Origin of the sequence: Pseudomonas sp. NPDC088429 (assembly GCF_044753305.1) — a bacterium.
GTDB lineage: Bacteria > Pseudomonadota > Gammaproteobacteria > Pseudomonadales > Pseudomonadaceae > Aquipseudomonas > Aquipseudomonas rustica.
On sequence record NZ_JBIVMX010000033.1, the window covers coordinates 1 to 55,558 of the forward strand.

The window sequence follows — 55,558 nt, forward strand, 5'->3', positions numbered from 1 at the left end:
GGTCAGGCGATCTTCCTCTCGCCGCGCGACACCCAACTGGGCCGTGGCGAGCCGATCGGTGACTGCGCCATCGTCATGTCGAGCATGCTCGATGCGGTGATGATCCGTACCTTTGCCCACAGCACCCTGACCGAATTCGCCGCCAACTCGCGCGTGCCGGTGATCAACGGCCTGTCCGATGACCTGCACCCGTGCCAGTTGCTGGCCGACATGCAGACGTTCCTCGAACATCGCGGTTCGATCCAGGGCAAAACCGTGGCCTGGATCGGCGACGGCAACAACATGTGCAACAGCTATATAGAAGCGGCGATTCAGTTCGACTTCCAGTTGCGGGTCGCGTGCCCGGAAGGTTACGAGCCGAACCCGGAATTCGTCGCCAAGGCTGGCGATCGCGTGACCATCGTCCGTGATCCACAAGACGCCGTGCGCGGCGCGCATCTGGTGAGCACCGACGTCTGGACTTCGATGGGTCAGGAAGAGGAAACTGCCAAGCGCCTCAAGCTGTTCGCGCCGTTTCAGGTCAACCGTGCGCTGCTCGACCTCGCTGCCGAGGACGTGTTGTTCATGCATTGCCTGCCGGCGCACCGTGGCGAAGAAATCAGTCTCGACCTGCTTGATGACCCGCGCTCCGTCGCCTGGGATCAGGCAGAAAACCGTCTCCACGCACAGAAGGCCCTGCTCGAGTTCCTCGTTGAACCGGCATATCACCACGCATGAGCCATGAATTACTGCTGAACCTGCGCAACCTCGCTTGCGGCTATCAAGATCAACGTGTGGTGCAGAACCTCAATCTGCACCTCAACGCCGGTGACATCGGCTGCCTGCTCGGCTCGTCCGGCTGCGGCAAGACCACCACCCTGCGCGCCATCGCCGGTTTTGAACCGGTGCACGAGGGCGAAATCACCCTTGGCGGCGAGACCATTTCCAGCGCCGGTTTCACCTTGGCGCCGGAGAAACGCCGGATCGGCATGGTGTTCCAGGACTACGCGCTGTTTCCACACCTGAGCGTCGCCGACAACATCGCCTTTGGTATCCGCAAGCATCCGAACAAGGAGCGCGTCACCGAAGAGCTGCTGGAACTGGTCAACCTGAAAAATCTCGGCAAGCGTTTCCCGCACGAGCTATCCGGTGGTCAGCAACAACGTGTCGCCCTCGCCCGTGCGTTGGCGCCGGAGCCGCAATTGCTGCTGCTCGACGAGCCGTTCTCCAACCTCGATGGCGAGCTGCGCCGCAAGCTCAGCCATGAGGTGCGCGACATTCTCAAGGCCCGTGGCACCAGCGCGATTCTGGTCACCCACGATCAGGAAGAAGCCTTTGCCGTCAGCGATCACGTTGGCGTGTTCAAGGAAGGTCGGCTGGAACAGTGGGACACGCCGTACAACCTGTATCACGAACCGGCGACGCCATTTGTGGCGAGTTTTATCGGTCAGGGTTACTTCATTCGCGGTCAGCTTGGTAGCCCGGAATCGGTGCAGACTGAGTTGGGCGAACTGCGCGGCAATCGGGCTTATACCTGGCCGATTGGCGGGGCGGTGGATGTGTTGCTGCGTCCGGATGACATTGTTTATGCACCGGACAGTTCGTTGAAAGCGCGGATTGTCGGCAAGACGTTCCTCGGGGCCTCGACCTTGTATCGCCTGCAACTGCCGACGGGTGCGCAGCTGGAATCGATTTTCCCGAGCCATGCTGATCATCAGGTCGGTGCGGAAGTAGGGATTCGGGTTGCGGCTGAACACTTGGTGCTGTTCCAGGCCTCCGGCAGCACTGCTGCGCAGATCCCGGCAGTTGAGAACGGCGTCCGCCGCTACAACACCGCCCTTTAAAGATCAAAAGATCGCAGCCTTCGGCAGCTCCTACAGGGATCAATGTAGGAGCTGCCGAAGGCTGCGATCTTTTAGCTTTTAACCCAGGATCAGGGTGCCGCTCGCGACGAGCGTTGCATGCCCGCCAATCTTCACCCGCTCACCTTCCAGCCGACAAAACAACTCCCCGCCCCGCGCCGAGCGCTGGCACGCGGTCAGGCTCGATTTGCCCAGACGTTTTGACCAATACGGAATCAAGCTGCAGTGCGTCGACCCGGTCACCGGATCTTCATTGATGCCAATCGCCGGGGCGAAATAGCGCGAGACAAAATCATGCTGATTACCGCGCGCGGTGACGATTGCACCGAGCCACGGCAGTTTGGCCAGCGCGACCATGTCCGGCTTGCAATCGAGTACGGCCTGCTCCGACTCCAGCACCACAAACAGTTCGTTCGAGCCGAGCACATCAACCGCTTCAACGCCCAGCGCCCGCTCGACATCCAGGGTCACGCCAATCTCTGACGGCACGATCGAGGGGAAATCCAGCCACAAACGCCCGTCTGCCCGCGTCACGCTCAACGGCCCGGACTTGCAAGTGAAGTCGATACGCTCGGCCGTTTCCTTATAGATCTCGAACAACACATAAGCGCTGGCCAGCGTCGCATGCCCGCACAACGGCACTTCAGTGGTAGGAGTAAACCAGCGGATATGCCAGGCCGAACCTTCACGCACCAGAAACGCGGTTTCCGCCAGGTTGTGTTCACCCGCGATCTTTTGCATCAAATCATCGGCGAGCCACGCATCCAGCCGATAAATCATAGCCGGGTTGCCACTGAACAGCCGCTCACTGAATGCGTCAACCTGATGAAACTCGAGCTGCATAACCTTCTCCTTAAGTCAGTCGGCAGAGCATGCAATGCGGGCCGGATCAGCGCCAGCGACAGAACCGGCCAATTTTCTTCATACAGAATCAGCCAACATTACGCACGACCGATGTCGGCGAATTTGGCCTGGGTGTGTTCTGCGAGCACGGCGGGTGCCAATTCGACTTCCAGCCCACGCCGGCCGGCGCTGACATAAATAGTCGCAAAAGCCTGAGCCGAACTATCGATGAAGGTGCGCAGACGCTTTTTCTGCCCCAATGGACTGATACCGCCCAGCAGATAACCGGTGGATCGCTGCGCCGCTGCCGGGTCAGCCATCTCGACTTTTTTCACCCCCGCCGCCTGCGCCAGACCTTTGAGGTCGAGGCTTCCGACGACCGGCACTATGGCCACCAGCAGCTCACCTTTTTCACTCGCCGCCAGCAAGGTTTTAAACACCTGCGCTGGCTCTAGCGCCAGTTTTTCCGCAGCCTCCAGCCCGTAGGACGCGGCCTTCGGGTCATGTTCGTAACTGTGCACGCGATGTTCGGCACGAACTTTTTTCAACAAGTCCAACGCAGGGGTCATGGCAGCTCCAGGCTCGGCAATGGCAGAAAATCCTGCGCCGGATTTTAGGACATCGAGCCGTAAAAGGCTCTATCCCGGCCCCGAATTACGCGGCTTTGCAGGTAATTCACAACGCTAAGAAAGCGGTCACCCGGTGAGTCATTCATGCGACTGATAGTTCTATTGTGACTGACTGTTCACTTTCGACCTTTGACAGGTTTGTTTCTTGTCTATATTTTTTCGAATCTGAATAATGTAAGAATTATCATCATTGCAGCACTCAGCAGTAAACCGGGAAACGAATGGGGATTCCGACCCGGTGAAAATCGCGCCTTGCCCTGTCGGCAATCGCGCCAGACAACAACAAAAATTGAGGTTTTCAATGACAACTGCTTTACAGCAACCATCGCTTTCGAGCCAATGCATGGCCGAGTTTCTGGGTACTGCACTTCTGATCTTTTTTGGCACTGGCTGTGTCGCCGCGCTCAAAGTCGCGGGCGCCAGCTTCGGCCTGTGGGAAATCAGCATCATCTGGGGTGTCGGCGTGAGCATGGCGATCTACCTCACGGCCGGGGTTTCCGGCGCGCACCTGAACCCGGCCGTCAGCATCGCCCTGGCAATCTTCGCCGACTTCGAAAAGCGCAAACTTCCCTTCTATATTCTCTCGCAGATCGCCGGCGCCTTCTGCGGCGCGCTGTTGGTTTACACGCTGTACAGCAATCTTTTCTTCGATTACGAACAAACTCACCAAATGGTTCGCGGCTCGGCCGCCAGCCTTGAGCTGGCCTCGGTGTTCTCAACGTTCCCGAATCCAGTGCTGTCCACCGCCCAGGCATTCCTGGTCGAGATGATCATCACTGCGATCCTGATGGGCGTGATCATGGCCCTGACCGACGACAACAATGGTCTGCCAAGAGGCCCGATGGCGCCGCTGCTGATCGGCTTGCTGATCGCGGTGATCGGCAGCTCGATGGGCCCGCTGACCGGTTTTGCGATGAACCCGGCGCGTGACTTCGGTCCGAAACTGATGACTTTCTTCGCTGGCTGGGGTGAAATTTCCTTCACTGGCGGCCGCGATATTCCGTACTTCCTGATTCCGATTTTTGCACCGATTGTCGGTGCCTGCCTCGGCGCTGCCGGGTATCGCGGGTTCATCGCCCGTCACCTGACCGGCGCCACACCTGCTACAAAGGATGCAGAACCGGCCATTGACGGCAAACCAAGAACTTCTTGAAACAGTCGGCGCAGACTCCTGCCCATCCGAGCCTGCGCCACGGCCCAATCACCCTTATTTCGTCCAAGGCAATCGACATGACCGACATTCAGAATAAGAACTACATCATTGCCCTCGATCAGGGTACGACCAGCTCTCGCGCGATTATTTTTGACCGCGACGCGAACGTGGTCTGCACCGCGCAGCGCGAATTCGCTCAGCATTACCCGCAAGCCGGTTGGGTCGAACACGATCCGATGGAAATCTTCGCCACCCAAAGTGCGGTGATGGTTGAAGCGCTGGCACAGGCCGGTCTGCACCACGACCAGGTCGCGGCCATCGGCATCACCAACCAGCGTGAAACCACCGTGGTCTGGGACAAGACCACCGGTCGCCCGGTCTACAACGCCATCGTCTGGCAATGCCGCCGCAGCACCGAAATCTGCCAGCAGCTCAAGCGCGATGGCCACGAGCAATACATCAGCGACACCACCGGTCTGGTCACCGACCCGTACTTCTCCGGCACCAAACTGAAGTGGATCCTCGACAACGTCGAAGGCAGCCGCGAGCGTGCGCGCAACGGCGAGCTGCTGTTCGGCACCGTCGATAGCTGGCTAATCTGGAAATTCACTGGCGGCAAGGTGCACGTCACCGACTACACCAACGCCTCGCGCACCATGCTCTTCAACATTCACTCGCTGGAGTGGGACGCGAAGATGCTGGAGATCCTCGACATCCCGCGCGAGATGCTTCCGGAAGTCAAAGCGTCATCGGAAATCTACGGCCACACCAAGAGCGGCATCGCCATCGGCGGTATCGCCGGCGACCAGCAAGCGGCGCTGTTCGGTCAAATGTGCGTAGAACCAGGTCAGGCGAAAAACACCTACGGCACCGGCTGCTTCCTGCTGATGAACACCGGCGACAAAGCGGTGAAATCGCAGCACGGCATGCTCACCACCATCGCTTGCGGCCCGCGCGGCGAAGTCGCTTACGCCCTGGAAGGCGCGGTATTCAACGGCGGTTCGACCGTGCAATGGCTGCGTGATGAACTGAAAATCATCAACGACGCCCACGACACCGAATACTTCGCCAATAAAGTGAAGGACAGCAACGGCGTGTACCTGGTGCCAGCCTTCACCGGTCTGGGCGCTCCGTACTGGGATCCGTACGCCCGTGGCGCACTGTTCGGCCTGACGCGCGGCGTTCGCGTGGATCACATCATCCGCGCCGCGCTGGAATCGATCGCCTACCAGACCCGCGACGTGCTCGACGCCATGCAACAGGATTCCGGCGAACGCCTCAAAGCCCTGCGCGTGGACGGCGGTGCGGTGGCGAACAACTTCCTCATGCAATTCCAGGCCGACATCCTCGGTACTCAGGTCGAGCGCCCGCAAATGCGCGAAACCACGGCACTCGGTGCGGCGTATCTGGCCGGTCTGGCGTGCGGTTTCTGGGGCAGCCTGGAAGAGCTGCGCGGCAAAGCGGTGATCGAGCGCGAGTTCGAGCCGAGCCTGGACGAAGTAGAAAAAGAGAAGCTGTATAAAGGCTGGAAGAAAGCCGTCAGCCGCACCCGTGACTGGGCGCGTGAAGATGCTGAATAAGCCAACCTGAGTACTTGTAAAGGCTTGTAACTGGTAGGGAGGAGATTCCTGCGGCATCATGGGCAAATTTTGCACGGCAGCCCAAAGGAAGCCCCATGAATCTGCCTCCCCGTCAGCAGCAAATCCTCGAGCTGGTTCGCGAACGCGGCTATGTGAGCATCGAGGAAATGGCCACGCTGTTCGTTGTTACCCCGCAAACCATCCGCCGCGACATCAATCAGCTCGCGGAAGCCAATTTGCTCCGTCGCTACCATGGCGGCGCGGCCTACGATTCCAGTGTTGAAAACACGGCCTATGCGATGCGCGCCGATCAAATGCGCGATGAAAAACAACGCATCGGTGAAGCCATCGCCGCACAAATCCCCGATCACGCCTCGCTGTTCATCAATATCGGTACCACCACCGAATCGATTGCCCGCGCCCTGCTCAATCACAACCATCTGAAGATCATCACCAATAACTTGCATGTGGCGTCGATGCTCAGTGCCAAGGATGATTTCGATGTGCTGCTGACTGGCGGCAATGTTCGTCGTGATGGCGGAGTTGTTGGTCAGGCGAGTGTGGATTTCATCAATCAGTTCAAGGTTGATTTCGCGCTGGTCGGGATCAGCGGGATTGATGAAGACGGCAGCTTGCTGGATTTTGATTATCAGGAAGTGCGGGTTTCGCAGGCGATCATTGCCAATGCGCGGCAGGTGATTCTGGCGGCGGACTCGAGCAAGTTCGGGCGTAATGCGATGATTCGGTTGGGGCCGATCAGCTTGATTGATTGTTTGGTGACGGATCAGCAGCCGGTGCCGGCTCTGGCGCAGTTGTTGAGTCAGCACAAAATTCGGCTGGAAGTCGTTTAACCCCCAAGATCAAAAGATCGCAGCCTTCGGCAGCTCCTACATGGGTTCACTTGACCTGTAGGAGCTGCCGAAGGCTGCGATCTTTTGCTTTTAATGTTCGAAAATTTTCCTTTCTCTGCCCTTCGATGAGTTTTTTCAATCGAAGTCGACTGGCTGTGCGCGTCTTTATCGGCTACCATTTTCGCAAATGAACATTAATGTTCGATTTCCAATATAGAAAATCAAAAGAGCCTGAGGCCAGCCGATGTCCACATCTACCTTGCGTACGCCCCCTATCTCCGAGATCTACGACCTCGCCGTTATCGGCGGCGGGATCAATGGGGTGGGGATCGCAGCGGATGCCGCCGGTCGCGGTCTCTCGGTGTTCCTTTGCGAAAAGGACGACCTCGCCAGCCACACCTCGTCGGCCAGCAGCAAGCTGATCCACGGTGGCCTGCGCTACCTCGAACATTACGAATTCCGTCTGGTGCGCGAAGCACTGGCCGAGCGCGAAGTGCTGCTGGCCAAAGCCCCGCACATCGTCAAGCCAATGCGCTTCGTGCTGCCGCACCGTCCGCACCTGCGTCCCGCGTGGATGATTCGTGCCGGCCTGTTCCTGTATGACAACCTCGGCAAGCGCGAAAAACTGCCAGGTTCGAAAAGCCTCAAGTTCGGCGCCGACAGCGCACTGAAAAGCGAAATCAAGAAAGGTTTCGAATACTCCGATTGCTGGGTCGACGACGCTCGCCTCGTGGTACTCAACGCCATGGCCGCCCGCGAAAAAGGCGCCCACGTACACACCCAGACCCGTTGCGTCAGCGCCCGTCGCGCCAAAGGTTTGTGGCACCTGAACCTGGAACGCGCCGACGGCAGCCTGTTTTCGATCACCGCCAAAGCGCTGGTGAACGCCGCCGGCCCGTGGGTTGCCAAGTTCATTCGTGACGATCTGAAGATGGAATCGCCGTACGGCATCCGTCTGATTCAAGGCAGCCACATCATCGTGCCGAAACTGTACGAAGGCGATCACGCGCACATCCTGCAAAACGAAGATCAGCGCATCGTCTTCACCATTCCATACTTGAACAACCACTTCACCCTGATCGGCACCACCGACCGTGAATACACCGGCGACCCGGCGAAAGTGGCGATTACCGACGGCGAAACCGATTACCTGCTGAAAGTGGTCAACGCACACTTCAAGAAACAAGTCAGCCGCGAAGACATTCAGCACAGCTACTCGGGCGTGCGTCCACTGTGCAACGACGAATCCGACAACCCGTCGGCCGTCACTCGCGATTACACCTTGGCGCTGTCCGGCAGCACTGAAGAAGCGCCGCTGCTGTCGGTGTTCGGCGGCAAGTTGACCACCTACCGCAAACTCGCCGAATCGGCGATGGCGCAACTGATGCCGTTCTTCACCCAGATGCGCCCGAGCTGGACGGCCACCGCCACCCTGCCCGGCGGCGAAGACATGACCACGCCGCAAGCCTTGAGCGCGATGATTCGCGACAAGTACGACTTTGTGCCGAGCGAGATCGCGCGTCGCTGGTCGACCACGTACGGCAGCCGCACCTGGCGCATGCTCGAGGGCGTTGAAACCCTCGCCGACATGGGCGAACACATTGGCGGCGGGCTCTACACCCGTGAAGTCGATTACCTGTGCAGCGAAGAGTGGGCGACCTCGGCGCATGACATTCTGTGGCGTCGTAGCAAGCTGGGGTTGTTTACCACTCCGGCGGAGCAGGAGAAGCTTGCGGCGTATCTGGGTAAGGTTGAGCAGAACCGTAGCAAAATTGAAGCGGCGTGATTTGAACATTGGTTAAACAAAAAGCCCCTGAATCGTAAGGTTCAGGGGCTTTTTTTGTTTGCCTGACACACCGCCACCCCTGTAGGAGTGAGCCTGCTCGCGATGGCGGTGTGTCAATCAACATACCTGGCGCCTGACACACCGCCATCGCGAGCAGGCTCACTCCTACAAAAACTCGTTCGGTTTTCCGAACGAGACTCCCCGATCAATTCGGTAAACCGGATCACTCCTCACAAAAAAATCCGCCATAAAACTTTAATCTCCTTATAAATCATAACCTTAACCAATTCAGACTGGTCTGGCACGAGTCATGCTCTACACTCTCTCGACGAATGCCTGTTGTGCCAACACTTCAGGAGCCGTCAGGCATTCGAAGCACAAAAGGGCCGACGAACTGGCTCCATAAAAAAAACAATGTCGAGGAAAATTTGATGCGCATCGTTCCCCATATCCTGGGCGCAGCCATTGCTGCCGCTCTGATCAGCACGCCAGTTTTCGCCGCCGAACTCACCGGCACCCTGAAGAAAATCAACGATTCGGGCACCATCACGCTCGCTCACCGCGACAGCTCCATTCCGTTTTCCTACATTGCAGATGCTTCCGGCAAACCAGTGGGCTACTCCCACGACATTCAGGTGGCCATCGTTGAAGCCCTGAAAAAAGACCTGAACAAGCCCGATCTGCAGGTCAAATACAACCTGGTGACCTCGCAAACCCGTATCCCGCTGATCCAGAACGGCACCGCGGATATCGAGTGCGGCTCGACCACCAACAACGCCGAACGCGCTCAGCAAGTCGACTTCACCGTCAACATCTTCGAAATCGGCACCCGTCTGCTGGTCAAGAAAGACAAGGATGGCAGGCCGTCCTACGCTGACTTCGCCGACCTCAAAGGCAAAAACGTCGTGACCACTGCTGGCACCACGTCCGAGCGCATCATCAAAGCGATGAACGCCGACAAGCAGATGGGCATGAACATCATCTCCGCCAAAGACCACGGCGAATCCTTCAACATGCTGGAAAGCGGCCGCGCCGTTGCCTTCATGATGGACGACGCTTTGCTGGCCGGCGAAGAAGCCAAGGCCAAGAAGCCGAACGACTGGATCATCACCGGTACTCCACAGTCGTTCGAAGCCTACGCGTGCATGGTTCGTAAAGACGACCCGGCCTTCAAGAAAGCCGTCGATGACGCCATCGTGGGTCTGTACAAGTCTGGCGAGATCAACAAGATCTACAGCAAATGGTTCGAGAGCCCGATCCCACCGAAAGGCCTGAACCTGAACTTCCCGATGAGCGACAAGGTAAAAGATCTGATCGCCACCCCGAGCGACAAGCCGGCGCCTGACGTAAAAATCTGATTCCTGACTAACCTTATCTCCTGAGGGAGTCACCCTCCCTCAGGCGTCTGTTACTACCTGCTGGCTGTACTGTGGAACACTCGACCTGGCGGTTTTCGAGCCGATCGCGTGTGCCCGGCGTTCAACGTCGGACGGGAAAGGATTTTCCCCGAGCGGGTGCTTGTACATCGATCGATCTCGAGGGGAGACCCTAATGAATTACAACTGGGACTGGGGCGTGTTCTTCAAGTCCACCGGCGTCGGCAGCGAGACTTATCTCGACTGGTACGTCACCGGTTTGGGCTGGACCATTGCCATTGCCATCGTGGCATGGATCATCGCCTTGCTGCTGGGCTCCATTCTGGGGGTCATGCGCACTGTGCCAAACCGCATCGTATCGGGCATCGCGACCTGCTACGTGGAACTGTTTCGTAATGTGCCGCTGCTGGTTCAGCTGTTCATCTGGTACTTCCTGGTACCCGACCTGCTGCCGCAAAACCTGCAGGACTGGTACAAACAAGACCTCAACCCGACCACCTCGGCTTACCTGAGCGTTGTCGTGTGCCTGGGCTTGTTCACCGCTGCGCGTGTTTGCGAGCAAGTGCGTACCGGTATTCAGGCGCTGCCACGCGGCCAGGAATCCGCCGCGCGTGCCATGGGTTTCAAGCTGCCGCAGATCTACTGGAACGTGCTGCTGCCCCAGGCCTACCGCATCATCATTCCGCCGCTTACCTCGGAATTCCTCAACGTCTTCAAGAACTCCTCCGTGGCGTCCTTGATCGGTTTGATGGAATTGCTGGCACAAACCAAACAGACCGCCGAATTTTCGGCCAACCTGTTTGAAGCCTTCACCCTGGCCACGCTGATTTACTTCACCCTGAACATGAGCCTGATGCTGCTGATGCGCGTGGTCGAGAAGAAAGTCGCGGTGCCTGGCCTGATCTCCGTGGGGGGCAAATAATGGACTTCGATTTCAGCGGCATCATCCCCGCTATCCCGGGCCTGTGGAACGGCATGGTGATGACCTTGCAGTTGATGGTCATGGGCGTCGTCGGCGGCATCGTGCTCGGCACGATCCTGGCGCTGATGCGCCTGTCGTCGAGCAAACTGCTGTCACGCGTGGCCGGCGCTTATGTGAACTACTTCCGTTCGATCCCGCTGCTGCTGGTGATCACCTGGTTCTACCTGGCGGTGCCGTTCGTGCTGCGCTGGATTACCGGTGAAGACACGCCGATCGGCGCGTTCACCTCCTGCGTCGTGGCCTTCATGATGTTCGAAGCCGCGTACTTCTGCGAAATCGTCCGCGCCGGTGTGCAGTCGATCCCTAAAGGTCAGATGGCCGCTGCACAGGCGATGGGCATGACCTATGGCCAGACCATGCGTCTGATCATCCTGCCTCAGGCGTTCCGCAAGATGACGCCGTTGCTGCTGCAACAGTCGATCATCCTGTTCCAGGACACCTCGCTGGTTTACACCGTGGGTCTGGTGGACTTCCTCAACTCCGCCCGCTCCAGCGGCGACATCATTGGCCGTTCCAACGAGTTCCTGATCTTCGCCGGTGTCGTCTACTTCATCATCAGCTTTTCCGCCTCGCTGCTGGTCAAGCGTCTGCAAAAAAGGTTCGCCGTATGATCTCTATCAAGAACATCAACAAGTGGTATGGGGACTTCCAGGTACTGACGGATTGCAGCACCGAGGTCAAAAAAGGCGAAGTGATCGTGGTCTGCGGCCCGTCCGGTTCGGGTAAATCGACCCTGATCAAATGCGTCAACGCGCTGGAGCCGTTCCAGAAAGGCGACGTCGTGGTTGACGGTACGTCGATTGCCGATCCGAAGACCAACCTGCCGAAACTGCGTTCGCGCGTCGGCATGGTGTTCCAGCATTTCGAACTGTTTCCGCACCTGACCATCACCGAAAACCTGACCATCGCGCAGATCAAGGTGTTGGGCCGCAGCAAGGAAGAGGCGACCAAAAAAGGTCTGCAACTGCTCGAGCGCGTTGGCCTCTCGGCGCACGCGCACAAGCATCCGGGGCAACTGTCCGGTGGTCAGCAACAGCGTGTGGCAATTGCCCGTGCGCTGGCGATGGATCCGATCGTCATGCTGTTCGACGAACCGACCTCGGCGCTCGACCCGGAGATGGTTAACGAAGTGCTCGACGTGATGGTGCAACTGGCTCACGAAGGCATGACCATGATGTGCGTCACCCACGAAATGGGTTTTGCGCGCAAAGTGGCCGATCGCGTGATCTTCATGGACGCCGGCAAGATCATCGAAGACTGCCCGAAAGAGGAATTCTTCGGCGACATCAAGGCCCGCTCCGAACGCGCGCAGCACTTCCTCGAGAAAATCCTGCAGCACTAAAAGCAACACACCCGCACCCTGTCTGTGGGGTGCGGGCTGCCTGACAATGAGATCCCCTGTGGCGAGGGGATTTATCCCCGTCCGGCTGCGCAGCAGTCGTAAAACCTGTGCATGCGGTCTTTCAGTTAAACCGCAGTGATGGTTTTGGGGCTGCTTCGCAACCCAACGGGGATAAATCCCCTCGCCACAGAGTCCACCTCCAAACCAGCGGTGATTCACAAACAAGTGTTGTGGTTGACCCAAGGCATCTGTGATGAAATGCGACCCCAATCTCTATCGCGCCGCGCCGCCATCACTTGCCGTGAAGCCCCGTCTGATTCGTCATTTGTTCCTGCCGCCGCTGATCATCATTTTGATGGTCGGGTTGGGTTACGCCGGGTTCTGGGTCAGTGAGCATTTTGGCATTCGCAACCTCAGCGAAAACGGCCAGCGCCAGCTCGAACTGAACGCCCGCGCGGTCGAAAGCGAGATCAGCAAATACACCTACCTGCCCAGCCTGCTGGAACTCGAAACCAGTGTGTCGCGGCTGTTGGCCGACCCGACCCCGGAACACCGGCAAACGGTCAACGCTTACCTTGAAGGCCTGAACCGACGCAGTCGCAGTCGGGCCATCTACGTCATGGACACCACCGGCCGCGTCATGGCCACCAGCAACTGGCGCGATGTCGACAGTTACCTCGGTGAAGACCTGTCCTTCCGTGCCTATTTCCAGAAAGCCGTGCGCGGTGAACCCGGGCGTTTCTACGGCATTGGCAGTACCAACGGCGAACCCGGTTACTACCTCGCCCACGGCCTCGAAGAGCACGGCAAGATCATCGGCGTCGCCGTGGTCAAAGTTCGTCTGGAAGCCATGGAAGAACGCTGGCAGCGCGCGCGTCTGGAAGCGTTTGTCAGCGATGAAAACGGCATCATCATTCTTTCCAGCGATCCGGCACGCCGGCTCAAATCAGTGATTCCGCTGAGCGAGGAAACCAAAGAAAAACTCGCCCGCAGCCTGCAGTACTACTGGTTCCCGCTAATCGAACTGCAACCGCTGGCCCGCGAAACATTGGCCGAAGGTGTGGAGAAACTCACCTTCCCGGCCAACAGCGAAGTGCAGTCAGGCGAGGACGACATCAGCTACCTGGCGCAGACCCGGCCGCTAAGCGACACGCCGTGGAATTTCACCCTGCTCACGCCGTTGCAGGACTTGCGTCGCGAGGCGATCAACCAAGGCATTCTCGTCGCCGTGGCGTTCGCACTGGTCGCCTTCCTGTTGATCGCCTGGAACGAGCGACGCAAGGTTATCGCCACCCGCCTCGCCGCCCGCGAAGCCTTGCAGGAAGCCAACAATCAACTGGAGCGTCGGATTACCGAACGCACCACCGACCTGCGCGCCAGCAACGAGCGCTTGAAGAGTCAGATCCGCGAACGCCGTCAGGCCGAAGAGACCTTGCGCCGCGCGCAGGATGAATTGGTGCAGGCCGGCAAACTCGCGGCCATCGGCCAGATGTCGACCAGTATCGCCCACGAATTGAATCAGCCACTGGCCGCGATGCGCACGCTCTCGGGCAACACCGTACGTTTTCTGGAACGTGGCCAGCTCGACGTCGCCAGCACCAACCTCAAGACCATCAATGACCTGATCGACCGCATGGGCCGGATCACCGCGAGCCTGCGTTCGTTCGCCCGCCGGGGTGACAATCAGGGTCAGGCCAGTCTCGGCAAAGCCGTGGACGCCGCGCTGCAATTGCTCGGTGCGCGCGTTGAGCATGCGACGCTGCAAATCCATCGGCAGTTCATCGACGTGCAAGTGCAGATCGACCAGACTCGCCTCGAACAGATCCTGGTCAATCTGGTCGGCAACGCCCTCGATGCGATGCAGGCGCAACCGCAGCCCGAACTGTGGCTGGAAGGCGAAGAATTCAACGGCAAATATCGCCTGCGCGTGCGCGACAACGGTCACGGCATCGACGCCGAGGCGCGCAAGCATCTGTTCGAACCGTTCTTCACCACCAAACCCGGCGAACAAGGCCTGGGTCTGGGCCTGACGCTTTCCGCCAGCCTCGCCGCTGCCACCGGCGGTCATCTGGGTGTCGAACACCCGGGCGGCGGCGGAACCACTTTCGTCCTCAGTTTACCGTTGGTAAGCCCTACTCCCGCCGAGCCAATATGAACCAAGAACTCAGTGTGCTGATCGTCGAAGACGACCCCCATGTGCTGCTCGGCTGCCAACAAGCGCTGACGCTGGAAGACATTCCCTGCGTCGGCGTCGGCAGTGCCGAAGAAGCGCTGGAGCGGGTCGGCGACAATTTTGCCGGCATCGTCATCAGCGATATTCGCCTGCCGGGCATCGATGGCCTCGAACTGCTCACGCGCCTCAAGGCCCGCGACCGCAGCCTGCCAGTGGTGTTGATCACCGGGCATGGCGACATCTCCATGGCCGTCGGCGCGATGCAGAAAGGCGCCTACGATTTCATGGAAAAACCGTTCTCGCCGGAACGTCTGGTCGATGTTGCACGACGTGCGCTGGAGCAACGCAGCCTCGCTCGTGAAGTGTCGTCGCTGCGTCGGCAACTGGCCGAACGTGATTCCCTCGAAGGACGCATCATCGGTCGCTCGCCGGCCATGCAGAACCTGCGCGAACTGATCGCCAACGTCGCCGACACCTCGGCCAACGTGTTGATCGAAGGCGAAACCGGTACCGGTAAAGAACTGGTCGCCCGTTGCCTGCACGATTTCAGTCGGCGCCACAGCAAACAGTTCGTCGCGCTGAACTGCGGTGGTCTGCCGGAAAACCTCTTCGAAAGCGAAATCTTTGGTCACGAAGCCAACGCCTTCACCGGTGCCGGCAAACGGCGCATCGGCAAAATCGAACACGCCGACGGCGGCACGCTGTTCCTCGATGAAGTGGAAAGCATGCCGCTGCCGTTACAGATCAAACTGCTGCGCGTGTTGCAGGAACGCACCCTCGAACGCCTCGGCTCGAACCAGAGCGTGGCGGTGGATTGCCGGGTGATCGCGGCGACCAAATCCGACCTCGACGAGTCGAGCAAGGCTGGCGAATTCCGCAGCGATTTGTACTACCGCCTCAACGTGGTGACGCTGGAATTGCCGCCCCTGCGCGAGCGCCGCGAAGACATTCTGCAACTTTTCGAACACTTCACTCAGCAATCGGCCCTGCGCTTCGACCGCGCGTTGCCGGAGCTGGACAACCAGACCTTGTCGAACCTGATGAGCCACGACTGGCCGGGCAACGTGCGTGAATTGCGTAACGTTGCTGAGCGCTTTGCTCTCGGCCTGCCGGCGTTCAAAAAGTCCGGTGCCAACAGCGGCGGACAAGGCCTCGGCTTTGCCGAAGCGGTGGAAGCCTTCGAACGCAACCTGCTCAGCGATGCATTGCAGCGCAGCGGCGGCAACCTGACTCAGGCCAGTCTTGAGTTGGGCATGGCCAAGACCACGCTGTTCGACAAAGTGAAAAAATACGGCCTGAGCCATTAAGCGAGAACGACGTGGATCTGTTTTTCAAAGCGCTGTTGGGCGCAGCGGTGGTGCTGATCATCGCGGCGCTGTCGAAGACCAAAAACTATTACATCGCAGGATTGGTGCCGCTGTTTCCGACGTTTGCGCTGATTGCGCATTACATCGTTGGCAAGGGGCGCTCGATTGAAGATTTGAAGACCACCATCGTGTTCGGGATGTGGTCGATCATTCCGTACTTCGTCTATCTGGCGACGTTGTATGTGATGGTAGACCGGATGCGGCTGGAGGCGTCGTTGGCGGTGGCGGCGGTGGCTTGGTTGATGGCGGCTACGGTGTTGGTGACGGTTTGGGTGCGCCTGCACAGCTGACGAACACCGATGCACTGTAGGAGCTGCCGAAGGTTGCGATCTTTTGATCTTGCTGTTTAAAAGATCAAAAGATCGCAGGCTTCGGCAGCTCCTACAGGGGTAGGTGTTTAGCCGTTGACGGTGCCGCCTTTTGACTCGGCCATGATCTGCCGAATGGCCCCGACAAATGTTTCTACCGGTTGTCCGCCCGTCACCGCGTACTGGCCGTTAAACACCACCGTCGGCACCGAACTCACCCCGCGCTGCAACCATACCTGCTCTTCTTCGCGCACTTCGTCGGCAAACTCGTCCGACGCCAGAATCGCCTCGGCCCGCTGGCGATCCAGCCCGACACTCTCAGCAATCTGCACCAGTTGGCCGTGATCGGAAGGATTGCCGCCATCGCTGAAATACGCTTTGAACAACGCCTCCTTCAACGGCAACTGCAAACCCTCAAGCTCCGCCCAATGCAGCAAACGGTGCGCATCGAAGGTGTTGTAAATGCGGCTGTTGGAATCGGTGCGAAAAGCAAACCCCAGTTCTGCACCACGAGCGCGGATCGCGTCGCGATTCTTCTGCGATTGCTCCGGCGTCGAGCCGTACTTTTCTTGAATGTGCTCGGCGATGTTCTGCCCGTCGGCGCCCATTTTCGGGTTCAGCTCGAACGGCTGGAAGCGGATCTCGGCCTGCACTTCGTTGCGCAGGATTTCCAGCGCTTCCAGCAAGCCATACAAACCAACGACGCACCACGGGCAGGACACGTCGCTGACAAAATCGATTTTCAGAGCGGAATTCATCAAACACCTCGCAGGGGAAATCGTGCGGGAAAGTTTGCACGATACACCCTGATCACCTTGCACCTGTAGGAGCTGCCGAAGGCTGCGATCTTTTGACGTTGTCCTTAAGATCAAAAGATCGCAGCCTTCGGCAGCTCCTACAGGGGAACGCATTCCAAATGTGTGTGCGGGCTTGCTCGCGAAGAGGCCCTGGCCAACCACGAATCTGATGGTTACAGCAGATTCCCCCCCACCACCGGCTCAATCTGCGCCCAATGCGAAGTATCTTCACGATGCGCCTGCAAATACGGCAACACCGCCGCCAACAACGGTTCCTTGAACGCCTCCTGGAACCGATGCGCCAACCCCGGAATCAGCTTCAACTGACTGCCACGAATATGCGCCGCCAGGTGCACGCCATGCATCACCGGCAACAACGGATCGGCCGTGCCATGCACCACCAGCGTCGGTACGCGCAGCTGGTTGAGCAACGCGACACGGCTAGGCTCGGCGAGGATCGCCATGATCTGCCGCTTCACACCCTCGGGATTAAACGCGCGGTCATAGGAAGCCGCTGCCTGTTGCAGCAAAACCTGCCGATCATCGGTCACCGCCGGGCTACCCAGCGCCGCCAGCAAATCCGCCTGCTGCTCCAGCGCCACCTGACGATTCGGTGCGCCACGTCGCGACAACAACTGCACCAGCGCTGCACTCGGCGCCGGCAAGCCTTCCGCGCCAGAAGTGGTCATGATCAACGTCAGGCTCTCGACCCGCTGCGGCGCCATCGCCGCCATGTGCTGAGCGATCATGCCGCCCATGCTCGCGCCCAAGACGTGGAATTGCTCAACATGCAGGGCGTCCATCAGGCCTAACGCGTCGTCAGCCATATCGGTCAGGCTGTACGGCGCCGACACCGGCAGACCGAGTTTGTAGCGCAGCACTTCGAAGGTCAGGTTGGCCTCTTCCGGCGCCTGTCGCCAGGTCGACAATCCGACGTCGCGGTTGTCGTAGCGGATCACCCGAAAACCCTGCTGACACAGCGCCACCACCACCTCATCCGGCCAGTGGATCAACTGCCCGCCGAGGCCCATCACCAGCAACAACGCCGGATCCGACGCGCGACCAATGCTCTGATAAGCAATGCTGACTTGTTGCAAATCGACGTGCTCGGTCGGCACGTTGACATCGCAACGCGCGGCCGCCATCGACGGCGCACCGAACAAAAGCGCGGCCAAGATGGCCGCGACTGATAAAAACAACTTGTGCATGAAAAACACCGAAACGCAGAACCCCAGTAGAGCGCGAGTCTGATGAAGTTTGTTCAAGCGCGCTGCCACAGTTGCGTGACAGTTTGATGAAGAGTGCCGAGCGGTCATTGCGCCTCTCGATCAGACGCGGTCGACAGCCCCGCCAACATGAGACAAACTCACCACCATCGCTGAATCAGCAAATTTTGTTCATGGAGCCATCGGTGCTTGAGATCCGCCACTTGAAAACCCTGCATGCCCTGCGCGAGGCCGATAGCCTCGTTGACGCGGCGGATCGTCTGCATCTGACGCAGTCGGCGCTGTCCCACCAGTTCAAGGAACTGGAAGAGCGTATGGGCATGCAATTGTTTGTGCGCAAGACCAAACCAGTGCGTTTCACCAGCGCCGGTTTGCGCCTGCTGCAACTGGCCGATGCGACCCTGCCGCTGCTGCGTGCCGCCGAGCGTGACATCAGCCGCTTGGCCGGTGGCACCGCCGGGCGTTTGCACATGGCGATCGAATGCCACAGCTGCTTTCAGTGGCTGATGCCGACCATCGACCAGTTCCGCGATGCCTGGCCGGAAGTCGAGCTCGATCTGGCCTCGGGTTTTTCCTTTGCACCGCTGCCGGCATTGGCGCGGGGCGATCTGGATCTGGTGGTGACGTCCGATCCGCTGGAAATCGCTGGTATCACTTATGTGCCGCTGTTCACTTATGAAGCGATGCTGGCGGTGGCCAATCAGCATGCGCTGGCGAGCAAACCGTACATCGTGCCTGAGGATTTGCTCACGGAAACATTGATCACTTATCCGGTGGAGCGTGATCGGCTGGACATCTTCACGCGCTTCCTAGAACCGGCGGATATTGAGCCGGCGCAGGTACGGACTTCAGAGCTTACGGTGATGATGATGCAACTGGTCGCCAGTGGTCGTGGCGTGTGCGGCATGCCGCATTGGGCGCTGCACGAATACAGCTCGCGCGGTTACGTGAAGGCCAAGCGGCTGGGCGAGAAAGGCCTGTTCGCCACGCTGTACGCGGCGATCCGTGCGGACATGCTGGATGCGCCGTACATGCGCGATTTCTTGCTGACGGCGAAGGACACTTCATTCTCGACACTGGATGGGGTTAGCGCAGTTCGCTAAAACCCAAATCAAAAGATCGCAGCCTTCGGCAGCTCCTACACAAAACCCTGTAGGAGCTGCCGGAGGCTGCGATCTTTTGATCTTTATGCCTGAGGCAGTTCACGCCACATATGGATCTTGTCGAAGTAGTCTTCGCCAACCCGCACCGCCAATGGCTCCAGACCAAACTGGATAAAGCCGCAACGCTCATAGAGTTTGAACGCCGCGTCATTCCCGGCAGTGACGGTCAATTGAACGACCTTCAACGCCGGATGATTCTGCGCCTCGGCAATCGCCGCTTGCACTAGTTCAACCCCCAAACCGTGCTGTCGAAAACCCGCCGACACATACATCCCGAACAACGTGGCTTTATGCCGAGCCTTCTCCCGAGGTTCAAACGCCAGCCCGACAATTCCGGCCAGCGTGCCACCCTCGAATGCCCCCAGCACCACATCGAGCTTGCTGGTCAGCCGCCCTTCCCACCAGCTCAACGGCATCACCGCGCGCTCACGCACGCTGGAGGTAAACGCCTGCGGATGGCGATCGTAAGCCTCCAGCATCAACTCCCGATAAGCCAGGGCATGACTGGCATCCAGCCGTTCTATCCACATGCTCAAGCCGCCCTTCGTTGCTCAAGCATCAATCGCACGGCCAACCCGGCCAACACAAAACCCATGAAATAACGCTGCATCGCCAGCCACGTCGGATTGCGCACGAACCACGACGCAATTCCTGCCGCGAACAATGCGATCAGCAGATTGACGGTGAAACTCACGCTGATCTGCGTCAGCCCGAGGATGAGGCTTTGGGTGAACACCGAGCCGTGCTCAGGCGTGATGAACTGCGGAAACACCGAGAGATAAAAAACCGCAATTTTCGGGTTCAATGCACTGGTGAGAAAACCCATGGTGATCAGTTTGCGCGACGAGTCTGGCGGCAGTTGCTGCGCCTCGAACGGCGAACGCGCACCGGGCTTCACCGCTTGCCACGCCAGCCACAGCAGGTACAACGCACCCGCCCACTTCAACACTTCATAGGCCATCGGCACCGCGAGGAACACCGCCGTCAAACCCGCTGCTGCGGCAAACATATGCACAAAGAACCCCGCGACCACGCCCAGCAACGAGGTGACCCCGGCCCTGCGCCCCTGGCAGATCGAACGCGAGATCAGGTAGATCATGTTCGGCCCCGGCGTCAGTACCATCAGTAACGCGGCGGCGGCGAATATCAGCAGGTCTTGAAGCGGGATCATGGCAAAGTCCTTTGCGTGGATGATCAGGCGATGGCGGTCAGCGAGGCTCGATAAAACGGCAGGATCACATCGCGTGTCAATGGCGCCAAAACGACATCGCCGTCAGTGGCCGGGTCGATCCAGATCACTTCTTCGATTTCCGCTGCCGGGGAAACGTCGGCGTTGATTGTCAGCTGAAAGATATCGGCCTGTACGACACATCCCGGTTCGTTGGCAGCAGGTGCAGAAAACTGACCCAGGAAGATCGCCTGCGCCGGATCGATTTGCAGATCCAGTTCTTCTTCCAGCTCACGGGCCAGGGCATGCACCGGCAATTCATGCGCTTCGATCTTGCCGCCCGGTTGCATGAACGCCGTAGTGCCGCGTTTGCGTACCAGCAGAGTGCGACCGTCCGGGCCGATCAACAGAGCGGCGGCGATGCGGATGATGGAAGTGGCAGCACCGGAAAGCGTCGACATATAAACAAACCCCAAACTCAAAAAACGCCAAGGATCCCACGCAAACCTGCCATACGCCATAGAACCCCCGTAGGAGCTGCCGAAGGCTGCGATCTTTTGATCTTGTTTTTTTCAGGATCAAGATCAAAAGATCGCAGCCTTCGGCAGCTCCTACAGGGGGGGTGAATCGCCGGCCAATTCCACGATTGCCCCGTGCGTAGGTCTGGGCCAGTATGCGCAGCAGCATCCGGCCGGGCATTCAAGGTAAACCGATGACACTTTCCTTCGACGACATCACCTGGCACCGCGCCGTCGGGCAATTGATCGAGGCGCTGGACAAGCCGAATTTCTGGGCGCAACTGGTGCGTTTGCTTGATCAGTACATGCCGTTCGATAGCTGGGTGGCGCTGCTGTTCAGTTCAGACCAACACCCGCAAGTCTTCGCCGCCAGCCCCGGCGTGGAAGGTATCCCGGACGCCCTGTTCGAAGATTACCTGCGCGGCGTGTACCTGCTCGACCCGTTCTATATCGCCAGTCGCGAACAATCGCGCTCGGGGTTGTATCGTCTGTGGGAGGTCGCGCCCGAGCATTTTGAGCAGACCGAGTATTACCAGCGATACTTTCGTCTGAATGTGGTCGCCGACGAAATCCAGTTCAATTGTCAGCTCGAAGGTGATCGCACGTTGTGTCTGTCGCTGGGCAGCAAACAGCGTTTCAGCAGCGAGCAGATTGCCTTGTTGTCACTGATCCAGCCGTGGGTGCTCGCGCTGTTGCGCCAGCGTCTACCCTATGAAACCAACGAAACTACCGCGCCCGCCTCCGCCGATTGGCGGGTGCAACTGGAAACTTCGGTGCAACAACTCAAGGGCGCGCAACTGACCGCCCGCGAACTGGATGTCGGGCGTTTGATGCTCAGCGGTTGCTCCAGTAAAGAAATCGCCCGTAAGCTGGAAATCTCCGTAGAAACCGTGAAAGTCCATAAGAAACACATGTACAGCAAGCTGGGGATCAAATCCCAGTCCGAGCTGTTTTCGATTTTTCTTCAGGCACAAAACGCCTGAAAAGATCGCAGCCTGCGGCAGCTCCTACAGTGGGCAAGCCATGCACTGACTTGTAGGAGCTGCCGCAGGCTGCGATCTTTTGAACCTGAGTCCGAACCAAGGAAACCGTATGAGCCTGTCACTCCTGAGCCGCTACGCCTTCTTTGCCGTCTGCGTGATTTTCACCCTCGCCAGCCTGCCTTTTCTCGACCACGACTGGCTGTGGCCGATCACCGCCGTCACCGGTGTCCTCAGCCTGATCGGTGTGTTCGACCTGCTGCAGACCCCGCACGCGGTGCGCCGCAACTACCCGATCCTCGGCAACATCCGCTACCTGGTTGAAGGCATCCGCCCGGAAATCCGCCAATACCTGCTGGAATCCGACAGCGACGCCCTGCCCTTCTCCCGCGCCCAGCGCTCGCTGGTTTACTCGCGAGCGAAAAACGAAACCGCCGACAAACCGTTCGGCACGCTGATCGACGTTTACCAGTCCGGCTTCGAATTCATCGGCCACTCGATGCGTCCGGCGCCGTTGAGCGATCCGAACAGTTTCCGCGTTACCGTCGGCGGCCCGCAGTGCTCGCAGCCGTATTCGGCGTCGGTGTTCAACATCTCGGCGATGAGCTTCGGCTCGCTCAGCGCCAACGCCATTCGTGCGTTGAACCAAGGCGCAAAACTCGGCAACTTCGCCCACGACACCGGCGAAGGTAGCATCAGCCCGTATCACCGGGAAAACGGCGGCGACCTGACGTGGGAACTGGGCAGCGGCTACTTCGGCTGCCGCACCAGCGACGGCCGGTTCGACCCGGAGCGCTTCGCCACCCAAGCGCAAAACCCGCAAGTAAGGATGATCGAAATCAAGATGAGCCAAGGCGCCAAACCCGGCCACGGCGGCATCCTGCCGAAACACAAAGTCACCAAAGAAATCGCTGAAACCCGTGGGATCATGATGGGCGAAGACTGCGTATCGCCATCGCGTCACAGCGCGTTTTCCACGCCGATCGAAATGATGCATTTCATCCAGCAACTGCGCGAACTGTCGGGCGGCAAACCGGTGGGCTTCAAATTCTGCCTCGGCCATCCTTGGGAGTTCATGGGCATCGCCAAAGCCATGCTGGAAACCGGCATCCTCCCCGACTTCATCGTCGTTGACGGTAAAGAAGGCGGCACCGGCGCGGCGCCCGTGGAATTCACCGACCACATCGGCGTGCCGATGCGCGAAGGTCTGCTGTTTGTGCACAACACCCTGGTTGGCCTTAATCTGCGCGACAAGATCAAACTCGGCGCCAGCGGCAAGATCGTCAGCGCCTTCGACATCGCCAGCGTGCTGGCCATCGGCGCCGACTGGGCCAACTCGGCGCGCGGCTTCATGTTCGCCATCGGCTGCATTCAGTCGCAAAGTTGCCACACCAATAAATGCCCGACCGGCGTCGCCACACAGGACGCTTTGCGCCAACGTGCGCTGGTGGTTCCGGACAAAGCGCAGCGGGTGTTCAACTTCCATCGCAGCACGCTGAAAGCGCTGGCGGAAATGCTCGCGGCGGCGGGGCTTGAGCATCCGTCGCAACTGTCGGCCAAGCATCTGGTGCGACGCATGTCGGCAACCGAGATCAAGCTGTTTTCCGAGCTGCACGTGTTCTTGAAACCCGGTGAATTGCTCACGGGCGAAGTGAGCGGCGCATTCTATTCGCGGATGTGGCAGATGGCGCGGGCGGACAGTTTTGAGCCGAATGAAATCGCAGCGGCATAAGGTTGAATGCGCCAGTCTTAACCACAGGCTGGCGCCTCAAATTTCATACTCGCGAAACAATACAAAGCGGAAAAAACAGTACCCGAGCAATAGATTCAGCACGGTAAAGGACGCCACTGTGATCAGCCCGTGCAGCGCGTGAGCATCGCCAATCAAGCCGATGCCCACACTCACGCCAGCCATCACACAGATGAACAGCAGATAGCTGAGCAGTGACGTTCCAGTCTCGAAGGTGTAAAGCATGTTCACGTACAGCGTGAACGCCGCCGCCACGCAAAACGCAGCGAAGTTACTGGCCGCCTGGGACAAGCCACCGGCACTGCACATGACGAAAAATACCTGCCAGTGGATCAACGCATCGGCCAGGCCGATGACCATCAATGCAGAGAGTCCTTTCATAACCGCTCCTCGCCACCCGGGATTGGACAGAGGCATACGCTAAGCCCGCTCCCCCCTTTGGTCTACTGTCAGAAATTACAGTTAGAGGATCCCTTCCGACGAGCGGTGCGGCGGCTTGTTTATAGAAAGCAAAAGATCGCAGCCTCCGGCAGCTCCTACAGGAAACACGTTCCAAGGCAGGCGCTGCCGAAGGCTGCGATCTTTTGTTTCAGAGGCTATGAATCAAGAAGCCGAACGCGCCGCACCTTGTGTGACTTGCGTCGGCTGCAGCTTGAACACGTAGAACAACACGGTCAGCAGCACCAGGAACGCAGGCCCCACATAGAGCGCCACGCGGGTGTCCGGGAAGTACGCCATCAGGCCGACCACCAGCACCAGAAACGCCAGGGCAAAATACGAGCTGACCGGGTACAGCCACATCTTGTACTTGAGGCCGGCACGCTCGCTGGCGCTCAGGCCTTTGCGGAATTTCAGCTGGGCCAGCAGGATCATCACCCAGGTCCAGATCGCGCCGAAGGTTGCAATCGAAGTCACCCAGACGAAGACTTTTTCCGGCACCAGATAGTTGAGCATTACGCCCAGGAGCAACACCGCAATCGACAGCAGCAATGCACGACGCGGCACACCGTTGTTCGACGTCTTGGCGAAACCGGCCGGGGCCTGACCGTTCTGCGCCAGGCTGTAGAGCATGCGCCCGGTGCTGAAGATGCCGCCGTTGCACGACGACAGCGCCGCGGTGATCACCACGAAGTTAATGATGCCGGCAGCGGTTTTGATGCCCAGACGTTCAAACGTCATCACAAACGGGCTGCCCTGGGTGCCGATTTCATTCCACGGGTAGATCGACAGAATCACGAACAACGCGCCCACATAGAACAACAGAATCCGCCAGAACACCGAGCCGATCGCGTCGGGAATGGTCTTCTGCGGGTTCTTCGCTTCACCGGCGGTCAGGCCGATCATCTCGACGCCCAGATAAGCGAACATGACCATTTGCAGGGACATCAATACGCCGGTCACGCCGTTAGGCATGAAGCCGCCGTGGGCCCACAGATTGGAAATGCCCAGCGCCACGCCGTCATTGCCGAAACCGAAAGCGATGATGCCGACGCCGCCGATGACCATGGCAATGATGGTGACGATCTTGATCAGCGCGAACCAGAATTCGAATTCACCGAAGGCTTTTACCGCGATCAGGTTGATCGAGCCCATGCTGATCAGCGCCGCGAGGGCCCAGATCCAGCGCGGTACGTCGGGGAACCAGATGCCCATGTACACGGCCACTGCAGTGATTTCGGCGACGCAGGTCACCAACCACAGGAACCAGTAATTCCAGCCAGTAAGGAAGCCCGCCAATGGGCCGAGGTAGTCTTGCGCATAGCGGCTGAACGAGCCGGCGACCGGGTTGTGCACGGCCATTTCGCCGAGGGCGCGCATGATCACCAGGATCGCCAGGCCGCCAAGAATGTAGGAAATCATGATCGCCGGGCCGGCCATTTCGATGGCCTTGGCCGAACCTAGAAACAGACCGACGCCGATACAGGCACCGAGCGCCATCAGGCGAATGTGCCGTTCGCCGAGTTCGCGTTTGAGCGGACCGCCCTGAGCGGTTTCGCCGTGAGGCAGGTGATTGCCGACTGGCATGGGGTACAACCTCGTCTTGTTATTGGATATGACCACCGAGTGTCGCAACGTTGGCGGGTAAGCCTTGGCTGCCGTGAAACCGCGTCGGCCTCGTGGGCAAACGCGTCTTGTAGGACAAAACCTGCAAGATCAGCGGGGCGTGCAGTATAAAAAGCCTTGGGCAGGGCTTTTCACTCTATAAACCACAACATTCAGCGACAACTCTCGGCAAAAGCCCGGTTTGCGGAGAGGCATTCCCTGCTTCACGTAGGAATATTCGCCGCCGAAAAAGGCGCCGAGTATTGCACAGCATTGGTGCATCGTCATGCCCCTGCCTAGGTGCAATTGCTCTTGCGAAGGCTCTAGCGCAGAACTGCTGGAGGGCTCCGCTCTACTTGTGGCGAGGGAGCTTGCTCCCGCTCGGCTGCGCAGCAGTCGTAAAATTTGCCACCCCGATCATTCAGGCAATCCGGGATTACTGCGTTTGGGCCTGCTGCGCAGTCCAGCGGGAGCAAGCTCCGTCGCCACAGGGGGGCGGCGTGTTTGGGTAGTCCTGCTTGAATCGAGGAAACGACCGACGTCATGCCCCTGCCTAAGTCCAGTTGATTTTGCGAATGCTCTAACTCAGAACTCCTGGAGGTCTCCGCTCTACTTGTGGCGAGGGAGCTTGCTCCCGCTCGGCTGCGCAGCAGTCGTAAAACCTGCCACCCCGATCATTCAGGCAATCCGGGATTACTGCGTTTGGGCCTGCTGCGCAGTCGAGCGGGAGCAAGCTCCCTCGCCACAGGGTTTGCTGTGTTCAGGTGTTTCTGCGTGAAATGGGGAAACGTCCGACAGCCTTCTCAGCTTCATGTAGGAAGGTGAGCAACTAGCTTGAAAGGAGATCAATCAAACAGGACGCAATGGAATGCGCAAACAGTTGAACTCGCATCGACTCCGCCACGGGCGTTGCTCTGAATCGGGGCGTGCTTACCTGATTACCGCAGTGGTACATGGACGGGCAAAGATCTTCAGTGATTGGCAGATCGGACGCCTATTGGTAAGGGAGCTTCAGCAAACTCATGAGAAAGGCTGGGTCAACTCGATCGCCTGGGTAGTGATGCCGGATCATATTCATTGGCTGGTTCAACTCGAAGGCTGCGGTATGGAACAGCTGATGCAGGTCATCAAATCCCGCAGCACGCTCACCATAAATCGCAAATTGAACCGGCAAGGCGCATTCTGGCAAACCGGCTATCACGACCGCGCTATCCGCGATGGTGAGGATCTGCGTCCCTTCGCCCGCTACATTGTCGCCAATCCTTTGCGGGCCGGTTTGGTAAAGAAAATCGGTGACTACCCTCTCTGGGATGCCTGCTGGCTATGACTTGCGCTACACCACAGATAATTTGTCAGACCATTGAACAGGCTCTAGCGACAAGATCCGCAATGCTTCCAGATTTGTTCAGCACTTTCCCCCACCCCAACCCGTCACAATTTTTTCACCACTGCCAACCACCGTCTAAGCTTCAAACAAGTCCGATCAATCTGCGTGAATGGATCAATCGACTATGGGCGCTTTGTGGCAAACCGATTCGAGTAAATCTGTGGTTCCGACTGAGAGTGTGGATCAAGCGCCTGTCCCCGAAAAACCACGCCGTCCCCGGCATGGCTGGAAGGCTTTTTGGTTATTGCTGCTGATTATTGCAATCGTGGTGGGAATGGCTGCGGCCAAGGAAATGCGCACCTCGCGTTTCCAGTCGAGTGAGCTGAGCAAATTCGCCGCCTCGCTGACCTACAAACTGGAACCGGGCCCCAGTGAAGCGATTCACTACCCCGGCAACGGCCCTTTCGATTTGCGCCTGGGTTACAGCGCCCTCGATGAATTCCTGCCGCGTCTGCTCAAGCGCAATTACGTGATCACCGAGCAGACCCGCTTCTCCCCCGCCCTGCTCAGCTACACCGGCAAGGGCCTGTTCGTGCCCTATTCGGAAAAGATTCAGGCCGGCCTGACCATCACCGATTGCCGCGCCGCGCCGCTGTACAAATACAACTATCCGCAACAGCTCTACTCGAACTTCGCGGCGATCCCGCCGGTGGTGGTCAGCAGCCTGTTGTTTATTGAAAACCGCTTTCTGCTCGACCCTAAACAACCCCGTGCCAACCCGGCGGTGGACTGGCCGCGCTTCGGCATGGCGGCGTGGTCGCAAGTGGCGAAGTTGCTGCACCTGCCCGGCCAGTCAGCCGGCGGCAGCACCCTGGCCACGCAACTGGAAAAATATCGGCACTCGCCGGATGGGCTGACCGTGTCGGGCGCCGAGAAGATCCGCCAGATGATTTCCGCCAGCGTGCGCGCCTATCAGGACGGCCCGGACACCTTGGGCTCGCGGCAGAACATCGTCCGCGATTACCTCAACAGTGTGCCGCTGTCGGCAGTCCCGGGGCACGGTGAAGTGCACGGCATGGCCGAAGGTTTGCGCGTCTGGTACGGCAGCGATTTCAACAAGGCCAACGAACAACTCAACAGCCCGGCCACCGACCCGAAAACCATGGCCGACAAAGGTCTGGCCCTGCGTGAAATGCTCTCGCTGATGATCGCCCAGCGCCGTCCTTCGCACTACTTGACCAAGGGCCGCGAAGAACTCGCCGACCTCACCGACAGCCACCTGCGTCTGCTTAAACAGAACGGCGTGATCGACAGCGCATTGGCCGATGCCGCACTCGCCAGCAAGGTCACCTATCGCGACTGGCAAACTCAGCCGACCATCCAGCCAATCGAAACCAATAAAGGCATCAGTGTCGCCCGCAGCCGCTTGGCGAGCATGCTCAACCGTCCGCTGTACGACCTCGATCGCCTTGACCTCTCGGCCACCAGCACCCTGCAAGGCGACCTGCAAATGCAGGCCACCGAGTACCTGAAAAAACTCGCCGACCCGGCCTTCGCCGCCGAAATCGGCCTGATGGGTGAACGCCTGCTGACGCCCACCAGCACCACCCAGGTTCGCTACAGCTTCACCCTGTTCGAGCTGACCCCGGACGGCTCGCGCGTGCGCATCCAGACCGACAGCACCGATCAGCCGTTCGACATTAATGAAGGCAGCAAACTCGAACTCGGCTCCACGGCGAAAATGCGCGTGCTGACCACTTACCTGCAAATCATCTCCGAGCTGCACGACAAATACGCCGGCATGTCGGTACCGGAACTGAAGAAAGTCGACGTGCCGGATCAGGATCGACTGAGTCGCTGGGTCATCGATTATCTGGTGCAGAACAAGGATCGCGACCTGTCGAAAATGCTCGGCGCCGCGCTCGATCGCAAATACTCGGCGAGCCCCGGCGAAGCGTTTTTCACCGGCGGCGGGCTGCACTTTTTCCACAACTTTCGCAAGGAAGACAACGGCCGCCTGCCGACCCTGCGCGATGCCCTGCGGGAGTCGATCAACCTGCCGTTCATTCGCCTGATGCGCGATGTGGTGCGCTACGTCACCTACTCCGGCCCGAACAGCAGCGCCGAATTGCTCAAGGACGACCGCGACCCTCGGCGTCAGGAATACCTGGCCAATTTCGCCGACCGCGAAGGCACCGCGTTCCAGCTCAAGTTCTGGAAAAAGTACAAAAACAAGGACACCCAAGCGCGCCTCGAAACCTTCCTCGACAGCATGCGCCCGACCCCGATCCGCATGGCCGCCGTGCACCGTTATCTATTGCCGGATGCCAGTCAGGAAGACTTCAACACCTTCGTCCGCGCTCACCTCAAAGGCGCCAAGCTCAACGAAAAACTCACCGATGATCGCTTGATCCGCCTCTACGATTCCTACGGCCCGGGCAGCTATGATTTGCCCGATCAGGGCTTCATCGCCAAGGTGCACCCGCTGGATCTGTGGATGATGGGTTACCTGCTGCACAACCCGGACGCGACTTTCAGCCAGATCGTCAAAGCCAGCCAGTTCGAGCGTCAGGAAGTCTACAGCTGGCTGTTCAAGAGCAAACACAAAGGCGCGCGCGACAGCCGCATTCGCACCATGCTCGAAATCGAAGCGTTCCTTGAAATTCACCAGCGCTGGCAGAAAGTCGGCTACCCGTTCGACCACTTGGTGCCGTCGCTGGCGACCGCGATCGGCAGTTCCGGCGACCGTCCTGCGGCGCTGGCCGAGTTGATCGGCACCATCCTCAACGACGGCGTGCGCATGCCGACTTTGCGCATCGACAGCCTGCATTTCGCCGCCGGCACGCCGTACGAAACCCTCGTGACCAACGACCCTCACGTCGGTAAACGAGTGATGCCATCCGAAGTCGCCACGGCCATGCGCGAGGCGCTCTCGCAAGTGGTCGACTCCGGCACCGCCAAACGGGTTTCCGGCAGTTTCAAAACCGCCGACGGTACGCCGTTGGTCATGGGCGGCAAGACCGGCACCGGTGATAACCGCATCGAAGCGATTGGCTCGGGTGGGCGGATTCTCAGCTCGAAATCGATCAACCGCACCGCGACCTTCGTGTTCTACATCGGCGACCATCATTTCGGCACGCTGACGGCGTTTGTGCCGGGCCGTTCGGCGGAGAACTTCAAGTTCACCTCGGCACTGCCCGTGCAGGTGCTCAAAGGCATGGCGCCGATTCTGTCGCCGTATCTGCAGCCTGACTCCCACACCCGCTGCGAGGTGCCTGTCGTCGCCCAGCGCAATTGAAATATTCGGTAAATCCCGCAAACACTGCGATACACAAACGATAACTATGTATCGCATGCCCCCCTCAGCAGCCGCGCAAACTGACATCCTTTCTACGCCAAAAGGATTTTGCGCATGTCTGATTCCCGTGCTCGGGGTATTCACTTCGAGACCTTGAAAAAGGCCATTCCCCACGTGCTGATCAAGGCCTCGGCAAAACGCCGGGCCGAACTGCGCGAGATCCGGCCGGTGCTGCCGGCCTGGTTCACCAAGGCGTCGTCGGGCCAACAACAGACACTCAAGGACGCCACCGAAGCCCTGCACCTGCGCCAGAACCATCGGGATGCCCTGTTCGACAAAATCCAAAGCATCGACAGCTTTGCGAAAAACCTGCTGGAACCTGAACTGCAAAAACTCGACCCGGGGTTCGATGCCGACAACACTTGGCTGCGCTTGTACGCGCCAAAAAGCCTGGGCATTTTCGGTCTCAAAAGCGAAGCACTGACGGTTAAAACCCTCTCACTGCTGCAAGCGGCGCTGCACAACTTTGAATATGACGAAACCCGGCCGGGGTTCTATGACACGAGTTCGTGCTTTATCAGCCGCCCCGATGCCAATGGGCACTTTGAACCCATTGCCACCCCGGTCAGCGTCGACGTATTCGCGCGCCTGTGTCGGCGTCTGAATATCGGCGAGCAATATCAGCGCTACCTGAAAGACTTTCTGCGCCCGACCGGCAACCGCCTCGTCGAGAATCTGTTAAGCCAGATCAACGGCGACTACCACAAGCAATCACTGCACACTGCCGCCTGTCTGGCGCTAATCAAGAAAGACATCGGTCAGAGCGACTTCAACCAATTGATGAAAGTCGTCAACGGCGACAGCGTCGTCATGGACGGCAAAAAACAACTGCGCTTTCGTGGTTTGAGCCTGATGGGGCTGCGCCTGAACGGCTGCGTACTGTTTGTGCCGTGCGAGTTCCAGCGCTACAGCGACGGGCCGCTGATGGCCTGGATTCCCGGCGATCCCGAACACCCGCTCAAGCGCTACCCGAGCTATCAGGCATTCCAGCAAGAACTGACCCGCCAACTGACCGCCCGCCCCTCTGGCAATACAACAGGCCCCGATTCCGGCAAACCGAGCGCCTATCAACTGTTCTTCAGCCGCTTCGTTACGCAGAAGGACAAACCCTACTATTTCCGCCGCTTCAACGAGACCGTCAATGACGGCCCCCCAAAGTCGTTCGCAGAAAAGTGGCGACATCACGAACTGGTGCGACTGGGTGAACGGTTGGTGCTGCACGTCGACATTCCACCGCCACCTGAATCCGGCGTGCGTCAGGTTCCGCTTGAAGCGCCGAACTTTCACATCATCGACTGCAACCTGCCGGGCAAAGGCTTGTGGGAGGATTTCGACCTGTGGCCAGTGCTGCACGAAGCGTCGCTCGATCAGCTGATTAACGACGCCAGAGTCATCGCCGTGCCCAATGCCGATGAGGACGCCAAGGCGCGTTCGGAGCGCTGGGCCAATTACCTGAATATCGGCTTTATCGCCCTCGACGCCTTTGCGCTGGTCGTGCCCGGATTGGGCGAACTGATGCTGGTGGTGACGGCAGGACAATTGCTTTACGAGGTATTCGAAGGTGCTGTGGAGTTGAGTGAAGGAGACCGCGATGCAGGCTGGGCCCACTTGACTGATGTCATTGAAAATCTCGCGGCGGGCGTCGCGCTGGCACCGGTTTTTCACTTCACCGTTTCACCTTTCATCGAAAGCTTGAAAGCGGTGCGCTTGCAGAGCGGAAAGACTCGCCTTTGGAAGCCCGATCTGACGCCGTACCGATTCAAAGGCAAGCTGCCGCCAGAACTCGCGCGGGGTGAGCACGGGCTGTATACGCACGAAGGCAAATCCCTGCTGCGGGTGGACGGGCACCATTACGAAGTGTCCGCACAAGCGACCACCGATGCGATGGTGGTACGCCACGCCACACGTTCGAATGCCTTTGAAGTGCCGGTTCGACACAACGGTTCCGGTAGTTTTGTACTCGAAGGTGAAACCCCTAGAAGCTGGGACGACACCACGTTGATGCGTCGCCTGGGCCATTCGGTCGAAGCGTTTACGGATCCGCAGAAACTGGAGCAGATTCGACAAACCAGCGGCACTTCACCCGACGTGTTGCGCCGCATGTACCACGACAATGCGCCCATACCGCCGCTGCTGGCCGACACCGTGCAGCGTTTCAATATCGAGCGCGACGTACAGACTTTCGTCGACAACGTCCGCAGCGATGATCCGGTTATTCGGGCCCGGGCCGGACGCGATCCGGCCAGTCAGTTGCAGATCATCGAAGCTCAAGGGCTATGGCCCGCCGACGTCCCCTTGCGTGTCAGCAACAATCGCGGCGAAACACTCTGGCAATCAGCGGCGGCCAGATCAGTGCAAGGCAAAAAACTGGTAGTTCAGTTGAGCGATCAGCAACTGCGCGGCGGCCAAGGTTTGAAAACAGTCCTGCAAACACTGGAAGCCAATGGTGCACCGATTGCCCTCGACGTAGCGTCAGAAGAGCGAGAGGCGCTTCTGCAAACACGCATCGCCGACACGGCAAACAGTCTGCGTCGGCAATTATTCGATCAGCGTTACCGCGCTCAGAAACGTCCGTTGAGCCCGGCGCAAACGGTATTGACCGAAGCATTCCCTACGCTGCCGGTGCCGCTCGCCGACACGTTGCTGGGCAACGCCACGCATGCTGAACTCGACGTGTTAAACCAGCAACAACACTTGCCATTGCGGCTTAAGCAACTGGGCGCCGAATTGCAATTTGAAACCCGCACCACTCACGCCTGGCAAGGTTTTCATCATGACTGGCTGGCAACCGCCGACACCGAGCGTCTGGCTCTCAATGCCCTGCGTATCCACAGCGATGCGCTGGCACAACTGCGCATCGAAGTACGCCAGCAATCGCTGCAGGGCGAGCTGATTTGCAGCGTTGGTGCCGAAGACGCCACGACCGTACATGCGCTGGTCAAGGATGCCGATTCTCGTTACACCGCCCACGACGCTCAAGGTCAGCCATTGCAAGACCCGCCCGGCGACCTGTTCCAGGCAATCCTCGTCGCCCTGCCCGCTGACCAGCGCCAGGCGCTGGGTTATCGACTCGATGGCGCCGCCGATTTCAAACAGTGGATCATGGCCAAAACCGAGCCCGCGAGCGTACGTCGCACCCTGCTCGCCGAACCTCCGATCAGCAACACCGTAACGACTGAAACCACTATTTTGCTGGGTGGCCCAGGTTATTCCAGAGTCGGGCAGACCCTGCTCGAGCGTATTCGGGACATTTATCCGCACCTCAATGAAAACGAAGTGCAAGGTTTTGCCCGCGAGCTGAGCACTCAGGGCGATGCCGAGTCTGGCATCCGGCGGATCGAAAACGACCTCGACACATTGCGCATCGCCCTCGACACCTGGCGCTTCGAGGAAGTGATCAACTGGAATTCCGGCAACGGTGGCACGCACAATCTGGCGTTTATGCTCGACGGCGGCCTGCATTTGTCCGAAAGACTGATGGCCTGTTTTGAACGCAAAGCCACGGTGTTCGGCGAGCGCAGCGTTGCACCGCAATCCGGCTATACGCTGGATCTTTCATCCGAAATGCGTCGTTATAATCTTGAGCACTGGTGGAAAAAACTGCCTGATCTCAAGCCCTACCTTGATCAGATCACCACCCTCTCACTCGACAACGTGCCGCTCGCCACCGATGGATCGGGCCTGCTCAAGGACTTTCATCACCTGCGCCAATTGAGCGCCAGAAACTGCGAGTTGAAGCAACTGCCGAAAGACATTGGCCGCATGCGCCAACTGGAAACCTTGCGCCTTTCGGGCAACCAGATTCAGTTAACACCGCAAACGGTGGAGCAACTGAAAAACCTCACGCGCCTGCAAACCCTGCGCCTGGATCTCAACCCTTTGGGCCTCGCCCCCAATGTCAGCCGCATGCCACGTCTGAGTATCCTTACGCTGAACGAAACCGGGCTAAAAACCTGGCCTGAGGGACTGTTTGAAAAGTACCGACCGCGCCAGTTCTTCCTCGACATGCTGGGCAATCCGATCGAGCAAATCCCGCATGTCGTGCCGGGCTCCAACAACGCCTTTATCGTCGCCCGCACCCGTCTGATCGCCAGTGAGCTGTCCGATATCAATCGTGTTCTCTACGAGAACTATCGCACCTCCGTCGGCCTTATCCCTGAGCATGTAGCGTCGGCAACCACCACCGAAATGATAAGACGCTGGCCTTTGAAGACCGATGCGTTATTCAACCGTATGCCTGGAACCGGCATTTATCGCCCGGAAGCCTGGCCCGATCTGGCTTCGGAACCCAACTCGCGGGGCTTCTTCAAAATCATCAATGACCTGACCCAATCAGCGGACTATCGCGCCGGCGGCTCGGCACTGGAGCAATTGAGCGACCGTGTCTGGCGGATGATCCATGCAGTCGATATCGACAAAAACCTGCGTCAGGATCTGTTTGAAATGGCTGTCGCTCCGGTCAATTGCCGGGACGCCGGGGCGCAGGTATTCAATCAGATGGGCATTAAGGTGCTGGCGGCCGAAGCCCGCTTGTCTTCGACCTCAAGAGAAATGCTCGAGCAAAAACTGGTGACATTGGCCCGAGGCGCTGCGCGACTGGATAACGTCAATGACGTCGCCCAAGCGGATATTCAGAGCCGTGGCGGTGATCCGGATGTCGTCGAGGTGTATCTGGCTTATCAGACGGGACTGGCGCAGCGTTTGGATCTGCCGTGGCAGTCGCAGGATATGCTCTACCGTTTAACCGCCGGGGTCGATCAGGCCAAAATCGATTTGGCCTTTGAAACGGTGAAATCGATGGAGGCAGGCGACGGCCTGATCAATCGCATGCTCGAACAACCATTCTGGGTCGACTACCTGCGTGAGGTATACCCCGAGCGTTACTACGCGAACAAAATCACCTTCGAAGAAAAAGCTTCGCAACTGGACGATCTGCGCACCGCGCAAGCCGAATGGGCCGGGTCGATCGATCCGTACCGGCAAAAAGCGGCTTTGCGTGACGAGATCAAGGATCTGGCGCGGCGGTTAGGCGTGACCAAGGAGCAAGTGCTGACCGGGCAACCCATGCCGGACTCGCTCTATGAATCGCTGATCACGGATCTGGGCGATCAGGAGCAACAACTGAGCCGCCAACAGACCCGTGACGCCTTGAAAAAATACGCACTGTTACCCGGTTAACCGATCTCGGAATCCCAGATGACCGTGACGTTGCCTTTGTACGTCGCGGCGCCGCCGGACAACATGTGTTCGACATCCGCCTGCTCGACCGCGAAGTGCAACGTCCCCGGTTTGCGGTCAACGTAAACGCCCGGCTGGAACAGTTCGGTACCTGTGCCGCTGACCCGCAACGGTTGGCGGATTACTGCGCCGCCATCTGCCGATGTCAGACCAGCGGGCAACGTAACTGCAACCTGCAACGGTACGGAACGACCTCCTCGTTCCTCCAGACCACAGGTATCGCCCACCGCGAACTCGCACGTCATCTGCATTTTGAAACGTGAGCTTGTCGAGATATTAAAGGTCTGGTCACGGAACAGACGCGTCGGCTTACGTCCCTGATTCAGCCAGGCCTGCCAGCCGCCCAGAGGCACTAACTCGACACGAGTGCCACCCGGTGGAATATCGACTTTAAGGATGTGCTGCACCTCTAGCTCAAAATTCAAGGTCAATGCGGAATCGGTTGGCAACATGATGTCGCCAAAATCGAAATCCGCTCCTTGTCCTAGGGTGTAGGTCAGGGTGCCAATGTATTTCCCCGAGGACATTGCCAGTGGGCTGGGTGTTTGCAGGCCGTCAATCAATTCCCTGATCGGTAGCCGGTTTTGACCAGATCAGCCGACCTCGGAATCCCAGACAACCGTGACGTTGCCTCTATACGTGGCAGCCTCGCCGGACAACATGCGTTCGACATCGGCCTGCTTGATATCGAAGTGCAGGACTCCCGGTTTGCGATCAACATAAATTCCGGGCTGAAAAAGCTCGGTGCCCACGCCACTCACCCGCAACGGCTGGCGAACGACCGGCTGGCCGCCCGCCGAGGTCAGGCCGGTGGGCAAAGTCACCGCAACTTGCAACGGCACGATGCGACCTCCAGGTTCCTCAAGACCGCAGACATCACCCAGGGTGAACTCGCACGTCATCTGCATTTTGAATTGCGAGCTGGTCCAGATATTGAAGGTCTGATCACGGAACAATCGCGTCGGCTTGCGGCCCTGATTGAGCCAGGCCTGCCACCCGCCCTCAGGGATCAACTCAACCTTGTTGCCACCCGGAGGGATTTCGACTTTGAGCATGTGCTCGACGACCAGGGTGAAATTGAGCTTTAGCAGTTCATCATCGGGAATCATCAGATCGCCCATATCGAAATCTTTACCCGGCCCCACCGAGTATTCGACGCTGCCGTAGTATCGACCCGATTTCATTGTCAACGGACTGGGAGTGCGCAGTTCATAGCCGTAAACGAAGTAGCGAAAGAAGAAATCGGGAATCATGAACCGCGCCTGTTTCGCACACGTTCCGGCATTGACCGGGACTTTCCAGAAACTGTTGTAACCTACTTCCCCCACCGTGGCACTGCCCACTCCAATACAGGGAGGCGGAGCCTCACGCCACGATCCACCGGTCCAAAGAATGGACCATGCAAGGGACAAATTTCCGCCTGCCTGCCACTCTACGATCTCCAATACAGATTTACGCAGGGCTGACTCATGACCAATCCCCGCGATACGGAACTCGAGTGTTTCCCTGTCTCCGGATTCGTGCGTCACTTCAATACGCTGCCAATGCGAAGGGACTTTGGCCATTCCCCCTTGGCGAGGATCCGTATGGAAGGCCTGGATAGTTTCACTGGCGTTGAAAACGATGGGCGCGATCAGGGTAAACAGACCTTCCGGCTTGCACTGGCCGGGCAACTGAAGACAAAACCCCTCCGAAGGCGTCTGGTTAACAAACTCGTTGTTTTGCGGATTACCCGAGTCCGGTCGAAACAACGCTTCAATGTCTTTAACCGCCGCCGACACCGACATCACGGCAAAACCGGTCAGCAGCGCAACCGCCCAACGTGCATAAATATTCTTCATGTCCCTTCACCTGTTCAGTCCGGATAATCGGCTATCAAGCACCTGGCAAAACGGCGTTGAACATCATGTTGACGTTGCCGAAATAATTGCCCGGTTTATAAATTCCGTCGTCCGGAACCTGCGGGGTGATTTCCAGCAACACTCGTCGCCCTTGCTTGGCGTCCACCGAAGAAACCACCTCGACCGCCTCGCCAACTTTCAGTACCCTGCCGTTGAACACCACCTGCAGATTGATATCGTGCCGACTCTCGCCACTGGACAGATAAGCCACACCGTCCAGTTGCGCCTCGATTGCCCCGCTCTCGTTTTTCACATCAAAATCCTTGCGCAGACCACCGAGCGTCGAGTTGAGCAAACTCCACGGCAGTCGCTGCTCGCGACTGATCCAGCCAGGGTCTGCCGGCAACACATGGAACCCTGAAGAGGGAATGCTCACCGACACTTCAAACTCCTGCACCTCGCGCGCCGCGTGGGCACAGGTGCAGGCCAGCAACAAACCGGTCAGCGTCACCCGTGCAATTTTTCGCCTGTTCATGATCGTTCCTCTGCCATCCAAATCGCGGTGGGCCTAACCCTTCACTTCGACTTTCTTTTTCGCTGCGCCCTCAATCACCGTGAAGCGGTAATTGCGCCCGGCCTGCTTGTCGAAGCGGAATGTCCGGCCCGCCAGAATGTGGTGTTTGGTGGTCGGCTGGCAGTCCTGTTCGTTGCCCGCGAGACAGTCCTTGAACTCGTCGATGACCACCACGCTGTTGCCGTTATTACGGATTTGATATTGGCCGTTGCCGTCATCGATGACGCTGTCGAACCGGGTGTTTTTCGGCCGCACGAAAAACACCGTGCCGTAACCGGCCAGCACCGTAACGCCGGCCGCGAAGTCTTTTTTGTAGTCCGCCTGCTCTTCATCCGTGAGCGCAAATTCGTCGGCGGCTTCAGGCACCACCGGCACAAAGCGCACGCGGAAATAACGCTCCTGATCGCGCGCGCCCATGTACAACAAGCGTGTGCCTTGAGTGCCGTTGGCCGGCACGATCAGCCGCGCCGGGCTGGCCATCAGGCCGTCGCGTGCCGTGGCACCGGCCTGGGATTGCAGTGGAATTTCACGGGCGGTGCCCTGCTCGTCGAAGATCATTTCAAGGATGTTGATCTTGATAAATGCGGTGCTGTCGCCGCCATTGAAGATGCGTTTCAGATAGGTGCTTTTGTCAGCATCCAGATAGTCGTAGACCACGCCGACGTTGATCTGCGGAGCAGCAAAAGCGAGGGGTGCAAACAAGAAAAAACCAATTGCCAACAAACGTTTCATATTCGATTTGCCTCTGTATTTTCAACACAGCCGCAACGGGCTGTCACAGCGAGTGACGGGTTTAAGGTCGGATCAGCCAGCGGTTTCATTGGCAATAGCGGTGTCCGCCAAGGTGTCCGGCGTGCAGCGCAAATCACCAATCATCAGCACGTTGTTTTCCACCCGGGCGGCATCGGTGTTGAGGCGGAACCGGCAGAGCAATTGATCGCCCTGACGCACTTCCAGGGTCGGCGCACCGGCGTTCATTTCCATCGAGAAGAACCCGTCGACTTCGCTCACGCCTCGGCTGGCGTGGTTGATGATGTGGTGGCCCTTGAGCGGCTGGCCTTTGGGGTCGATCAAGCGGCCGAGCACCGTCAGGGTTTTCATCACGCGGATTTTTCGATAGTCCACGCCGCCCTTGTTCAAGTGGTAACTCGTGCGTGCCGGTTGAATCGCCGCGGCCGGGACGTCGTTGCCTTCGAAGTCGAAGCTCACCGTGCCGTTTTTGTAAGCCGTGATCGGGATGAAATTGCGCCCCGGCCGCAGGTTGGCGCTGCCGCCGCTCAAGTCATCGGCGCGCAGGGCGATGTCGTCCAGATCAGACTCGACATCAACGATCATCCCGGCGCCACCGCGGTCGTGTTGGCTGGTCATGGCGATGTATTGGCCACTCAACGCCACGGTGCTGTCGAGGTTCAAACCGCCGGAAAAATTGTTGTTATACGAAGAGCGCTGAATGAAGCCGTCGCCATTGACCGCGTCACTCTGGAAGCTGCCAGTCCCGGAAAGCCCAAGACCGTAGGTGTCGGTGATCGCAGTGGCCGAGACGCTTTGCAACAAGTGATCCTGCAAGTCTTTGCGATAGGTGACGGAGGCATTGTTGTCACGCCCGCCATCGCGTGAAGTTCGCGAACCGATACTGCCGGAAATCTGCTCGCCCGGCCCGCCCAACGCCAGGCTGACACTCAGGTCGACCCCGCGGTTGCGCGCATCGCCGCTGCTGAAACTGCCGGGGCGGTCGAACACCGAGAGGCGCCAGTTGGCATCGCTGCCAAACAATTCGCCACGCTGCGTCCAGCCGAGGTCGAGACCGACACCTTCGATATTGCCGTCACTGTGCGAAACCCGCGCGTTGATCGAACTTTTGTTGCTGACCCGATGATTGACCGACAACGCCGAGTTGCTGGTCTGGCCGATGAACACGTTGCGCTGCCGTACTCGCGTGCCGTCGGGCAGGGTTTCGTAGGTGTTGGTGGTGTCGAGCCAGCTGCGGTTGTGGGTCAGGAAAATACTGCCGGAGCCGTAGCTGTACATGCCCTGCAGATCGAGGCCGGTGCCGTGGTCTTCGGTTTGGTAAACGTTGCCGAACACGCTGGTATTGTTGGCCAGCGTCCAGTCGATCGAGGTGCCGTATTGCAGTTTTTCGCTGATCTGCCGCCCGGAAAATCCGACGATGACGCGTGGATGCAGCAAGTAGTTGAACGCTGCGCCCGCCGTCATGCCGCCGGAGGCCTGATCGTCCCAGTTGCTCCATAATTTGCTCTCGCGCCCGGCGAACACGTTGTAGCGCCAGCGCTCGTCATGATTGCGCCAGTTGTTCGGTTTGTAGATCAGCTCGGACGTGGTGGAGGTGATCTGACCTTCTTCGATCAAACGCACTTCGACTTCATAAATGCCGCCGGGTAACGGTCGGGTGTCCAGAGTTTGCAGACCGGCGTCGACCGGTTGCGTGTTGATCAACATGCCGTTGCGATAAATCTCTACCGAAGCCTGGCGGTTCGCGGTGACGTAGAGCGGATAAACGCTGGGTTTCGGGTTGTCGATCGCGAGGCTGTCGGAGCTGCCGTACATGGCGCCCACCGCCGTGTCCGGGCTGACACCGAACGAACGTGGCTGGCGAGTCAGGCCTTCGGAATCGGGCATGAAATAGCCTAAGCGAACAAAACTGCCCTGCAGCTCTTTCTGGCTGTAGAGCTCTTGCACGGCGTGATACATCTGCTCATCCGAACCGCCCAGACGGGCCATTTGTACGTTCAGGCTTTGCGTCCAGTTGCCGAGGCTGCTGCTGGTGACCAGACCGTAACGACCACCAAGATCCTGATCCTCACCGCCGTTGAGGTTGAGCTGGTTGCGCACAATCAACCCGGTGCTGCCGGATTTCGGTTGCAGGTAATAGCGCGGCGCCTGGCTGTCGCGCTCGGCATTCTCGGTGACGATCAACACCAGCGAGTTTTCCAGGTTGTAGTGCACGGCGAGCATCTGCTCGGGGCAACTACCCTGACAGGCGCCCAGTGCGACGCCGCGACCGAGATAATCGGCCCATACATCGCGTTCGATGGCACTGAAGTTACTGTCGGTGCTCTCGGTAAATTCGAGCAGGGTGATGCGATCATCGCGAGATAAAACAATCATCGCCTCCCCCAGAAACTGTTGATCCAATTCCACACGCACCGCAAGTGGCACATCAAAGAAGTGCTCTTCGAATTCACTCGGCAACCCTTTTGCCTGCGCCAGCAAGTTACGTGGCGTATGACGGTCATCCGTAGGCGCAGCCAAGGCATTGGCACATAAAAAAAGTGCAAGCGCTGCCGCGATGGGTGTCATCGGAAACATGAACTTAGTTACTCTTTTTGTTTGATCGGCCAAACGCCGACCGAACGCTAATAAATAGCGACCGGCCGGGCGTACCCATTGCCAAAGACTGACAATGGTCGAAAGCGCTTTATTGCGTAATGCGCGGAATGGCGTCGAACATCACCACCGGAGTGGCGGTGTACAGGCCGGATTGGCCGTCGGCCGGTTTGGCCGCGGTGATCACCAGATCGGCACGCATGCCGCCGTTGGATTCGGTGTCGCCGACAACTTCTTCAGACGCGCCGGTGAGGGTTTTACCGTTGAAGGTGTACGTCAGCGCAATGGTATTGGCACCGTTGAACAGAGGCTGTGGGCCACCCTCAACGTAAGCACCGACCGAGCCCTGAGTGTGCTGGATGTCATAGGTGCCGCGCACCGCGGACAATGTTCCGGAGCCAATGACGTAGCGCATTTCTTCGTTTTTACCGAAGTTCGGATCGACCGGCTGTGCGTGGAACACCTTGCTCGGAATGTCCGCGACGATATTGATCGCCGTGCGCGATTCTTCAGCCGCAAAGGCAACCGAAGCACCCAGTGTCAGCATGGCCAGAGGAGTAGCGATTGCAAGTTGCTTGAGCATGATTAACTTCCTGTCATTTCGTTGTGGGAGATGGCTGAAGTCCTGCACCTCATTACAGGTCTGAATAACAAAGCCAGCTGGGCTCAGACATGTAAGAAAGTGGACGTTCAACGCCGAGGAATATTCCGCTATTCCCACCACGAAATAAGCAGGGCGTTTCTGACGCACGCGTAGCCCAAGTGCTATTTGACTTGAAAGAAAAACATCAACTTTCAAGAAAAAAACCTGAACAACTGTAAGACAGGTACTACATCAGGAGAAAATGACAAAGTTGCATGTTATGCAACTTCTGTAAGAACCAAACTACACGCGCAACAAAATAGGGACGATATCGATGCTTTAGAGTAATTAACCAAACTAACTGAAAGTTGTATAGGCATTTATTGTTACCGGCGCGGCGAAAAAAAACTGCTCAGGTGCCCCTTGCGCCTTCTGGGCGCTCGTGCAGACCTGCTCGACCGTTGGTCATTTCAGCTTGATCAAGCCATAAGATATATCTTAAGTTGTATCTAAACACGACGAGAGAAGACTGAAATGAGAGACCATCATTCCCCCCACCGCGAACACGGCGACGGCCGTGACGGCTTCGAAAAACGCCCCGGTCGCGAACGCGGCGGTCGCGGCCCCCGGGTGTTCGCCCCCGGCGATTTGAAATTGCTGTTGCTGGCACTGATCGCCGAACAGCCATGCCACGGCTACGACTTGATCCGCCAGATCGAAGGCATGTTCGACGGCGCCTACAGCCCGAGCCCCGGCGTGATCTACCCGACCCTGACCTTCCTCGAAGAAAGCGACCTGATTGCCGGTGACGCCGAGGGCGGCAAAAAACGCTACAGCGTCACCGAGGCCGGTCGTTTGTCTTTAAGCGAACAAGCCGTGGCACTCGATGGCGTGCGCATGCGCATTGATGTGAGCAAACGCTCGCTGCGCGGCCATGACCGCCCTGCCGAAATCCATGAAGCCGTGCACAACTTGCGCCACGCCCTGCAAATGCACCACGGGCGCTGGAGCCCGGAAGAAATCCTGCGTGTGCGTGACCTGCTCAACGACACCGCGAAAGCCATCGTCGACGGCCCCGCCGTTCAACCTGCCCCGGAGAAAGCCGAATGACTGCAGTCGATACCCAAACCATTCACCGCGTGATGCACGAAATCAAACGCCGCAAGCTTGAAGTGTTGCGCGTGGTTGACCTGACGCCGCGCATGCGCCGCATCACCCTCGGCGGGCCTGAGCTGGCCGGGTTTATCAGCCTGGGCACGGACGATCACGTCAAACTGCTGTTCCCGCAGAACGCCGAGCAGGCCGCCGCGCTGGAAACCATGGTGCTCGGCGCCGGCAAGGACGATGGGCTGAAGCCAGAGATGCGCGACTACACGCCGCGCCGTTACGACCTGGATGCACTGGAACTGGACATCGATTTTGTGCTGCACGGTGACGGCCCTGCGTCGACCTGGGCTGAGCAAGCTGCACCGGGACAATTCCTGCACATCGGTGGGCCGCGTGGCTCGATGATCGTGCCGGACATCTTCGACAGCTATTTGCTGATCGGCGACGAAACCGCCCTACCCGCCATCGCCCGCCGCCTCGAGGGTTTGGCGGCGAATCGTAAAGCGCTGGTGGTGATCGAAGTGGAAAACGGTGCAGAACAGCAAGTGCTGGAGAGCGCGGCGCAGGTCAATGTGATCTGGGTGTTGCGTGAGGGCGGCAAGGACAACCTGCTGAGCACGGTGAAACAGTTGCAGGTGCCCAAAGGCAATCTGTATGCGTGGGTGGCGACGGAGACCAAAGTCTCACGGCAGATTCGTCGGGTGCTGATCGATGAGCACGGGCTGGATGAGCAACTGATCAAAGCCGTCGGCTACTGGCGCGCCGAAGGTTCCGAAGAAAAGTGATATCCCCTGTAGGAGCTGCCGAAGGCTGCGATCTTTTGACGTTGATTGTTCAAAAACAAGATCAAAAGATCGCAGCGTGCCGCAGCTCCTACAGAAGTACGCATTCCAATGTAGGAGCTGCCGAAGGCTGCGATCTTTTGACGTTCATCGCCGAGATCGGTCGAGGCCGATCACCAGCAACCCAATCACCACAAACCCCAGCAATATCCCCCCGGCATTGACGAACACCTGTGGATAACCCAGCACCGCCACATCAATGAACGGATACGCATACGCGCCGAGCAAATGCCCGCGCAGCAAGGCGTAGATGAAGTACACCAGCGGATAAATCAGCCACAGCGGCAGATGCCACAGGCGCAACGTGCCCTTCGGTACGCACACCCACCAATACCCCAAAAACAGCAGCGGCATCAGGTCGTGAAGCAATTCATCGGCAACAAACTGCCAACCTTCCGGGTGCCACAAATGCCGCAGCAAAATGCTGTAGGCCAGGCCGACCACGACAATGCTCACGGCAATCCCGCTGCTCACCCACGGCTGTAGAAACCAACGGCGTGCGGCGGACTCACGCTCGGTCACTGCGCAGGTCAGCACCGTTGCCACCAGCGTATTCGTCCATATCGTGAAGTAACTGAAAAAGCTCACCAGCCCGCCTAACAGACTGGCGCTGACGCTCAAGCGTGCGAAGAAAATCAGGTACAGCTGAATAGCCAACCCCGCCCAACCTAAAACGGCCGCGCAGGTCATCAGGCGATGGCGCCAGACGGCGTCCATCTCAGAGTGGTCGCTTGGTGCGCATCAACTTAACGTACAGACGCTCGACCTTCTCCCGCGCCCACGGGGTTTTGCGCAGAAACGTCAGGCTCGACTTGATGCTTGGATCGCTTTTGAAGCAGCGAATATCAATGCGCTCGGCCAGCCCCGACCATTCGTAATGAGTCACCAAAGCGTTGAGGATCTGTTCGAGGGTGACGCCGTGCAGCGGATCGGGGGTTTGGTCGTTCATGCCAGGCCTTTGGGCGAAGTGAAAAATGCGGAAGCCGCGCACCTTAGCCGAGGGGGTGGTTCGGTGGAAGGGCTTCCTTCAAATGTAGGTCAAGGTCAAAAGATCGCAGCGTTCCGCAGCTCCTACTGGTGCACGCATTTCAATGTAGGAGCTGCCGAAGGCTGCGATCTTTTCGCACTGTTACCAAATCTGAAAGGATGCATGTTCACAAAAGGCCTTTCTCAATTTGTTACAGATCATTATCCTGCCGCCCTTCAGCTGAATCGCTTCACTGCCTGCGACATATTGAAGCGCTCAGTTTGCACCCCGAAAACACCAAAAAAAGACTTATTCATGCCCGATTTTTCCTTCTCCCGAGACAGCGCTATCTCAGCCCTGCGCGCCATCGGTAGCTGCACCGCCCTTGGCCTCGCCACTTGCGCCCAAGCGGCGCCCGCGTTCGACAGTGAATCACCGTACATGCTCGGTGACTGGAACGGCACGCGCACCGAACTCTCGGAAAAAGGCTACGACTTCAAGCTCGATTACACCGGCGAAATGGGCAGCAACCTGCACGGTGGCTATGACCATGACCGCACCGCGCGTTACAGCGATCAGTTCGGTTTGGGCACACACCTGGATCTGCAAAAGATCCTCGGCTGGGACGACGCCGAGTTTCAACTGACCATCACCAAACGCAGCGGCAACAACATCAGCAACGACCGCATCAACGATCCGCGCGTCGGCGGCTTCACCTCGGCCCAGGAAGTCTGGGGCCGTGGCCAGACCACGCGCCTGACGCAGATGTGGTATCAGCAGAAATTCTTCGATCAGAAACTCGACATCAAAGTCGGCCGTTTCGGCGAGGGCGAAGACTTCAACAGCTTCCCGTGTGACTTCCAGAACCTCGCGTTCTGCGGCTCGCAAGTCGGCAACTGGGTCGGCGGCATCTGGTACAACTGGCCGGTCAGCCAGTGGGCGCTGCGCGTCAAATATCACCTGACCCAAGAGTTGTACGCGCAGGTCGGTGCCTACGAGCAGAACCCGTCCAACCTCGATCGCGGCAACGGCTTCAAACTCAGCGGCAGCGGCACCCAAGGCGCGATCCTGCCGATCGAACTGGTGTGGACGCCGAAGCTCAACGGCCTGCCGGGCGAATACCGCGCCGGTTACTACTACAGCAACGCCAAAGCCACCGACGCTTATAAAGATCAGAACGGCCAACCGGCGGCCCTCAGTGGCGAAGCCTACCGCAGCGCGTCGAGCAAACACGGGGTGTGGCTGGGTATTCAGCAGCAAGTCACCAGCGTTGCCAGCGATAACAGTCGCGGTTTGAGCGTGTTCGCCAACGGCACGATGCACGACAAGAAAACCAACGCGATCGACAACTACGTGCAGGCCGGCATCACCTACAAAGGCCCGTTCGACGCGCGCGCCAAGGACGACATCGGTTTCGCCCTCGCCCGCGTGCACGTCAACCCGGCGTACCGCAAAAACGCCGAAGCGACCAACCAGGCCAACGCCGTTTACGACTATGACGATCCGGCGTTCTTGCCACCGCAAGACACCGAATACAGCGCCGAGTTGTATTACGGCGTGCATGTAACAAATTGGCTGACCATACGTCCGAACCTGCAATACATCCGCCACCCCGGTGGCGTGAACGACGTCGACGACGCCCTGATCGGCGGGATCAAGATCCAGTCCTCGTTCTAAAGCAACACGCAGATCCCCTGTAGGAGTGAGCCTGCTCGCGATAGCGGTGTTTCAGGCGACATCTCCAGTGACTGAAACAGCGCTATCGCGAGCAGGCTCACTCCTACAGATGAAATTCGTTAGCTAGACAAGTTTTTATCTGAACCATGCCCACGCTCAATCGTCATCTACAGTGACTACTGCGCGGGACTACTTGAAACGTCACGGAGAATCACACTATGAGCACCGAAAGTGCTTCGAGTCGAAGCCGTCTGCTACCGAGTCTGCTCGGCATTCTGCTTCTGCTGATGGGCCTGGCCATGTTGGCCGGTGGGGTCAAGCTGAGCATGCTCGGCGGCTCGCTGTACTACCTGCTGGCCGGTATCGGCATTGCGCTGAGCGGCATTCTGTTGCTGCTGGGCCGTCGTGCGGCGCTGGGCCTGTACGCCATCGTCCTGTTTGCCAGCACCGTTTGGGCGCTGTGGGAAGTCGGTCTGGACTGGTGGCAACTGGTGCCACGTCTGGCCCTGTGGTTCGTCCTCGGCTTCGTGATGTTGCTGCCGTGGTTCCGTCGTCCGCTGCTGCTTGACGGCCCGGCGCCGATGGGCACTCGCGGTCTGACCGTGGCCGTGGTTCTGGCCGGCCTCACCGCGCTGATCAGCCTGTTCACCCACCCGGGCGAAACCTTCGGCGAACTGGGCCGCGACACCGCCGACACCACCAGCACCGCACCAGCGATGCCCGATGGCGACTGGCAGGCCTATGGCCGCACCGAATTCGGTGACCGTTATTCGCCGCTGAAACAGATCACCCCGGCCAACGTCGGCAAGCTGCAAGAAGCCTGGCGCATCCAGACCGGCGACCTGCCGACCGCTGATGACCCGGTTGAACTGACCAACGAAAACACCCCGCTGAAAGCCAACGGCATGGTCTACGCCTGCACCGCGCACAGCAAAGTGTTGGCACTGGATCCGGACACCGGCAAAGAACTGTGGCGCTTCGACCCGCAGATCAAGAGCCCGGTCGGCTTCAAAGGCTTCGCCCACATGACTTGCCGTGGCGTGTCGTACTACGACGAAGCCGCGTACGCCAAAACTGAAAACGCAGCTTCCGCGGTGATTTCCGAAGCCGGCAAAGCTGTTGCTCAGGCCTGCCCGCGTCGTCTGTACCTGCCAACCGCTGATGCCCGCCTGATCGCCTTGAACGCCGACACCGGCAAAATCTGCGAAGGCTTCGGCACCAACGGTGTGGTTGACCTGACCCAAGGCATCGGCCCGTTCACCGCTGGTGGCTACTACTCCACCTCGCCGGCCGCGATTACTCGTGATCTGGTGATCATGGGCGGGCACGTCACCGACAACGAATCGACCAACGAGCCATCGGGCGTGATCCGCGCCTTCGACGTGCGCGACGGCCACCTCGTGTGGAACTGGGACAGCGACAAGCCAGACGCCACCGAGCCTTTGGCACCGGGCGAAACCTACAGCCGCAACTCGGCGAACATGTGGTCGCTGGCCAGCGTCGACGAAAAACTCGGCATGGTTTACCTGCCACTGGGCAACCAGACTCCAGACCAGTGGGGCGCTGATCGCACCCCGGGCGCCGAGAAATTCAGCGCCGGTATCGTTGCTCTGGACCTGGCCACCGGTAAAGTGCGCTGGAACTACCAGTTCACCCACCACGACCTGTGGGACATGGACGTTGGCAGCCAGCCGACCCTGCTCGACATGAAAACCGCCGACGGCGTGAAACCGGCGCTGATCGCCCCGACCAAACAGGGCAGCCTGTACGTCCTCGACCGTCGTGACGGCACGCCGATCATTCCGATCAAGGAAATCCCGGTACCGCAAGGCGCCGTGAAAGGCGACCACACCGCACCGACCCAGGCCCGTTCGGATCTCAACCTGCTGGCCCCGGAACTGACCGAAAAAGCTATGTGGGGCGCGAGCCCGTTCGACCAGATGCTGTGCCGCATCCAGTTCAAAGAACTGCGTTATGAAGGCCAGTACACCCCGCCGTCGGAACAGGGCAGCCTGATCTACCCGGGTAACGTCGGCGTGTTCAACTGGGGCGGCGTTTCGGTCGATCCGGTTCGCCAAATGTTGTTCACCAGCCCGAACTACATGGCCTTCGTTTCGAAAATGGTGCCACGCGAGCAAGTCGCCGCCGGCAGCAAACGCGAAAGCGAAACCGCTGGCGTGCAACCGAACACTGGCGCGCCATACGCCGTGATCATGCACCCGTTCATGTCGCCACTCGGCGTACCGTGCCAGGCCCCGGCCTGGGGCTACGTTGCCGGTATCGACCTGACCACCGGCAAAGTCGTGTGGAAACGCAAAAACGGCACCAGCCGCGACAGCTCGCCAATTCCGATCGGCTTCACCCTGGGCGTGCCTAGCATGGGCGGCTCGATGGTCACGGCTGGCGGCGTCGGCTTCCTCAGCGGCACCCTCGACCAATACCTGCGCGCGTACGACGTGAACAGCGGTAAAGAGCTGTGGAAATCGCGTCTGCCGGCGGGTGGTCAAGCGACCCCGATGACCTATACCGGTAAGGACGGCAAGCAATACGTTCTGTTGGTTGTTGGTGGTCACGGCTCGCTGGGCACCAAAATGGGCGACTACATCATTGCCTACAAACTGCCGGAATAAGCTTTAGCGGCGGTAAAACAAAGGCGATGTCTCGTGAGGGACATCGCCTTTTTTGTGCACCACATTTCCATGTAGGAGCTGCCGAAGGCTGCGATCTGTTGACTTTGATTTTTAAAAGCCAGATCAAAAGATCGCAGCCTTCGGCAGCTCCTACAGGGTGGAATGGGTTGGCTGTGGGAAATTTGCTCGTCCTACAAATGCTGGTGATTGAACGGAGTTTTTCCCACAAGTCGCGTCGGTTGTGCCTCGGAAGTGGGGTGGATAGGCTCTGAGGGTCGCTGCAAATTCAGCGAACGGGCGTCGCGGCCCGAGCAGTTCATTCGATTTGATGCATAATCGCCGACCCAAACGGGAGCGCTCAGGTGCTTGTTGTTTGGTTTGATGGTGGCTGTGCGCGGGATACCTTCGGGTATGCCGAGATTGCCGAATGGCTCGGTCCGCGAACCTGCGTACAGCTGCCACCCTTTGTCGCGTCGCGGCGATTGAGAGTGACAGCCCCACTCATCATTCGGAGCTTCACCATGATCAAACCAACACCCAATCCGCCCGCAGCGGACGACACCACCCCCTACGAATTCCCCGGCTCAAAAAGATTCCACGACGCCGCCGAACGCGCCCTCGACCACTACCTCAAACCCAACGCCCTCACCCTGCGCTTCCACAAACCCAGCACCATGTTCCAGGTCGCCCCCGATCAAGACAACGAAAGCCTGCTGGTACACGCCTGCGAATCCCTGGCCCAAGCCAGCCTCATGACCAGCGACATCGCCGCCTACATCGAACTGCCGCAGCGAAGGACGATTCTGGCGATCCAGCAAATCATCATGCTCGCCGAACTCGCGGTGAACCGCGCACTGGATAACCACGAAATATCCCACCCCCCCACCCACAACTGAAAAAGCCCCTCACCCTAACCCTCTCCCGGAGGGAGAGGGGACTGACCGAGGTGTTTGGGCGAGATACGCCGACGTGCAATACCGAGCCGAACTCACATTCTGAAAAGCCCAAAAACCGGCCCCCTCTCCCTCGGGAGAGGGCTGGGGTGAGGGGCGACCCCACCAAAAAACCAAAGCCAAACACCCGCTCTTCACCACTCATAGGCCGAGTGTCAGCTCGCCTGCTCTTGATCTTGATCCACGAGCGACGTCGGAAGGCTGAGTGGAGGGATTGATCCGGGGGTGGGAGCGCAGCGACCGTTTGGCGCAGCCAAACACAGCGAGAGGAGGTGCAGCGAAGCAAACCGTAGGCGCTGCCCCCGGATCAATCCCGCAGCGAAGGAACCCCGAGCCCCGGCGAGCGGGCCGCACGCAGGAGCAAAGCCTTTTCGGTTACCTTTTCGGCGTTTGGAAAAGGTGACTCGCCGTAAGGGCGAAACCGCCAGCCGCAACACCCAAAAAAAACGGATATACACCCAAAACCCCAAGAACATGGCCGGCCCAAAGGCCACCAAGCCCAAAGCGTGCCCCCTGTCAAAACCCTGAACACACAAGCAGAAACATCGCCCACCATTGAAACCACCGAAAGCCTGCCCCATCTAAGACCCATACCCCATTGCGCAGGTGCCCCATGAGCGACCAGCAAGAATTCCCCGATCACCCCGACGACTACACCGAAGACGACCACATCGAACACACCTCCTCCGGCAAAGGCCTCGCCCTGCCAGGCCAAAACCTGCCGGACAAGGTCTACATCATCCCGATCCACAACCGCCCGTTCTTCCCGGCCCAAGTCCTGCCGGTCATCGTCAATGAAGAACCCTGGGCCGAAACCCTCGACCTCGTCAGCAAATCCGACCACCACTCCCTGGCCCTGTTCTTCATGGACACGCCCCAGGAAGACCCGCGCCACTTCAACACCGGCGCCCTCCCCGAATACGGCACCCTGGTCAAAGTCCATCACGCCAGCCGCGAGAACGGCAAACTGCAATTCGTCGCCCAGGGCCTGAGCCGCGTACGCATCAAAACCTGGCTCAAACATCACCGCCCACCGTACCTGGTCGAAGTCGAATACCCGCACCAGCCGACCGAGCCGACCGATGAGGTCAAGGCCTACGGCATGGCGCTGATCAACGCGATCAAGGAACTGCTGCCGCTCAACCCGCTGTACAGCGAAGAGCTGAAAAACTACCTCAACCGCTTCAGCCCCAACGACCCGTCGCCGCTGACCGACTTCGCCGCCGCGCTGACCTCCGCCACTGGCCCCGAGCTGCAAGAAGTGCTCGACTGCGTGCCGATGCTCAAGCGCATGGAAAAAGTCCTGCCGATGCTGCGCAAGGAAGTCGAAGTCGCGCGCCTGCAAAAAGAGATCTCGGCGGAAGTTAACCGCAAGATTGGCGAGCATCAGCGCGAGTTCTTCCTCAAGGAACAACTCAAGGTCATCCAGCAGGAACTCGGCCTGACCAAGGACGACCGCAGCGCCGACCTCGAACAGTTCGAACAACGCCTCGAAGGCAAAGTCCTCCCCGCGCAGGTGCAGAAACGCCTCGAAGAGGAAATGAACAAACTGTCGATCCTCGAAACCGGCTCGCCGGAGTACGCGGTCACCCGCAACTACCTCGACTGGGCGACCTCGGTGCCATGGGGTGTGTATGGCGAGGACAAACTCGACCTCAAGCACGCGCGTAAAGTGCTCGACAAACACCACGCCGGCCTCGACGACATCAAGGATCGCATCCTCGAATTCCTCGCCGTCGGTGCTTATAAAGGTGAAATCAGCGGCTCCATCGTGCTGCTGGTCGGCCCGCCGGGCGTGGGTAAAACCAGCGTCGGCAAATCCATCGCCGAATCCCTTGGCCGACCGTTCTACCGCTTCAGCCTCGGCGGCATGCGCGACGAAGCCGAGATCAAGGGCCATCGCCGCACCAAAAACGGCGCGCAGCCGGCCCAACTGGTGCTGGCGTTTAAACACGCCCAACTGAAGAACCCGGTGATCATGCTCGACGAGATCGACAAGATGGGCCAGAGCTACCAGGGCGACCCGGCCTCGGCGCTGCTGGAAACCCTCGACCCGGAACAGAACGTCGAATTCCTCGACCACTACCTCGACCTGCGCATGGACTTGTCGAAAGTCCTGTTCGTCTGCACCGCCAACACCCTCGATTCGATCCCCGGCCCACTGTTGGACCGGATGGAAGTGATTCGCCTGTCTGGCTACATCACTGAAGAAAAAGTCGCCATCGCCAAGCGTCACCTGTGGCCGAAATTGCTGGAAAAGGCCGGTGTGTCCAAGGGCAGCCTGAGCATCAGCGACAGCGCGCTCAAGTCCCTGATCGACGGTTACGCCCGTGAAGCCGGCGTGCGCCAGCTGGAAAAACAGATGGGCAAACTGGTGCGCAAAGCGGTGATGAAGCTGATCGACGACCCGAAAGCGGTGATCAAACTCGGGCCGAAAGATTTGGAAGCGTCACTGGGTCATCCGGTGTTCCGCAACGAACAAGTGCTGTCCGGCACCGGTGTGATTACCGGTCTGGCGTGGACCAGCATGGGCGGCGCGACCTTGCCGATCGAAGCGACGCGCATTCACACGCTCAATCGCGGTTTCAAACTCACCGGGCAACTCGGCGATGTGATGAAGGAGTCGGCGGAGATCGCCTACAGCTACGTCAGCTCGCACTTGAAACAGTTTGGCGGCGACGCGAAGTTTTTCGACGAAGCTTTCGTCCACCTGCACGTGCCCGAAGGTGCCACCCCGAAAGACGGCCCAAGCGCCGGCGTGACCATGGCCAGCGCCCTGCTCTCGCTTGCGCGTAATCAACCGCCGAAGAAAGGCGTGGCGATGACCGGCGAACTGACGTTGACCGGGCATGTGCTGCCGATTGGCGGCGTGCGCGAGAAGGTGATTGCGGCGCGGCGGCAGAAGATTTTCGAGCTGATTTTGCCCGAGCCGAACCGGGGTAATTTTGAGGAATTGCCGGATTATCTGAAAGAAGGGATTACCGTGCATTTCGCGAAGAAATTTGCCGATGTGGCAAAGATCCTGTTCTGACAGTTCTGCGGTGACATGACTACCGCTATCGCGAGCAGGCTCACTCCCACAGGGTTATGCAGTGAACACAGAAATTGTGGACACCGCTGGCCATTGTGGGAGCGAGCCTGCTCGCGAAGGCGTCGGCACAGATACCCCGACTGTCACACTTTGTCTCATCTTCAGTTATGCTCGCCGTTCGTCCTGAACGCCCGGAGCCGCTGACCTTATGTCCCCCACTCGCCTGTTTGTCCCCCTCGCCCTCTCGTTGCTGGCCGCTTGCGCCAGCCAACCGAAACAGAACGTGACCGTGGAAAAACAAAGCGAATGCCCGGTGCAACTCACCAACGGGCAAAACCTGATCATCACCCTGCCAAGCAATCCAACCACCGGTTACCGCTGGGCCATTCAGGATTCCGCCGGTGGCGTGCTGCGTGCACTCAGCCCTGAGGTCTACAGCAATCCGGAAGATGCCGGCGTGGTCGGTGCCGCCGGAATTTCAACCTGGCGCTTCCAGGCGTTCGCGCCCGGCACCGGGCGTCTGCGTCTGACCTCGCAACAGCCGTGGGCGCCGGAAGTGCTGCCGGTGGAAACCTTTGATTGCGCGATTTCGGTGAACTGATCGTGGGTTGGTTGATTCTGGCGCTGATGGGCGCGGTGACGTTTCTTTATGGTTTGAGCACCCACGCGGCGCTCCTGTGTTTGTTGGTCAAACCACTGCCAGTGCTGGCGCTGCTCGGCTGGCTGCATGATGCGCCGCCCAGCGACTATCGGCGCTGGATCAGTCTGGGGCTGATTTTCTCGTTGCTCGGTGATGTGCTGCTGGCGTGGCCGGGGGATTTGTTCGTGTTTGGCCTTGGCGCGTTTCTGGTCGCGCATCTGGCGTATCTGAAGGCTTATCTGAGTGACTGCAAGCGTCTGGCGATGCTGCCGCTGGTGCTTGCCCTCGGTGTTGGCGCGGTGCTGTTGGGAATGCTGATTTCCAGCGGGCTCGGGCCATTGCTGGTGCCGGTGATTGTCTATGGCACGGCAATCAGCGCGATGCTCTGGCGCGCACTTGCCCGACTCGGCACCGATGTGCCGAAACGTTCGGCGTTGCTCGCGGCCGGCGGTGCGCTGGCGTTTGTATTCTCCGACAGCGTGATTGGCATCGATCGTTTCGTATCGCCATTTCACGCTGCGCCATACGTCATCATCCTCAGCTACTGGCTCGGCCAGTGGGGCATCGCCGCCTCGGCGTTCTCCCAGACCAAACGGATCTGATCATTCCCACGCTCCGCGTGGGAATGCATCCTGTGACGCTCTGCGTCACTTGCGCAGGGACGCAGAGCGTCCGGGGCGGCATTCCCACGCAGAGCGTGGGAATGATCAGCCGATCTCTGCAGGAGCTGCCGCAGGCTGCGATCTTTTGATTTACCGCTTTATCAGACAACCCAAGCATCCCCGCGCCCTTTTGGCTAAAATGCCGGCCTTTCCATTTACACCGCCGGAACCGCCGTGAGCAAAGAACCCGATCGCATTTTCGCCAAGCCTCTGGCCCAGGTACCCGACTTCGCCTTCAACGAAGACGTGGTGCGGGTGTTCCCGGACATGATCAAGCGCTCGGTGCCGGGTTACCCGACCATCGTCGAAAACCTTGGCGTACTCGCGGCGCAATTCGCTCAGCCGAACAGCGTGCTCTACGACCTCGGCTCATCGCTGGGTGCGGTCACTCAAGCCCTGCGCCGCCACGTGCGCACCGACGGTTGCCGGGTGATCGCGGTGGATAACTCTGCCGCGATGGTCGAACGCTGCCGTGAATACCTCAACGGTCAGGACTCGATGTTTCAGGAGTTGCTGCCGGTGGAGGTCATCGAAGGCGACATTCTCGCCCTCGACTTCCAGCCCGCCTCGGTGGTGGCGCTGAACTTCACCCTGCAATTCATCGCCCCCGATCAGCGCACCGCGTTGCTATCGCGCATCCGCCAATCGTTGCTGCCGGGCGGCGCGCTGATCCTCTCGGAGAAGCTGCGCTTCAATGATGCCGAAGAGCACGCGCTGCTCACCGATCTGCACGTCGCCTTCAAACGCGCCAACGGTTACAGCGAACTGGAAATCGCCCAGAAGCGCAGCGCCATCGAAAACGTCATGAAGCCCGGCTTTGGTGAAACCCGCCGCCAACACGGGCGGGCGGGGTTGTTGGTGGGGGGGGGGGGTGATTTCGGTTTGGGTTGGGCTTGGGGTGGTGGGG

At 58.9% G+C, this 55,558-nt stretch carries 44 protein-coding genes and 1 pseudogene; 28 read left to right on the top strand and 17 right to left on the bottom strand.

The features are described 5' to 3' along the window. Together argF and ACIP66_RS17230 are read left to right on the top strand one after the other, a co-directional pair. Positions 1-717, top strand: a 717-nt coding sequence (argF, locus tag ACIP66_RS17225) for an ornithine carbamoyltransferase (RefSeq protein WP_400649375.1), incomplete at its 5' end; no start/stop codon positions are given. After that, entirely contained in the window at positions 714-1,823 is a 1,110-nt protein-coding gene (locus tag ACIP66_RS17230; RefSeq protein ID WP_212548824.1) for an ABC transporter ATP-binding protein, read from the top strand. The genes argF and ACIP66_RS17230, both read left to right, overlap by 4 nt. Positions 1,824-1,901: 78 nt before the next feature. On the opposite strand, the gene ACIP66_RS17235 is transcribed toward ACIP66_RS17230, so the two are convergent. Together ACIP66_RS17235 and ybaK are read right to left on the bottom strand one after the other, a co-directional pair. Beyond that, entirely contained in the window at positions 1,902-2,684 is a 783-nt protein-coding gene (locus ACIP66_RS17235; protein WP_400649378.1) for a PhzF family phenazine biosynthesis protein, read from the bottom strand. A 98-nt stretch (positions 2,685-2,782) separates the two neighbouring features. Then, complete coding sequence (gene ybaK / locus ACIP66_RS17240) at positions 2,783-3,253, bottom strand: Cys-tRNA(Pro) deacylase (protein ID WP_400649381.1); 471 nt, start codon at positions 3,251-3,253, stop codon at positions 2,783-2,785. Between the two features lie 361 nt (positions 3,254-3,614). Here ybaK and ACIP66_RS17245 point away from each other — a divergent pair, with 361 nt between their 5' ends. The 11 genes from ACIP66_RS17245 (at position 3,615) to ACIP66_RS17295 (ending at position 16,213) form a co-directional block, all read left to right on the top strand. Next, on the top strand, positions 3,615-4,466 hold the full coding sequence (locus ACIP66_RS17245) for an MIP/aquaporin family protein (RefSeq protein WP_400649384.1): 852 nt from the start codon (positions 3,615-3,617) through the stop codon (positions 4,464-4,466). A 77-nt stretch (positions 4,467-4,543) separates the two neighbouring features. Continuing rightward, positions 4,544-6,046, top strand: a complete 1,503-nt coding sequence (glpK, locus tag ACIP66_RS17250; RefSeq protein WP_212546291.1) for a glycerol kinase GlpK — start codon at positions 4,544-4,546, stop codon at positions 6,044-6,046. Positions 6,047-6,141: 95 nt separating this feature from the next. Then, entirely contained in the window at positions 6,142-6,897 is a 756-nt protein-coding gene (locus tag ACIP66_RS17255; protein WP_007916700.1) for a DeoR/GlpR family transcriptional regulator, read from the top strand. A 244-nt stretch (positions 6,898-7,141) separates the two neighbouring features. Continuing rightward, positions 7,142-8,683, top strand: a complete 1,542-nt coding sequence (glpD, locus tag ACIP66_RS17260; protein ID WP_400649387.1) for a glycerol-3-phosphate dehydrogenase — start codon at positions 7,142-7,144, stop codon at positions 8,681-8,683. A 431-nt stretch (positions 8,684-9,114) separates the two neighbouring features. Next, positions 9,115-10,041, top strand: coding sequence for a glutamate/aspartate ABC transporter substrate-binding protein (locus tag ACIP66_RS17265; RefSeq protein WP_400649390.1), 927 nt, complete (start codon positions 9,115-9,117; stop codon positions 10,039-10,041). Positions 10,042-10,234: 193 nt separating this feature from the next. After that, positions 10,235-10,981 (top strand): amino acid ABC transporter permease, encoded by a 747-nt coding sequence (locus ACIP66_RS17270; protein ID WP_053123437.1) that lies wholly within the window; start codon positions 10,235-10,237, stop codon positions 10,979-10,981. Beyond that, a complete protein-coding gene (locus ACIP66_RS17275; RefSeq protein ID WP_003227756.1) occupies positions 10,981-11,652 on the top strand; it encodes an amino acid ABC transporter permease in 672 nt (223 codons plus the stop codon). Before ACIP66_RS17270 ends, ACIP66_RS17275 begins: the two co-directional genes overlap by 1 nt. Next, the gene (locus ACIP66_RS17280; RefSeq protein ID WP_053123439.1) at positions 11,649-12,383 is read left to right on the top strand and encodes an amino acid ABC transporter ATP-binding protein; all 735 of its coding nucleotides are present in this window, start codon (positions 11,649-11,651) and stop codon (positions 12,381-12,383) included. Before ACIP66_RS17275 ends, ACIP66_RS17280 begins: the two co-directional genes overlap by 4 nt. 253 nt (positions 12,384-12,636) lie before the next feature. After that, a complete protein-coding gene (locus ACIP66_RS17285) occupies positions 12,637-14,538 on the top strand; it encodes an ATP-binding protein (RefSeq protein ID WP_400649395.1) in 1,902 nt (633 codons plus the stop codon). Next, entirely contained in the window at positions 14,535-15,863 is a 1,329-nt protein-coding gene (locus ACIP66_RS17290) for a sigma-54-dependent transcriptional regulator (protein WP_400649397.1), read from the top strand. The genes ACIP66_RS17285 and ACIP66_RS17290 overlap by 4 nt, the downstream gene beginning before the upstream one ends. A gap of 11 nt (positions 15,864-15,874) precedes the next feature. Next, the gene (locus ACIP66_RS17295; RefSeq protein ID WP_008079444.1) at positions 15,875-16,213 is read left to right on the top strand and encodes a GlpM family protein; all 339 of its coding nucleotides are present in this window, start codon (positions 15,875-15,877) and stop codon (positions 16,211-16,213) included. A gap of 107 nt (positions 16,214-16,320) precedes the next feature. Here ACIP66_RS17295 and ACIP66_RS17300 read toward each other — a convergent pair whose 3' ends face one another. Both ACIP66_RS17300 and ACIP66_RS17305 read right to left on the bottom strand, forming a co-directional pair. After that, positions 16,321-16,989: a DsbA family oxidoreductase gene (locus tag ACIP66_RS17300; RefSeq protein WP_212546295.1), complete on the bottom strand. Its 669-nt coding sequence runs from the start codon at positions 16,987-16,989 to the stop codon at positions 16,321-16,323. A gap of 212 nt (positions 16,990-17,201) precedes the next feature. Continuing rightward, the gene (locus ACIP66_RS17305; RefSeq protein ID WP_400649400.1) at positions 17,202-18,236 is read right to left on the bottom strand and encodes an alpha/beta fold hydrolase; all 1,035 of its coding nucleotides are present in this window, start codon (positions 18,234-18,236) and stop codon (positions 17,202-17,204) included. A 203-nt stretch (positions 18,237-18,439) separates the two neighbouring features. Between ACIP66_RS17305 and metR the strand changes: the two genes are divergently transcribed. Further along, positions 18,440-19,357 (top strand): transcriptional regulator MetR, encoded by a 918-nt coding sequence (metR, locus tag ACIP66_RS17310; protein WP_008087231.1) that lies wholly within the window; start codon positions 18,440-18,442, stop codon positions 19,355-19,357. 83 nt (positions 19,358-19,440) lie between these two features. Here the strand turns inward: metR and ACIP66_RS17315 are convergent, their stop codons facing one another. The 3 genes from ACIP66_RS17315 to ACIP66_RS17325 are packed head-to-tail and all read right to left on the bottom strand — an operon-like array spanning position 19,441 to position 21,046. Continuing rightward, complete coding sequence (locus ACIP66_RS17315; protein WP_400649441.1) at positions 19,441-19,947, bottom strand: GNAT family N-acetyltransferase; 507 nt, start codon at positions 19,945-19,947, stop codon at positions 19,441-19,443. A gap of 2 nt (positions 19,948-19,949) precedes the next feature. Further along, positions 19,950-20,588 carry a LysE family translocator gene (locus tag ACIP66_RS17320; RefSeq protein WP_282359200.1) on the bottom strand — a complete coding sequence of 213 codons (639 nt, stop codon included), beginning with the start codon at positions 20,586-20,588 and terminating at the stop codon, positions 19,950-19,952. A 23-nt stretch (positions 20,589-20,611) separates the two neighbouring features. Then, positions 20,612-21,046 (bottom strand): NUDIX domain-containing protein, encoded by a 435-nt coding sequence (locus ACIP66_RS17325; RefSeq protein ID WP_400649404.1) that lies wholly within the window; start codon positions 21,044-21,046, stop codon positions 20,612-20,614. A gap of 251 nt (positions 21,047-21,297) precedes the next feature. Between ACIP66_RS17325 and ACIP66_RS17330 the strand changes: the two genes are divergently transcribed. Continuing rightward, a complete protein-coding gene (locus tag ACIP66_RS17330) occupies positions 21,298-22,086 on the top strand; it encodes a response regulator transcription factor (protein WP_400649407.1) in 789 nt (262 codons plus the stop codon). 109 nt (positions 22,087-22,195) lie between these two features. Further along, positions 22,196-23,815 carry an FMN-binding glutamate synthase family protein gene (locus tag ACIP66_RS17335; protein WP_212548818.1) on the top strand — a complete coding sequence of 540 codons (1,620 nt, stop codon included), beginning with the start codon at positions 22,196-22,198 and terminating at the stop codon, positions 23,813-23,815. A gap of 36 nt (positions 23,816-23,851) precedes the next feature. On the opposite strand, the gene ACIP66_RS17340 is transcribed toward ACIP66_RS17335, so the two are convergent. Further along, positions 23,852-24,214 carry a polysaccharide synthesis protein GtrA gene (locus tag ACIP66_RS17340; RefSeq protein WP_282357824.1) on the bottom strand — a complete coding sequence of 121 codons (363 nt, stop codon included), beginning with the start codon at positions 24,212-24,214 and terminating at the stop codon, positions 23,852-23,854. A 222-nt stretch (positions 24,215-24,436) separates the two neighbouring features. After that, entirely contained in the window at positions 24,437-25,858 is a 1,422-nt protein-coding gene (locus tag ACIP66_RS17345; protein ID WP_053123460.1) for an amino acid permease, read from the bottom strand. 886 nt (positions 25,859-26,744) lie between these two features. Here ACIP66_RS17345 and ACIP66_RS17350 point away from each other — a divergent pair. From ACIP66_RS17350 to ACIP66_RS17360, 3 genes are all read left to right on the top strand, one after another. Next, entirely contained in the window at positions 26,745-27,203 is a 459-nt protein-coding gene (locus tag ACIP66_RS17350) for an REP-associated tyrosine transposase (RefSeq protein WP_159815112.1), read from the top strand. 184 nt (positions 27,204-27,387) lie between these two features. Next, complete coding sequence (locus ACIP66_RS17355; RefSeq protein WP_400649410.1) at positions 27,388-30,501, top strand: transglycosylase domain-containing protein; 3,114 nt, start codon at positions 27,388-27,390, stop codon at positions 30,499-30,501. A 114-nt stretch (positions 30,502-30,615) separates the two neighbouring features. Next, positions 30,616-35,739, top strand: coding sequence for an NEL-type E3 ubiquitin ligase domain-containing protein (locus tag ACIP66_RS17360; protein WP_400649413.1), 5,124 nt, complete (start codon positions 30,616-30,618; stop codon positions 35,737-35,739). On the opposite strand, the pseudogene ACIP66_RS17365 reads toward ACIP66_RS17360, so the two are convergent. The 6 genes and pseudogenes from ACIP66_RS17365 to ACIP66_RS17390 form a co-directional block, all read right to left on the bottom strand. After that, positions 35,736-36,350: pseudogene (locus ACIP66_RS17365) on the bottom strand (hypothetical protein); the annotation flags it as partial. The gene ACIP66_RS17360 and the pseudogene ACIP66_RS17365 sit on opposite strands and share 4 nt — an antisense overlap. 42 nt (positions 36,351-36,392) lie before the next feature. After that, positions 36,393-37,640 carry a hypothetical protein gene (locus ACIP66_RS17370; RefSeq protein WP_400649416.1) on the bottom strand — a complete coding sequence of 416 codons (1,248 nt, stop codon included), beginning with the start codon at positions 37,638-37,640 and terminating at the stop codon, positions 36,393-36,395. Positions 37,641-37,674: 34 nt separating this feature from the next. Further along, on the bottom strand, positions 37,675-38,175 hold the full coding sequence (locus ACIP66_RS17375; RefSeq protein WP_400649418.1) for a CS1 type fimbrial major subunit: 501 nt from the start codon (positions 38,173-38,175) through the stop codon (positions 37,675-37,677). A 33-nt stretch (positions 38,176-38,208) separates the two neighbouring features. Next, positions 38,209-38,946 (bottom strand): molecular chaperone, encoded by a 738-nt coding sequence (locus tag ACIP66_RS17380; protein WP_400649419.1) that lies wholly within the window; start codon positions 38,944-38,946, stop codon positions 38,209-38,211. A 72-nt stretch (positions 38,947-39,018) separates the two neighbouring features. Then, positions 39,019-41,541, bottom strand: a complete 2,523-nt coding sequence (locus ACIP66_RS17385; RefSeq protein WP_400649421.1) for a CS1-pili formation C-terminal domain-containing protein — start codon at positions 41,539-41,541, stop codon at positions 39,019-39,021. 109 nt (positions 41,542-41,650) lie between these two features. Next, positions 41,651-42,142 (bottom strand): CS1 type fimbrial major subunit, encoded by a 492-nt coding sequence (locus tag ACIP66_RS17390; RefSeq protein WP_400649424.1) that lies wholly within the window; start codon positions 42,140-42,142, stop codon positions 41,651-41,653. A 534-nt stretch (positions 42,143-42,676) separates the two neighbouring features. Between ACIP66_RS17390 and ACIP66_RS17395 the strand changes: the two genes are divergently transcribed. Beyond that, positions 42,677-43,252, top strand: a complete 576-nt coding sequence (locus ACIP66_RS17395; RefSeq protein WP_400649427.1) for a PadR family transcriptional regulator — start codon at positions 42,677-42,679, stop codon at positions 43,250-43,252. Beyond that, on the top strand, positions 43,249-44,034 hold the full coding sequence (locus tag ACIP66_RS17400; RefSeq protein WP_400649429.1) for a siderophore-interacting protein: 786 nt from the start codon (positions 43,249-43,251) through the stop codon (positions 44,032-44,034). The genes ACIP66_RS17395 and ACIP66_RS17400 overlap by 4 nt, the downstream gene beginning before the upstream one ends. 144 nt (positions 44,035-44,178) lie before the next feature. Here the strand turns inward: ACIP66_RS17400 and ACIP66_RS17405 are convergent, their stop codons facing one another. Both ACIP66_RS17405 and ACIP66_RS17410 read right to left on the bottom strand, forming a co-directional pair. Beyond that, entirely contained in the window at positions 44,179-44,808 is a 630-nt protein-coding gene (locus tag ACIP66_RS17405) for a Pr6Pr family membrane protein (protein WP_400649431.1), read from the bottom strand. A gap of 1 nt (position 44,809) precedes the next feature. Further along, entirely contained in the window at positions 44,810-45,040 is a 231-nt protein-coding gene (locus ACIP66_RS17410; RefSeq protein ID WP_008088485.1) for a VF530 family DNA-binding protein, read from the bottom strand. Between the two features lie 333 nt (positions 45,041-45,373). On the opposite strand from ACIP66_RS17410, the gene ACIP66_RS17415 reads away from it, so the two are divergent. From ACIP66_RS17415 to cmoA, 7 genes are all read left to right on the top strand, one after another. Next, positions 45,374-46,735: a carbohydrate porin gene (locus ACIP66_RS17415; protein ID WP_400649433.1), complete on the top strand. Its 1,362-nt coding sequence runs from the start codon at positions 45,374-45,376 to the stop codon at positions 46,733-46,735. A gap of 218 nt (positions 46,736-46,953) precedes the next feature. Continuing rightward, the gene (locus ACIP66_RS17420; RefSeq protein WP_400649435.1) at positions 46,954-49,365 is read left to right on the top strand and encodes a glucose/quinate/shikimate family membrane-bound PQQ-dependent dehydrogenase; all 2,412 of its coding nucleotides are present in this window, start codon (positions 46,954-46,956) and stop codon (positions 49,363-49,365) included. 521 nt (positions 49,366-49,886) lie between these two features. Beyond that, a complete protein-coding gene (locus ACIP66_RS17425; RefSeq protein WP_397478959.1) occupies positions 49,887-50,261 on the top strand; it encodes a DUF6124 family protein in 375 nt (124 codons plus the stop codon). A 670-nt stretch (positions 50,262-50,931) separates the two neighbouring features. After that, positions 50,932-53,349, top strand: a complete 2,418-nt coding sequence (gene lon, locus ACIP66_RS17430) for an endopeptidase La (protein WP_400649437.1) — start codon at positions 50,932-50,934, stop codon at positions 53,347-53,349. 208 nt (positions 53,350-53,557) lie between these two features. Next, entirely contained in the window at positions 53,558-53,950 is a 393-nt protein-coding gene (locus tag ACIP66_RS17435; RefSeq protein WP_053123491.1) for a protease inhibitor I42 family protein, read from the top strand. 2 nt (positions 53,951-53,952) lie between these two features. Next, positions 53,953-54,591 (top strand): lysoplasmalogenase, encoded by a 639-nt coding sequence (locus ACIP66_RS17440; protein WP_400649443.1) that lies wholly within the window; start codon positions 53,953-53,955, stop codon positions 54,589-54,591. A gap of 234 nt (positions 54,592-54,825) precedes the next feature. Continuing rightward, on the top strand, positions 54,826-55,558 hold a 733-nt coding region (gene cmoA / locus ACIP66_RS17445; RefSeq protein WP_400649439.1), incomplete at its 3' end, for a carboxy-S-adenosyl-L-methionine synthase CmoA.

Bases quoted from the DNA above. Each gene is read 5' to 3' on its own strand.
- ACIP66_RS17230 (WP_212548824.1), top strand. From the start codon at position 714: ATGAGCCATGAATTACTGCTGAACCTGCGCAACCTCGCTTGCGGCTAT.
- ACIP66_RS17305 (WP_400649400.1), bottom strand. From the start codon at position 18,236: ATGCACAAGTTGTTTTTATCAGTCGCGGCCATCTTGGCCGCGCTTTTG.
- ACIP66_RS17370 (WP_400649416.1), bottom strand. From the start codon at position 37,640: ATGAAGAATATTTATGCACGTTGGGCGGTTGCGCTGCTGACCGGTTTT.
- ACIP66_RS17425 (WP_397478959.1), top strand. From the start codon at position 49,887: ATGATCAAACCAACACCCAATCCGCCCGCAGCGGACGACACCACCCCC.
- ACIP66_RS17410 (WP_008088485.1), bottom strand. From the start codon at position 45,040: ATGAACGACCAAACCCCCGATCCGCTGCACGGCGTCACCCTCGAACAG.
- ACIP66_RS17435 (WP_053123491.1), top strand. From the start codon at position 53,558: ATGTCCCCCACTCGCCTGTTTGTCCCCCTCGCCCTCTCGTTGCTGGCC.
- ACIP66_RS17285 (WP_400649395.1), top strand. From the start codon at position 12,637: ATGAAATGCGACCCCAATCTCTATCGCGCCGCGCCGCCATCACTTGCC.
- ACIP66_RS17315 (WP_400649441.1), bottom strand. From the start codon at position 19,947: ATGTGGATAGAACGGCTGGATGCCAGTCATGCCCTGGCTTATCGGGAG.
- ACIP66_RS17405 (WP_400649431.1), bottom strand. From the start codon at position 44,808: ATGGACGCCGTCTGGCGCCATCGCCTGATGACCTGCGCGGCCGTTTTA.
- ACIP66_RS17390 (WP_400649424.1), bottom strand. From the start codon at position 42,142: ATGCTCAAGCAACTTGCAATCGCTACTCCTCTGGCCATGCTGACACTG.
- ACIP66_RS17350 (WP_159815112.1), top strand. From the start codon at position 26,745: ATGCGCAAACAGTTGAACTCGCATCGACTCCGCCACGGGCGTTGCTCT.
- ACIP66_RS17360 (WP_400649413.1), top strand. From the start codon at position 30,616: ATGTCTGATTCCCGTGCTCGGGGTATTCACTTCGAGACCTTGAAAAAG.
- ACIP66_RS17245 (WP_400649384.1), top strand. From the start codon at position 3,615: ATGACAACTGCTTTACAGCAACCATCGCTTTCGAGCCAATGCATGGCC.
- ACIP66_RS17320 (WP_282359200.1), bottom strand. From the start codon at position 20,588: ATGATCCCGCTTCAAGACCTGCTGATATTCGCCGCCGCCGCGTTACTG.
- ACIP66_RS17385 (WP_400649421.1), bottom strand. From the start codon at position 41,541: ATGTTTCCGATGACACCCATCGCGGCAGCGCTTGCACTTTTTTTATGT.
- ACIP66_RS17375 (WP_400649418.1), bottom strand. From the start codon at position 38,175: ATGAACAGGCGAAAAATTGCACGGGTGACGCTGACCGGTTTGTTGCTG.
- ACIP66_RS17395 (WP_400649427.1), top strand. From the start codon at position 42,677: ATGAGAGACCATCATTCCCCCCACCGCGAACACGGCGACGGCCGTGAC.
- ybaK (WP_400649381.1), bottom strand. From the start codon at position 3,253: ATGACCCCTGCGTTGGACTTGTTGAAAAAAGTTCGTGCCGAACATCGC.
- ACIP66_RS17355 (WP_400649410.1), top strand. From the start codon at position 27,388: ATGGGCGCTTTGTGGCAAACCGATTCGAGTAAATCTGTGGTTCCGACT.
- ACIP66_RS17415 (WP_400649433.1), top strand. From the start codon at position 45,374: ATGCCCGATTTTTCCTTCTCCCGAGACAGCGCTATCTCAGCCCTGCGC.
- glpK (WP_212546291.1), top strand. From the start codon at position 4,544: ATGACCGACATTCAGAATAAGAACTACATCATTGCCCTCGATCAGGGT.
- ACIP66_RS17330 (WP_400649407.1), top strand. From the start codon at position 21,298: ATGACACTTTCCTTCGACGACATCACCTGGCACCGCGCCGTCGGGCAA.
- ACIP66_RS17290 (WP_400649397.1), top strand. From the start codon at position 14,535: ATGAACCAAGAACTCAGTGTGCTGATCGTCGAAGACGACCCCCATGTG.
- ACIP66_RS17270 (WP_053123437.1), top strand. From the start codon at position 10,235: ATGAATTACAACTGGGACTGGGGCGTGTTCTTCAAGTCCACCGGCGTC.
- ACIP66_RS17345 (WP_053123460.1), bottom strand. From the start codon at position 25,858: ATGCCAGTCGGCAATCACCTGCCTCACGGCGAAACCGCTCAGGGCGGT.
- ACIP66_RS17335 (WP_212548818.1), top strand. From the start codon at position 22,196: ATGAGCCTGTCACTCCTGAGCCGCTACGCCTTCTTTGCCGTCTGCGTG.
- ACIP66_RS17380 (WP_400649419.1), bottom strand. From the start codon at position 38,946: ATGAAACGTTTGTTGGCAATTGGTTTTTTCTTGTTTGCACCCCTCGCT.
- ACIP66_RS17340 (WP_282357824.1), bottom strand. From the start codon at position 24,214: ATGAAAGGACTCTCTGCATTGATGGTCATCGGCCTGGCCGATGCGTTG.
- ACIP66_RS17300 (WP_212546295.1), bottom strand. From the start codon at position 16,989: ATGAATTCCGCTCTGAAAATCGATTTTGTCAGCGACGTGTCCTGCCCG.
- ACIP66_RS17280 (WP_053123439.1), top strand. From the start codon at position 11,649: ATGATCTCTATCAAGAACATCAACAAGTGGTATGGGGACTTCCAGGTA.
- ACIP66_RS17400 (WP_400649429.1), top strand. From the start codon at position 43,249: ATGACTGCAGTCGATACCCAAACCATTCACCGCGTGATGCACGAAATC.
- ACIP66_RS17325 (WP_400649404.1), bottom strand. From the start codon at position 21,046: ATGTCGACGCTTTCCGGTGCTGCCACTTCCATCATCCGCATCGCCGCC.
- ACIP66_RS17235 (WP_400649378.1), bottom strand. From the start codon at position 2,684: ATGCAGCTCGAGTTTCATCAGGTTGACGCATTCAGTGAGCGGCTGTTC.
- ACIP66_RS17265 (WP_400649390.1), top strand. From the start codon at position 9,115: ATGCGCATCGTTCCCCATATCCTGGGCGCAGCCATTGCTGCCGCTCTG.
- glpD (WP_400649387.1), top strand. From the start codon at position 7,142: ATGTCCACATCTACCTTGCGTACGCCCCCTATCTCCGAGATCTACGAC.
- lon (WP_400649437.1), top strand. From the start codon at position 50,932: ATGAGCGACCAGCAAGAATTCCCCGATCACCCCGACGACTACACCGAA.
- ACIP66_RS17420 (WP_400649435.1), top strand. From the start codon at position 46,954: ATGAGCACCGAAAGTGCTTCGAGTCGAAGCCGTCTGCTACCGAGTCTG.
- ACIP66_RS17255 (WP_007916700.1), top strand. From the start codon at position 6,142: ATGAATCTGCCTCCCCGTCAGCAGCAAATCCTCGAGCTGGTTCGCGAA.
- ACIP66_RS17275 (WP_003227756.1), top strand. From the start codon at position 10,981: ATGGACTTCGATTTCAGCGGCATCATCCCCGCTATCCCGGGCCTGTGG.